Source organism: Pseudomonas sp. ICMP 3272 (assembly GCF_001466905.1).
GTDB classification, from domain to species: Bacteria; Pseudomonadota; Gammaproteobacteria; order Pseudomonadales; family Pseudomonadaceae; genus Aquipseudomonas; species Aquipseudomonas amygdali.
In genome coordinates, this window is record NZ_LKEK01000097.1 from 1 (window position 1) to 57671 (window position 57671).

The following is a 57671-nucleotide window of genomic DNA, read 5'->3' on the forward strand; positions in this document are numbered from 1 at the left end:
TGGTACCTTGCGCTACGGCTTCTCACCCGCCCTCAAACAAGCACTGCACCAGGAGGCCGACGCGCTGTTGAACGGCCTCGGCGACGTCACCAACCTCGCCACACGCATTGGCGAACTCAATGGTGCCCTCAATCACCAAGGCTTTGCTGACAAGCCGTGGATGAAGGCGCTGAAGCAACCTGTTCAAGGCACCTTCAAAGCCCTCGGCGAACTGGCCAGCGGCGCAGGTAAAACGACGCTTGAGAGTATCCTGCTGGCATGGGTACCCATCGACAGCCGCATGGCTCTGGGCAAACAGCAGAACATCGTCGCATTGCTTCGCACCCTGTTGATCGGGCAGATTTTGCTTGATTCGAAGGCGCGTATTGCAGTCGATCAACAGGTATTCACCAAGCTCAAACAGTGGATACGCGAGTGGCAGGTCCTCAACAAACAGATCAGCGATACCCGTCGCCGGTGGCTATATCCGAATGCCTACAACACACGCCAAAGTACCGCTCGCAACCTGCACGCCCATAAACAGAAACTGCGCGTCCACGAACTGAGCATTCCCGCTCTGCTCGACTTCCAGAACAACGAATACGCCAAATTACTGCAGGACGAGATTCGCCAGTACTTCCAGTCCGGCAAAACCCTGGCCAAGGACTGGCTCGCCCAAGCCAAACGCTGGACCGACCGACTCGGCGGCACTGCGGGCTCGATCACTTGGGGTGTGATCATGCTCAATTTCATCAATACCGCACTCACTTACCGGGACGTTACTCGTGATGGAGACTTCAGTGCCAAGGATATTGGCAAGGTCACGTATGGACTGGGTTACAGCTTCAATCTGTTGATGGCGGTGTTTGTTGAAGCGCCGTGGAGCGTAATAAGGGATGCGACACCGGTACTGATCGATGGCAAGAATGTAGGGGTTCTGGACAGGTCCAGTGCGTATTGGAAAGCCAAGGGAAATGTAACCTGGGGTGATGCAATACGAGGGTTCAGAGTTTCGATGGTGGCGATGGGTGGGTTTGGGATCGCGGCGGTTACATTGGAAATAATCGACAACCACGATGACTGGCGTAAGTCAAAAAACCCAACAGAAAAAAATGCAACCGTAATGAAGGGGCTCGCTACTGCGGCGATGGGGCTGGGCTCATTGGCTCAATTACTCGCAGGCATATCGCCTGCAAGCAGGCTGACTTTCTTAGTCATGAGTCCATGGTTCAGCTTGGCACTACTCACAGCAGGTGCAATCTACCTTTTCGCAACAATAGCATTAAATTACTTCAAACAAGATAGCGTCGGCTGGTGGTTACGCAAGAGCTGTTGGTCATGGACTTCCGAGCACCGCCATGCAGAGACAGTCGAAGATAGAAACAATGAAATGCGTAACTTTCTGGAAATACAGCTGAGCCCGCAAATCTATGTAAAAAGCACCGTACATTACGAAAATCGATATCTTGGCAAAGGTGATTATATAAGTGTTGCAGTACAGAATGGGGTCAGCGTACAGATTCGCTTGCCAAGCAATTTGCGCGAGCAGTCTGTGCATTTCAACGTCATTAGCAGCAAACGACCGTGGGGCGTGCTGCCGGTAGAAAAAATCGGTCGTCCAGTACATGAAGACTTTCTGGAAAGGGGACAATTCAGGAAGGTCGAGCAGTTTGGGACGCTTACCAACAAGCCTGCTGGCAAAGCGAGTGAAGATTTTACCTACCCTTTGATGCCACCTGAAAACGAGGACGTCGTCTGGGAAACCTGGATGGCGCTCGATCAGGATGCCAGCTATCTAGAACTGCAAATATGGTATCCACAGCATTTGATAACTTCCAGCCAGGACGATACGGGCTATTTGTTTCAGCTGGAGCTCGGCACTAAGGGCAGTACATCTTTCGATGGCCTGACTGCAACCGAACTTGAGGTGAAATCAAATAGCCGAGCCGCTCGTCTGACGCTTGAAATTGCGGATTAAGGACATGAATACACAACAAAAATCTTCGCATTCAGCCTCCGTCGTTGACAAAGCCCGGTGCAGCTTGGAAAAAGCGGTATCACCCTCAGCATTATTGACAGGCAACGACATCATGAACTGGTCAGTCAAAACCATCGCGTCCTCTCCAAAAGAGATTATGTATGCACAATTTTTTTTGGGTTTGGGGCACGTATTGATGCTTTTTTTTAACTCTTGGGTATGGTGGGAGTTATTTACTCAGGAGCCGCACTGGGCGGTTGTGTTCACGCTAGTCATCGCTGCGATTTATGCTTACTTTATTGGTTTAATAGTTCGTCAAAAAACCATTTACAACTACACAATAAAAACCAACTCTGCCCACCTGGAATACTACCTCCACTACCCCGACTTCGCCTCATCCCTTTTCAAAGGCATCGCCATAGCCGTTATCCTGCTATTTCTGTTCGTAGCCATATTCACCGGTTCAATACTCTTTCTAATCGGCCCTGTGGCCATCGCCTGTATCGCAGCCCTCAAGCTACTCAGCTGGGAAAACCCCATTCACCATGAACAAAGCCTGCCCTGGGATGAGTACAACTTTGTGACCGTCGACCGTAAACGGCTGATGATCGTCACACACCGCACGGATGTCACACTGGGCTTTGAGGCCCGATTCCAGCATGAGGTGCTGTTCAACAAATACCTCGCGTTTCTCCACACCGTGCTCCCCCCAACAACTGAGTTCACGGAAAAAGCCTGGAAATGGTAGCCCCGTTGCCGACCTCAATAAGCACTCCATTAAGGCCGAACCACGAGATCTCTGGTATTCACCATATCTGGCTGCTCGGTTGCATAAACCAGTGGTTGCTTAATCGCACCCGATATTACTACAGCGTAGCGCTACAAAATGGCGCAGGAGTACAAGTGCGCTTGCCAAGTCTATTACCCGGGCAGTCCGTGCACTTCAACATAGTCAGCAGCAAGCGACCATGGGGAGTGCTACCTGTAGAAAAAATGGACGACCCTCTGCATGAAGCTTTTCTGGACCGCGGGCAATTCAGGAAGGCCGAACAGTTCGGGACGCTTACCAACAAGCAAGCTGGCAAAGCGAGTGAAGACTTCACCTACCCCCGCATGCCACCTGAAAACGAAGACCTCATCTGGGAAACCTGGGTACCGCTCGACAAGGACGCAACGTACCTTGAGCTGCAGCTCTGGTACCCGGCCAATCTTTTAAATCCTGGCGGAGACGATAGAAGCTATCTGTTTCAGATGGAGCTTGGTATACGAGGCGATACCGCTGTTGACGGCCTGGCTTCTGTAGAACTAGAGGTAAAAGCATCAAACAGAATTGGCGCCCTGACCCTGGAAGTCGCAGAGGGTACACCCGTATGACTCAGCAAGAAAAAGCCCTGGCTCTGCCGAAAGGTAAGGACATCCTGAACTGGAAAATCAAAACACTTGCGAGGTCACCTAAAGAGATCATGATCACGCAGCTTGGGTTTGCCGCCTTCCATGTGATGGCAAGCTCACTTTTTATTTGGTTAGGCTGGGTAATTTTTTCAGACAGCCCATCCTCTCTCGTGTGCGTAATACTTGCACTTGGAGGCCATCTTGCCTATTTCGTAGGCCTGCTCATCCGCCAAAAAACCATCTACAACTACAGCCTGAAAACCGATGGCGCCACAGTCGAGTACTACCTCCACTATCCCGACTTCGCCTCCGCACTTTTCAAAGGCATCGCTATTTTCGTCATCCTGGCTTTCGTCCTGGTCGCCCTAATCACCGGATCATTGCTGTTTCTGGTCGGTCCGGTGGCAATGGCTTTTGTCGCAGCCATCAAACTGCTGAACTGGGAAAACCCCGTCCACCATCGACAAACCGCCCCGTGGCATTTGCACGAATTTGTCACGGTTGATCACAAACGTCTGATGGTCATTATCCATTGCGAGGATATAACCAGCGGATTCGCCGCGCGTTTTCCCAGCAAGGTGCTTATGGACAAGTATCTCGCGTTCCTGCGCAAGGCACTTCCAGCGAACGCTCAATACATCGAAAAAGCCACTGACTGGCATCAGGGTTGATGCAACTCAGGCTTGAGTCATTTGCGCCTCAAGCCTGAGAAAGCAATCAATGCGCAATCGGCACAGTAAAGCGGAACTCGCTGCCCTCGCCGACCTGGCTTTGCGCTCCCAGTTCTCCGCCGTGGGCCTTGATGATGCCTTGGGAGATGTACAAGCCCAGCCCGGTGCCGGTCGGATTGCCTTCCTTGACGGTCCAGTAGCGTTCGAAGATGTGCGGCAGTTGCTCGGGTGGGATGCCCTCGCCGGAATCACGCACGGTGAACACGATTTCAGTACCGTTGGACATCGCCGCAACGCCGATCTTGCCCAGTTTCGGGGTGAACTTGATGGCATTGCCGATCAGGTTGGACAGCACCTGGAACAGGCGCTCCGGGTCGGCCTGGACCTTGAGGTCTGGCTCGGCATTGAAGGAAATCTCGATGGATTTGTCCATCGCCAGCGGGGCCAGCAAGGTGTAGGCCTCTTCGAAAATCTGGCTGACTTCCAGTGGCTGCGGCGTGATGGTGTAGCGGCCTGCTTCGATTTTCGACGTGTCGAGCAGGTCTTCGAGCAACACATTCATGCGGCTGGCTGCTTGCTGCATGGTGTCGATTGCCGTGGAAATACGCCGCGAGGTGTGCGGACCATCGGAGCTGAACGACTTCTGCATCATTCCGCAGAGCATGGAAATGACCGTCATCGGGTTGCGCAAGTCATGGGACACAACCGCTACCAGCTCGTCGCGGGCGCGAACGGCCTGCTGCTCCCTGCGCACCTGGCGGGCGAGGTCATTTTCCAGAGCGGAGCGGCGCAGGTCGTTAGCCGCGAACACGTCGCCATGGCTCCACTTTGGCGCAATCCCGGTCATTTCGACCTTCCAGATTTCAAACGATGTGCGCGGCCGAAGGCGCATACCGCCTTCCGAGCTTTCCATGTTCAGCGGTTTGTTCGGATCACCGCTCCACTGGACGCTTTCCTTGACCTCGGAACGAAACCAGATAACGCCGTTATCCACAGGCTTGGGCAGGCTCATGGCCAATATGCCACTGGCGACTGGCTGGTAAGCCTCGGCGGGCGCGTACACGCTGGAGAGATGATGACTGGCATACACCGGCTCGCCGCCTGCAATCATCCATGTGTGCAGTGCACGTATATCCGAAACCTCCGGGCAGATACCGTAACAATGCGTCTGCCGGTCTTCGATGATCGCGACACCGGTCGCACCGACCAGATCCATCAACAATTGCGGCTGCTGTGCCAGACCGTCAAAGACGTTTTCTTCGGAATCGGCCATGGCTTGATGCAGTTGCTCAAGTGTTCTGACTTTCGCCTCGCGCTGACGGCTTATTTCCAGCGCTTCCATCGCGCTGATCTGCAGCGACAACACCTGACCGATCGCCTGGCAGGCACTGCGCAGTTCGTGGGACACGTACAACGGGGTACGGTGCCCGCAACTGATCAGCCCCCACAACTTGCCGCCCTGAATCAGCGAAACGCTCATGGACGAAAGCACGCCCATGTTTTTCATGTACTGGCAGTGGATCGGCGAAACACTGCGCAGCGTCGAAAAACTCAGGTCGAGTTGCTGCTGAGTGTCGGGGCGCAATTGAGGCACCAATGGCACCGGGGTGTAATCGGCATCAGGAATAATGCGCAGCCAGTTGCGGCGGTACAGTTCGCGCGCCTGCTCGGGAATGTCCGAGGCCGGAAAGAAAAGACCGTTGAACAGTTCCATGCTGGGTGCAGACGCTTCAGCGATCACCTGACCATGGCCTTCTTCTTCGAAACGATAGATCAGTACCCGGTCGTAACCGGTCATACGCTGGATCTCGCGAACACTGACTTCATACAGCGTTTGCAGATCACTCGCAGCGTGCAACTGACGCAACATACGCCCCAAGTTGCCCGTGCGCTCGGTATAACTGACCGCTTGCGCTTCCTTGTCCTGAATCTCGAGTTCCAGAACCAGTATCCCCTGATTGCGGTGCATCAAGGCTTCGAACTCGATGCCATTGACCGTCATCAGCAAGCGTTGCGCATCAACGAACGAATCATGAGCGCTGGCGCTTCTGATCACCTCGGCCCAACCGGCACCCAGAACATGCTCAAGGCCTTTACCGAGAACCTGCTCGGGTGCATGGCCCAGCACGCTCTGCACGTTTGCACTGACTTGCAGGATCGTCAGGTTTGGCTCTTCCAGAGTGAACAACAGCCCGTGAGGCTGAATGGCTCCGGGAAACTGAATAGGCTCATCCGCACAATTGGCCAGGAGGACTTCAAAAGCGTCCTTGTCGAGTTGGCTCATAGCAGTACCTCTTGACCATCGAGCCATTGCTCGAAGCATGCAAATGTGGAATGCGCCGCAAACGCTGCGGCGTCAGTAAAAACAACTTCTCGCGGCACTGCATCGAGATGGTTCAGAAACGCCTTCCAGCGAGGCCCGGTGTTGCTACCGTAAACATCGAGAAAGGCCGCTCCACTCTGCTCATCCAGACCCAGTCGCCTGTTTATTTCGCGCCGTAACACCTGCCCGCCCAACGTTGCACCTTCAAGGACGTACATGACTCCCAGGCATGAACCGGGCGAATCCACCGCCGGCAACTGCTCGCAGCGAGGCAGTTGCCTGATGTCGTCATCAGACAGACCCAGAGCTCGCAGATCCTCGACCAGCACAGCGGTCTTGACCCGATCTTGCGGGGTAAGCTCCGCGGGCATCAATGCGCTGTCGTGCAATATAGCTTCAAGCGGTGCATAAAAACCGTAGTAGGCCTGAAGCAGGCGGAGGTAAAGAGCATGATCCAGCGCAGATGAAAAAAACGGCATGCGTTTTTCAAGCTTGACGTGCAACTGCCTCGTTTCAGCACGCAGTGCATCAAGCAATTTCGGCGGGGTAACACATGAAAAACTTGCCGGCATCCAGGAAGGCTCTTGAGTGTGCAATAGACAGAAAACGCATCCGAGCGAAAACAGGCCGCCAAAATACAGATTCGAAGCAAAAACCGACAGTTTTTTCCGGTATTAGCGATGAAATACCACAACCCACCAGAAAAACAGCCAGCGTCTCGGGCGGCTGTTTGCACCGCCCGAAGAAACTGCTCTTGACTGGTGACGATAGTCGAAAACCGCGCCATGCACGTGTTTCATACGTGCATGGTTCTCATTGGCAAGCACTTTAACATCATCAACCACCGATGCCATCATTACGCAAGCATACGACCTTCACCATAGACTTGCGCAATATCCTGCGCCTGGCGCGGTTCGGGTGATCAGCGCACGTTCTGATACAGCATCATTCGCGAGGTTTCATGCAGGCCGCGAGTGAGGTCACGCAGCCGCTCGAACTCTTGCGGGTTCTGCTTGGCGACGTTATCCAGCGGCGTGGGGGAAGACAGATCGTGAAGCGTTGGCGAGCTGCCATCGTGCTCCATCTGCAGCAGGTAGTTGCGGGTGACACCGCCGATCAGCGGGAACGTGCCTTCACGCAGTACCAATGGCACCACACGTTCGCCTTCGGGAGCGGGCTGCTGAATGTCACGGCCCATCGTGCCGCTGGTGAAAGGCATACCGGCCATTCCCGCCACTGTCGGCAGTAGATCCGCAAGGCCGACCGCGTCATCGACTACCCGGGTGCCCAGCAGGCCAGGTGCATGAATCAACAGCGGAACGTTATTGCTCTCCAGGCCCAGTTGCTCGAACGCCGGAGCCATGTGCGGGATCTGGCTGATGCGTGTGTTGTGATCGCCAAACAGCACAAAAATGGTGTTTTCGTAATAACCGCCCGACTTGGCCAGTTCCATCAACCGGCCGATATTGAAGTCCAGCAGACGCACCGCGTTGTACTGCTCCACACTGCGCGAACCGGCGGCCTGGACCTGCTCCAGTGTCTTGTCGCTGACCTGAAAACCGTCGTTGTCTTTGGGGATTGTGAAGGGCCGATGATTGCCAGCGGTCTGCACGTAGGCAAAGAACGGCTTGTCAGCTGGCAACGCGCGCAGGATCCGGTCGCTCTCCTTGAACAGATCCAGGTCGGAAATCCCCCACACATCCACCTGCGGCGACTTCCAATCGCGCTCGTCGTACAGGCGGACGTCATCGATACTGCGGCGAATCAATGCATTCATGTTGGCCCAACCGGAATTGCCACCAATCATGTACAGCTTCTCGTAGCCCTTGAAGTCATTGATGATGGTGTTTTGACGGGTCAGCAGAGGATGACGCGTGGCCGTTTCCTGGCGGGTGACATCGGGCACCCCGGTGATGCTCGCCCAGACCGTTTTCGCAGTGCCGGTCACCGGCACATAGAAGTGCTTAAAGAACCAGCTTTGGCTCGCCAGATGATCCAGATTCGGCGTCGGGTTCAGCGGGTTGCCGTAGGCACCGACGGCACTGGTGCCCAGTGACTCAAGCATGACGAACATGACATTCGGCGGCCGCTCGCTGCGCACCCGGTAAGGCTGCACAGGCTGGTGACGTTTGAAATTCAAGGCCTGTGCATCTGGCTGCTGGACACCCAGATAGCGTGCGACCGACTCATAGTGCTCACGCACCTGAGCTTCATCGAAGTGCGACTGGGAGACCTTGAGCGTGTCGTACAGAAACAGCGCCGGGTTGAGCCCCAGTGCCGCGACCTGGCTGTTGCCGGAGAAGAAGGCATCGCTCCAGCGCAACGGTACGGGATTTTCCAGATTGAGATTCTCGACCCGGCCCAGCAAGCCGAGAAAGGTCGCACAGACCACCAGTGCCGCCCCCCAGACCACGGACCAGCGATTGAGCGGACGGGCCTCGCGGTCCAGGGTGACACGTTCAAGCCTGAGCAGCGCCCAGCCGAGCGCTGCAACGGTCAGCAACCAGCCGGCAGTGATCCACAGCACCGGATAGGTCTGCCAGAGCATGTCCCGGGAAATCTGCGCATCCTCCAGATAGCGCATCACGCTGGCGTTGAGCCTGACCCCGAGATAGGCGTAATGACCAAAGTCGACGATATGAATCATCGTCAGAACAGCCAGCGCAACAATCAGATAGCCTCGCGCCAGCCAGCGCAAGACCGGCTGGCTGACCATGTTCCAGCGCGGCAACCAGAGCAGCACTGCGACCGGCAGCAGTATCAGCAGCGCCAGACGCAGGTCGAAACGCACGCCGATACCCAGCGTCTGCGCAACCTCGCCATGGGTAAACAGGGCGCCCGGCTCGACGCCAGAAAATCCGAAGAAAAACACCCCCCTCAGTAACGCCGACAGCAGGAATACCAACATGACCGCGCCCAGCCAATAGTGCAGGCGTCGCGATTGCAACCAACTCATCGTCATTCCTCTAGACATTGCCAGCAGACAGAGTGGCCGAACGGCGCGACTCCGTTGCCCGGCGATAAACAAAACGGATGCCCAGGCTCAGCAAAGCCCCGCAGCAGTACAGGGCGAGAAGCGGGTCAATCAGGTAATCCCAATAATTTTCCGACGGTTTGATACGAAATGTGAATGCCAGCGTCGCAGCAGCCAGCATCACTACAGCCAGCGCATTACGCATCAAGACCAGCCCCAACGCGATAACGGCGACAATAATGATCATCGGTCGCGGATTGTAACCCCAGCGGTAGGGGTCGAAGTAAGTCAGACCCAGCGTGGCCGGATACAACGTCAGCGCCAGCACAGCGAACACCAGCAGCATCACCCATCGCCGGGAAACTGCCATCGGTCTGAGCACACCCAATCGCTGCAAGGTCAGCCAGCCCAGCACCACCAGACTGCTGATTGCCAGATCGTCGGTCAGGCTGCGAGCGTACGACGCCATCGACAAACCGTCGAATGAAATAACGCTCAACAGCGAGGTGGCTGCCAGCAGGCCACAGCGCCACCATAACGATGCGGTCAGCGGAGCCAACAGTACAAACAGGGTCCAGGCAAACGCCAGATGAGCCAATCCCAAAGCGATCATAAAAGTTGCTCCGCCAGCCAGGCCTCGTTGAAGCTGACATGTTTGATGAAGGTGTTATTCCAGGAGTAGACCAGGTGATAAAGGCCGTCCGGGCTGCGGATGAAGTACGGGTATTCGTATTCAAAATCACACCCCTGCGCGGAACATACACGCTGGTCCAGATTGCTCAGAAACTCGGCTTCCATCGGCTGGCGACGTGCGCCGCTGGAAGCGCGAAAGCCTTCGCCGATTGCAGCTTTATAGGCTTCCAGGGCGAATGGTGTACCCAGCGGATCGGGTGACTTGTCCAGATCCGGCAGCGGCCGCCAGACCTTCATCTGCTCGTCGGTGCTGTACAGGCTGAGCTTGAAGCGACCTTCGCGCAGATCATTCAACGCTACCAGCAAGCCCTTGCCGGGTACGCCGACGGCGGCCAACGACGAGTTGGGATTATTGGGGGTCAGCGGTTGCGGCTCGCTCCAGGTCTGACCTCCGTCTTCGGTGCGGCTGGCCAGTACCCGGTGAAACGTCTCGCCGGCATAACGCAGCAAGGCTACGGCGCGTTGGCCGTCCAACGGTACGACAGTGGGCTGCAGGGAATTTTTACCGCGGCTGATGCGAAACTTGTCGATGACTTCGCCATCTGCGCTCAGGTACAGGTATTCGGCAAACTTACCGAGAAACTCGTGATAGACCGGCAGGCCGATCGAGCCGTCGGCATGAAACACCGGCGCGCCACGTACCAGCGTGCTGATGTTCAAAAACGGCGATGTCACCAACTGCCACGGCGGCGACCAACTGGCACCCATATCGCTGGACACCATTGCATTGACGGTACTGCCCGCCCAGCCGCCGACCGAGACTGACACGTAGAACAGCCACAGGCGCTTGTCCGGAGCCAGCGCGATCACCGGGTTACCCAGTTTGCGGATGTACTTGCCGGTACCTGACTGAGTGGACGCGCGGGTCGCCAGCACCTGCTCGCCGCCCCACTCACCATTGGACGCATCGAACCGCGAGGTACGTATTTCAACGTCTCCCGCCCCTTCGCGAGAACCGGCGAACCATACCGACATGAGGTCGCCGCCAGGCAATGCCGTCACGGCTGACGAATGCACGAAATCGTCCAGATCAGAAGATGCGAAACGCGAAATGTAGGATGCCGTGGGCGCAACACTTTCAGCGTCGACCGGCGCTGCGCTCACGGCAAAGACAGATATCCGGTGCGGTGGATGGCTTAGCCATGCACTGAGAAAAATCACTACAACAATCAGGCCTGCGCTCCATGCAGTCAGGTTTCGGGAAATAACACGCATCAGGAGGCATCACTGTGATGAAGGGCAAGGAGGTGGTTTCAGCGATGGCGATCTTCAGGTAACGGACGTCGCTTGCCTGTCAGCATCGACAAGGGCAGGTTGTCACGCACTTGAAAGCTTTCGAAGATGGCCGCGGCCATGTGCAGCACTACCAGGGCACACAATGTATTGGCGAGAATTTCATGAGCCTGCAAAGGCCAGTCGGCACCCCACAAAGCATCGACTTCCTCCATCAGGAAACCGGTCAGGCCCATGCCGAAGATCAGCGCCATCATGAGTACCATGACCAGCGCACCCAGCGGAGAATGACCGAGCCTGTGTACCGGCTGCCGGTTGATCAGCGACCGGACATGCGCACGCAGGCGCGCCGGGCTCGGCCAGAAATCGCTCCAGCGCGCGCTGGTTGGTCCGATGAATCCCCACACCACTCGCACCGCCACCCAGGCAACCGCGTAATAGCCCAGCCAGACGTGCCAGTCGTCACCCGCCTCATTGAAGAAGTAATTGGCAACGAAAACACCCGCGATCGAGATATGAAACAGTCTGACCAGCGGGTCCCACAGGCGCAGGGAAACCGGGTTCATTACTTGATCTCGGTCTTGACCGCTTTACCGGTGACCGGATCGTGATAGATCTCGACCTTGCGCTTGTCCTTGTCGAAGCCGTAAATCTCGTAGCAGTTGCCGTCAGTCACTTTGAACTTGCTGATCTCGTAACCCTGAGCCTTGAGCTGCTCCTGGAATTTGGCCTGATCCTGCCATTGGGACTTTTCAGCGGTGGTGCATTGCGGACCGGCAAGGGCCAGCGGGCTGGCCAGCAACAGGGAAACCAGCAGGACTTTACGCATGACAGATACTCACAGGCAGTTAAGGAGCCCCTACTGTGCGAAACCAGTCTTAGGAAAAGCTTAATACGCAACAGCTCGTAACATCTTCCCGGACACACGGCACTTCGCGACGCTGCCTGCTGACGGCATGATGGCGCCCTTCCCACCCTATTCATTGGTCACAACCCTATGCGTCTGCTTCTTGTCGAGGATGATCGTGCGATTGGCCAAGGCATCCGTGTGGCCCTGAATACCGAGGGCTACACGCTGGACTGGCTGGAAGACGGGCTGAGCGCGCTGCACGCCCTGCGCAGCGAACCCTTCGACCTGTTGCTGCTCGACCTCGGCCTGCCGCGCATGGACGGTTTCGACCTGCTGCGTCAGTTGCGCGCCGAAGAACTCGCCCTGCCGGTGCTGATCCTGACCGCGCGCGACGGCACCGCCGACCGCATTGCCGGTCTGGACGCCGGTGCCGACGACTACCTGATCAAACCGTTCGACGTCGACGAACTCAAAGCCCGGGTCCGGGCCTTGCTCAGACGCAGCCAGGGACGTGCGCAGCCGTTGCTGGAACACGCCGGCATCAGCCTTGACCCGACGTCGCAGCAGGTCAGCTTTCAGGGCAGCGAAGTGCCGATGACGCCAATGGAATATCAACTGCTGCACCAATTGATGATCCGCCCCGGCAAGGTGGTCACTCGCGAGCGCTTGTCCAATACCCTGTATGGCTGGCAGGACAAGGTCGAAAGCAACACCCTGGAAGTGCTGATTCACAACCTGCGCAAGAAACTGTCCACCGAACTGATCCGCACCGTGCGCGGCGTCGGCTACCTGCTGGAGCTCAAGGCATGACCTCGGTACGCGCGCGCATTCTGGTCCCGGTGCTGGTGCTGTTGCTGCTCGGCGACCTGGCGATCAGCCTGCTCGCGCTGCGCGACAGCCATCACGAAATAGAAGAAGTCTACGATGCGCAACTGGCCCAGAGCGCGCGCCTGTTGCAAGGTGTGCTGCGCCAGCGCGCCGCGGGTGAACAGGACCTGGACAAGCTGTACCAGGCGTTCGATCAGGCCATGAGCCGGGTCGGCACCAGTGGCGTTGCCCATCCGTACGAAACCCGGCTGACGTTTCAGGTCTGGCGCACGTCGGGCGAGCTTTTGGTGCGTTCGGCCGAAGCGCCGCTGCTCAGTGCGCCTCCCGCTGAAGAAGGCTCGCATGATCTGGTCGAGAACGGGCATGAGTGGTGCGGCTTTCTCCTGGCCGACCCGCAGCAGGGTTTCCTGATCTGGGTCGGTGAGCGCGATGATGTACGCCAGGACCTGATTCAGCGCATTGTCAGCCATACCTTGTGGCCGACGCTGATCGGCGTGCCGCTGCTGGTGGTCGCGATCTGGCTGGCGATCGGCTGGGGCCTGCGCCCGTTGCAGTCGATGGCCAGGGTCATCCGCGAACGCGATGCCGAAAGCCTTGAGCCGCTTGATCTGACACCGCTGCCCAAAGAGCTGGAACCCATGCAACACGCGCTCAACCGTCTGCTGACCCAGATCGAAAGCGTGCTGGAGCGCGAGCGGCGGTTTATCGCCGACGCCGCCCACGAACTGCGTACACCGCTGACCATTCTGCGTATCCACGCACAGAACGCACGCCAGGCCGAAACCCCGGAACAGCGTCTTGAGGCACTGGATTTTCTCGTGCACGGCGTCGACCGCGCCGCCCGTCTCGCCAGCCAGTTGCTGACGATGGCCCGGCTTGAGCCGCGCCTTGAAGTCAGCCAGTTACAAACCTTTGAACTGAACACTCTGGTGCGCGAGGAAATGGCCGAGCTGACCCCGCTGGCACTGGAGAAGCGTGTCGATCTGGTGTTCGAGGCGGGCGATGACTGCGTGATCCACAGCGACCCATCGGCCATCACCATCGCACTACAGAACCTGCTGACCAACGCGCTCAACTTCGCCCCGCCGGCCAGCGAGATTCGCGTGATGCTCAACCGCCAGGAAGACGGCAGCGCGTACTTGTCAGTCGAAGACGCAGGGCCGGGTATCGACGAGAAACAGAAAGCACGCCTTTTTGAACGCTTCTACAGTCAGGGCCACAGCAATGGCGCTGGGCTGGGGCTGGCGATCGTCGACATGATCGTGCGCAAACTGGAAAGCAGCCTGCACCTGCGCAATTCAGCGCAGGGCGGGCTGTGTGCGGAGCTGCGAATCAAGAGCAGAATGGCTTGAAAGCGTGTCGGTTCAGAGCACCACGCGTAAGCACTGGCCAGCGTGATACAGCGTGAAACCGGCGTCGTACGCCAGTGTGCGCAGGCCATTGGCCGAGACCTTTTTGCTGCTGGAAAAGCTCACCGGCAGCGCAGTTGCGTCGTTGCTCAGCAGGTAATCAGCAAAGCATTTGCCCACCAGCGTTCCGGTGGTCACGCCGCGGCCATTGAAACCGGTCGCGGCCAGCAAGCCGGGCGCAGGCTCGAACAGACGCAGCAAATGGTCGGGCGTGAAACCGATGCGGCCAGTCCAGGTGCTCTGCCACTCAACCCGCCCCAACTGGGGAAAGTAGTGCTGCTGGATGCGATCAGCCCACTGACGAATGAACCACAGCGGATAATTGCCAGCGTTGCCAAGGCTGCCCAGCACCAGTCGCCCGTGGGCATCGCGACGAATACTGCTGAGCACCGTACGCGTGTCCCAGGAACCCTGCCCGCCACGCAGAATACCCGCCTGCTCGCTGCCGCTGAGCGGCTGTGAAGCGACCTGATAGTAGTAGCCTGCGAAGATATGATCCTTAACGTCGGTCCACTCACCTTCGGTGTAGGCGTTGGAAGCAATGATGACCTTCTCGGCGCGCACACTGCCCGCGGCGGTGGAGACTTTCCAGCCATCCGCAGTGCGTTGCAGCCCGTTGACGGGAGACTCGCCAAACAACTGACCGCCCAGCGCCACAACATTGAGCGCCATGCCTGACACATACGCCATCGGGTTCACGGTACCAGCACGGTGATCGAGCAACGCCCCGCTGACCTTGTCGGTGCCACAGGCGTCTTCACAGGGTTTTCCGGTCAGCAGTTCGACCCTGGCACCGCGCCGCTGCCACTGCTCGGCACGGCTGCGCAGATCCGCCAGCCCCTTTGCATTGTGGGCCATGTGCAGGTTGCCGGTGCGGGTGTCCTGACACTCGATGCGGTACTTGTCGATAGTCGAAAACACCAGCGCCGGAGCCGCGCCCAATGCGCTATTGAGGCGGCTGGCCTCGACACTGCCCAATACCTTGTCCAGTTCATCGGGTGCCACCCAAGTGCCTGCATTCACCAGACCGACGTTGCGCCCAGAGCCGCCATGACCAACCTGATGAGCTTCGACCAAGCACACCGATTTACCGCCTTCCAGCAACCGCAACGCCGCCGACAAACCGGTGAAACCTGCGCCGATGATGCACACGTCGGCGCTTCGTTCCCCAATCAAGGCCGGACTGACCGGACGTTGCGGAGTCAATTGTTCCCACAGACAGCCTTCAGCAAACTGCACCATCGAAAAACTCCAGCAATGCCCTTCAAGTAATAGCCTGGTACAGATCAGTCGAAAACGATGCCCTGGGCCAATGGCAACTCGCGGGAATAGTTGACGGTATTGGTCTGCCGGCGCATGTAAGCGCGCCACGAATCGGAGCCGGATTCACGACCACCACCGGTTTCCTTTTCACCGCCGAATGCACCGCCAATTTCTGCACCGCTTGTGCCAATGTTGACGTTGGCGATGCCGCAGTCGCTGCCCGCCGCGCTCTGGAAAGCCTCGGCTTCGCGCAGGTCAGTGGTGAAAATGCACGACGACAGCCCCTGAGGCACTTCGTTGTTGAGGCGCAAGGCTTCTTCGAAGTCGTCATAGGCCAGCACATAGAGAATCGGCGCGAAGGTTTCGTGACGCACCACTTCGCTCTGCCCAGGCATTTCGGCGATGGCCGGTGTAACGTAATAGCCGTTCGGGTATCGGTCCTGCAACTGACGCTCGCCACCGAACACCTGACCGCCCTCGTCGCGCGCCTTGGTCAGCGCATTCTGCATGGCGGAAAATGCTTGCTGGTCAATCAGCGGACCGATCAGATTGCCTTCACGAGGATCACCGACACGCACCTTGGCGTAGGCCGCTTTGACCCGGGAAACCACTTCGTCCTTGATCGAGCGATGCACAATCAGACGACGCAGCGTGGTGCAGCGCTGACCGGCAGTGCCCACGGCGCTGAACAGAATGCCGCGCACGGCCAGGTCCAAATCAGCGCTGGGGGCCAGAATCATCGCGTTGTTGCCGCCCAGCTCCAGAATGCTGCGCCCGAAACGGGCAGCAACACGCGGACCGACTTCGCGGCCCATGCGGGTGCTGCCGGTGGCGCTGATCAGTGGTACGCGCGGGTCATCGACCAACGCTTCACCAGCGTCACGATCACCGATCACCAACTGGGCAAGCGCTGCGGGTGCATCGCCGAAAATCTTCAGCGCCTTGTCGAACAGCGCCTGGCAGGCCAAGGCGGTCAGCGGAGTCTTTTCCGAAGGCTTCCAGATCACCGGGTTGCCGCAGACCAGCGCCAGCGTGGTGTTCCAGGCCCAGACTGCAACCGGGAAGTTGAAAGCGCTGATCACCCCGACCACGCCCAGCGGGTGCCAGGTTTCGCGCATGTGGTGGCCGGGACGTTCGGAAGCGATGGTCAGGCCATACAGCTGGCGCGACAGGCCGACGGCGAAGTCGCAGATGTCGATCATTTCCTGGACTTCACCCAGGCCTTCCTGAGTGATCTTGCCTGCTTCGACCGACACCAGTTCGCCCAGGTCAGCCTTGTGCTCGCGCAGCACTTCACCAAAGATCCGCACCAGCTCGCCACGGCGCGGGGCCGGTACTGTGCGCCACTTCAGAAACGCGCTGTGGGCGCTGTCGATGCGCGCCACGACCTGCGCCTTGCCTTCAAGTGTGACCGAGGCAATCTGGCTGCCATCAATCGGGGTGTAAACCGGATAGTCCCCTTGTGTGTGGGCACTGTTCGCCACGCCCAGACGTGCTAATAACTCGGCAACCATGTTGATTCTCCTGTCATGGAAACGGTGGAAATCACTGATGAACCCAGTATTGATCCACTCGGGGCTGGCCCACAAACGACGTTTTTGAAAAACATGATTCCTTTTAGGAATGAACTGCCTGCCATTAACAGCAACGAAAGCCGCTACATCGGGAATTATTGGAATGACCCAGTGATTTTATTTCGTTTGCGAGCGTCGCCCGATGTTTGTTTGGATACGGCCATCATGATCCCCCGGAGTCAGGGCCAGGCCGATGAGCGAACACATCAGCGAATCCATTTCGTTTGTCCACAGCATGACGTTATCCCACGGCCGCAATGCCGAAGTCTGGGACACCACCGGCAAGCGCTACATCGACTTTGTCGGCGGTATCGGCGTGCTCAATCTGGGGCATTGCAACCCACAGGTGGTCACGGCCATTCAGGATCAGGCGGCAAAGCTGACCCACTACTGCTTCAACGCTACGCCTCACGATCCGTATATCCGCTTCATGCGGCAACTGACGGAGTTCGTACCGGTGAGTTACCCGCTGAGCGGCATGCTCACCAACAGTGGTGCGGAAGCGGCGGAAAATGCCTTGAAGATCGTACGTGGCGCGACGGGCCGCACGGCTGTGATTGCCTTCGATGGCGGCTTTCACGGCCGAACACTGGCAACCCTGAACCTCAATGGCAAGGTGGCGCCCTATAAACAGAAAGTCGGCGTGCTGCCCGGCCCGGTCTTTCACATTCCGTTTCCCAGCAAGGACAACGGCGTGACCACAGAGCAGACGCTAAAGGCACTGGACCGACTGTTCAGCGTAGAGATCGATGTCAACGACGTGGCCTGCATCATCTTCGAACCGGTGCAGGGTGAAGGCGGTTTTCTGGCCATGGAGGCGGATTTTGCTCAGGCGCTGCGAGCGTTCTGCGATGAACATGGCATCGTATTGATCGCCGACGAAATTCAGTCCGGTTTCGGCCGTACCGGGCAGCGCTTTGCGTTCAGCCGGCTGGGCATCGAGCCGGACCTCATCCTGCTGGGCAAAAGCATCGCGGGCGGCATTCCGCTGGGCGCTGTGGTCGGTCGCAAGCATTTGCTCGACAACCTGCCCAAGGGCGGGCTGGGCGGCACCTATTCCGGCAACCCGATCGGTTGCGCTGCGGGCCTGGCCTCGCTGGCGCAGATGACTGATGCCAATTTATCCACCTGGGGCGAACAGCAGGAAAACGCCATTGTTTCGCGCTACAACGCCTGGCAGGCAGGCAAGCTGTCGCCGTACCTGGGCAGGTTGACCGGCGTGGGCTGCATGCGCGGTGTCGAACTGATCACAGCGGATGGCCAGCCCGGGACCCGGCAGCTTGCCGACCTGTTGGCCTCAGCGAGGGACGCTGGCCTGTTGTTGATGCCCAGCGGCAAGGCGCGGCACATTATTCGCCTGCTGATCCCGCTGACCATCGAGCCCGATGTTCTGCACGAAGGGCTGGATATTTTCGAGCGTTGCCTGGCAGCGCTGGCTTGAACACGTACGGAGAAACCATCCTGATGAGCACTGCACGCTTTGCCGACCCGGACCAGATCCGCGCGGGCTTTTCTCGCGCCATGTCGCAGATGTACCAGCACGAAGTGCCGCTGTACGGCACGCTGATGGCGCTGGTCAGCGAGGTCAACGCACAGGTCATGAGCCGCGACAGCCAGGTGCTGAGCAGCCTGCGCCAGACCGGCGAGATCCAGCGGCTGGACATGGAACGCCACGGCGCGATTCGCGTCGGTACGGCTGAGGAACTGGCCACCCTCGCCCGCCTGTTTGCGGTGATGGGCATGCAGCCGGTCGGTTATTACGACCTGACCGAAGCCGGTGTGCCGGTTCACTCCACAGCTTTTCGTGCCGTGCATGAACAGGCGTTGCAGGTCAGTCCGTTTCGCGTATTTACCTCACTGCTGCGCCTGGAACTGATCGAGAGTGACAGCCTGCGCGAGTTTGCCAGTCAGGTGCTGGCCAAGCGCAGAATCTTCACGCCCGGTGCCTTGGCGTTGATCGACAAGCATGAGACAGACGGAGGGTTGAGCGAGCCCGACGCTGCAGAGTTCATTCAGCAGGCGCTGGAAACCTTTCGCTGGCATAGCACGGCGACGGTTTCGCTTGACGAGTACCAGAAGCTCAACGTCCAGCATCGCCTGATCGCTGATGTGGTGGCGTTTCGTGGCCCGCACATCAACCACCTCACCCCGCGCACACTGGACATCGATGCAGTGCAAAGCGGCATGCCCGGCAAAGGCATCACGCCCAAGGCCGTGGTTGAAGGACCACCGCGTCGCCAGTGTCCGATTCTGTTGCGCCAGACCAGCTTCAAAGCCCTTGAAGAACCCATCACGTTCATTGGCCAGGGGGGTAGTCAGTCGGGCAGTCATTCGGCACGTTTCGGCGAGATCGAACAGCGCGGCGCAGCCCTGACACCCAAAGGTCGCGCGCTGTATGACCGGCTGTTGAACGAAGCTCGCGACGAACTGGGTGAGTTTCCCAACGAAGCCAACGCCGTGCGCTATGCAGAATTGCTGGAAAAGGCATTTCAGGCTTTTCCGGACAGTCATGATGAAATGCGTAGACAGGGGCTGGCTTACTTTCGCTATTTCCCGACTGAATCAGGTGCTGCCGAGCGCGCATCCGGCAGCCTGGAGCAGCTTGTGGAAGCAGGTCACGTGCGCTTCGAGCCGCTGGTGTATGAAGACTTTCTGCCAGTCAGTGCGGCGGGCATCTTCCAGTCCAACCTGGGTGACAACGCGCAGGCGCATTACGCGACGAATTCGAACCAGCAGGATTTTGAGCGGGCGTTGGGGCGCAATACGCTCAACGAACTGGAGTTGTATGCGGACACCCAGCGGCGCTCGCTGGAGGAATGCGCCAAGGCGCTTGAGCTGAGCAGTCCCGCTTACTAGTGGGAGCAACCAGAGCTGCATGCCTGCGCAGAGCGCCAGCACGATAGTTAAGATGATCGTTCCTCACGCTCTGCGTGGGAATGCAGTTCTCGACGCTCTGCGTCGCAAAAAGAGGACGCAGAGCGTCCGGAACGGCATGCGACGCGGATCGTCGCACGATAGTCACTTTCAAGGGCCATGCAGCCCTTTCTGTGTTCTGTTTAACGCAACGATAAATAAAATTCGCAATATTGGTGTGCAACCTCGCGCTATGCATACTGCGATTGCGTGTGGACAGCAAAGTGCCGTGTTCAAAGGCTCATCCCTTCAAATAACGCACCCTGTAATCCCCTTGCAAAGGCTCGAAGCAGCCTGGGTCTGGATCACGTTCAGACTTCATAAAAATACTCGGCCGGATAACGGCCTCCATGACTTCATGGACTTTCCAACGCTGCCCTGGCGCCTCATCGCGCCGACCTGAAAAACAGAATAACGATTGATAAGGCCTGAAAAAGGCCATTCAGCAGGCAAGGGGATCATCATGCAAAACTCACACGCTGCAGTGTCGGGCGACAATCAGGCCGTTTCATCGACGGTGAAGCTGTATCTCTGGGCCGCCGTTATCCTGATCATTGCCGAGATGATCGGTGCCATCAGTATCCCGCTGGGCCCCGGCAAGGTGGTGCTGCTACCGATGGTGTGGGCGCTGCTGTTGGGTGCGATGGTCGGGATCGCCAGTCGCCGCCTGCCAGGCAGCATCGGTATCGATCACGGCATCCAGCTGCGCTCGGCCTCGATCCTGCAACCCGCCCTGCTGATTTTCATTGCCAAACTCGGTCTTGTGGTCGGCGGCTCGCTGCCGGTGGTGTTCGCCTCGGGATGGGCGCTGGTGTTTCAGGAGTTTGGTCACTTTGTCGGCACCGTGGTACTCGGCCTGCCGGTCGCGCTGCTGCTGGGCATCAAGCGTGAGGCAATCGGCGCGACGTTCTCGGTTGGCCGCGAGCCCAGCCTGGCAATCATCGGCGAGCGCTATGGCATGGACTCCCCGGAAGGCCGCGGCGTACTGGCCGAGTACCTGACCGGCACCCTGTTCGGTGCGCTGTTCATTGCCATCGTTGCAGGCTTTATCGCCAGCCTGGGGATCTTCCATCCCAATTCGCTGGCGATGGGCTCGGGCATCGGCTCGGGCAGCATGATGGCTGCTGCAGCCGGAGCGATTGCCGCGCAGCAGACGCCGGAAGTCGCCAAGGAGGTCATGACGCTGGCGGCGGCATCAAACCTGATCACCACCACCATCGGTACTTATTTCACCCTGTTTATCTCCCTGCCACTGGCAGTGTGGGGCTATCGGGTGCTGGAGCCGCTGATCGGCCGCACCACCAAGGCGTCCATGACTGATGAAGGCCTGCGCCACGGCGATGTGTCGCTGGAGGTTCCGGAACTGGGCTGGGCGGGCAAGATCAGTGCGTGGCTGGCCGCCGGTGCACTGGCGCTGATTGCCAATTATGTCGGCTACAAGACGCTGTCGGCCGATGCATTCACCGGCATGGGCATCATGATTTTCTGTGCCTTCGTCGGCGAAGCGCTGTGCAACCTGATCCGTCGCAAGATCCCGGCGGTGTGCATGGTGTCGCTGGTGGCGATGTTCCTGACTTCACCGGCCTGCCCCTGGGCAGCCGAGATTGCCCGGATGACCAGTTCGATCAACATGCTGGCGGTCATTACCCCGATGCTGACCTTTGCCGGCCTGTCGATTGCCAAGGACCTGCCAGCCTTCCGCCGTCTGGGCTGGCGAATTGTGCTGGTATCGTTCCTGGCCAACTTCGGCACCTTCATCGGCGCCGTGCTGATTGCCGAGATGTTTCATTGATTCTGAAGCGGACTAGATCACTGCTTCGTTCACCAGCCAGTCATGCACGGCGCGGCGTGCCGGAGTAGAAAGCGCGCCCTCACGATAGGCCAGGACGTATTTCTTCCTGGCCTTGATCGGATGCCCGAACGGCACGATCAGCAAGCCTTGTTCCAGTTCGTCGGTAATCAGCGCCTTGCGGGCAATGGCCACGCCCATGCCCATGCGCGCGGCGTCGATGGTCAGGTGGTTGCGGTTGAAGGTGTGACCACGGCGCACGTCGATACCATCAGCGCCGATGGCGGTCAGATAAAACTCCCACTCAGCGTATTCGTAGCTGCCGCGCCAGGCGGTGATGTCGTGCAGCAACGGGAAGTGCACCAGCTGGCTGGGCGTATCGAGTGGCGGCTTGCCCACCAACAGGCTTGGCGAACAGACCGCAAACAGCTCTTCTTCCAGCAACGGCGTGGTCGACAGCCCCGGATAGCTGCCGTCGTTCAGGTCGATGGCCAGATCGAAATCGTCATCGCGTAACGACCCGCTGCTGTCTTCGGCGATGATCCGCAACTGGATGTCCGGAAACGCTTCCTGCAAACGTGGCAGGCGCGGCATCAGCCATTTGCTCAGGAATGATGGAATGCAGCGCAGCTTGAACACCCCGCCGATACGCCCGGAATACAGCAGGCGCAGTTCTTCGCTGATACGGCTCTGCACTTCGTTGGCGACCACCGCCAGACGCTGACCTTCCGCAGTCAGCTCAAGCCCGCGCCCGACCCGGTGAAACAGCGCAAAGCCCAGGCGCTCCTCGAGCTGGCGCATCTGCTGACTGATCGCGCCGGGGGTGACGTGCAATTCTTCCGCGCAGCGGGTGAAGGACAGGTGACGGGCCGCGCAGGCGAACACCTGTAACCAGGCGTGCATCTGTGCGTTGAAGATTCTGCTCATTGAAGAGTTCCGCTAAAGCGTTGCATAGCAACAATCGTTTGTCGTTTCGACAGCCGAAGCCAAAGATGAGTAACAGAAAAAGGGGAATACCAAATTCCCGTGCATCATCTCACCTGAAGGACCTTCGTGATGGCTATCAGCGTCTTCGACATGTTCAAAATCGGCATCGGGCCGTCCAGTTCCCATACCGTCGGGCCAATGCGCGCCGGGGCTCTGTTCGTGACCGAGCTGCGCAACCAGGACCGGTTGCATAGCGTAGAACGTATCGAGGTGCGATTGTACGGTTCTCTGTCGGCCACCGGCATCGGTCATGGCAGCGACCGAGCGACCGTCATGGGCTTGATGGGCGAATGGCCGGACCAGATCGACCCTGGCCAGGTCAACCAGCGCATCGACGCGCTGCGTGCCGATAACCAGTTGATGCTGGCGGGTGAGCAGGCCATCACCTTCGTCTGGGAGCGGGACATGTGCCTGCTCAATGAAAACCTGCCCTATCACCCCAATGGCATGACCCTGTGCGCCTACGGCAAGACTGGTGAAGTTTACGAGCAAACCTACTATTCGGTGGGTGGCGGCTTTGTGATCGATGCCGAACAGGCAGCCAGCGGCGTGCTGGACAACGACACTACTGTTCTGCCCTACGATTTTTTCAGTGGCGCGCAGCTGCTGAAGCTGTGCAAGACCCACGGCATGAGCATTTCCGAACTGATGATGGCCAACGAAAAAGTCTGGCGCAGCGAGGAAGAAATCCGCGAGAAAATCATGGTCATCTGGGCCGCGATGCGCGCCTGCGTCGACAAGGGCCTGCTTGAAACCGGCATCCTGCCCGGCGGATTGAACGTACGCCGTCGCGCCTACCGCCTGCATCAGAGCCTGCAGAATCTCGATAACCCGAACGTGATTGGCTCGACCCTGAGCGCCATGGAATGGGTCAACCTGTTCGCCTTGGCGGTCAACGAAGAAAACGCCGCGGGCGGGCGCATGGTGACTGCACCCACCAACGGCGCGGCGGGTATCGTGCCTGCGGTGCTGCATTACTTCATGAAGTTCAAGCCCACGGCCAATGATGACGACGTGGTGCGTTTCTTCCTGAGCGCAGCTGCGGTCGGCATTCTGTGCAAGAAGAACGCGTCCATTTCCGGTGCCGAAGTGGGTTGTCAGGGCGAAGTAGGATCGGCCTGCGCAATGGCCGCCGCTGGTCTGGCGGAAATTCTCGGTGCCACGCCCGAACAGGTGGAAAACGCCGCAGAGATTGGTCTGGAACACAACCTGGGACTGACCTGCGATCCGGTCGGCGGGCTGGTGCAGATCCCTTGCATCGAGCGCAACGCGATTGCTGCCGTGAAAGCAATCAACGCGGCACAAATGGCCCTGCGCGGCGACGGCGAGCACTTCATCTCGCTGGACCACGCCATCCGCACCATGCGCGATACCGGCGCGGACATGCACGACAAATACAAGGAAACTTCACGCGGCGGGCTGGCAGTCAATCTGATCGAGTGCTGATCGGCTCAAGCGTTTACTGATTCAACAGTGTCGAGCCCGAATAGAATATCCCGCCCAGCGCGATCAGCAGCAAGGTTACGCTGGAGGCGACTTCGATCTTGCGCTTGTACTTCAAGGCCAGTTTCTGGCGCATCAGGAAGATATAGGCGAACAGGATCGACAGATCAATGATGATCCACAGCAACGACAACAAGGCGATGCTGCCCTTGAACGATTCGGTGACGTGAATGAACTGCGGAAAAAACGAGACGAAGAAGATGATGTCCTTCGGATTGGAAATCCCGACCAGAAAACCGGTCACCAGCCCGCTGTGCCTGCTACGCGCAGGCAACGGCGCTGGCGCTGCTTCAGGCGGCGTCGGGGCGTAACGCAACGCCTGTTCCAGCGCCTGCATAGACAGATAGGCGATGAAGAAACAGCCCACCAGGCTGATCCAGTTGAGCATGCTTACGCTCACCGACAGCGTTCCCGTCAGAATCAATGCCGCGACCAACACCAGCACCAGTGATGCCCAGTTGGTGCCCAACGCCGTCAGCATCGCGCGTTTCGGCCCGCACGCCAGGCTGGTATTGACGATCAGTGCCACCACCGGACCAGGGGTGATGATCAGCATGAAGACGCTGAACATGTAGATCAGCAGCAACGATATATCCATGGGTACTCAACGCTCGTTCAAATGGTCAGTCTTGTCGACTTTGATGTGCAGAGGACAACGGGACAGTGAAAGCCCGCCTTCTTCATACAGTTGGTATTGCTTCCATTCCAGGCTGCTACGGTCGCCGAAAAAACCCAGCGTGTCGGGTACCACGCCGTTGTTGTAATCGGCGATTCGCTGGCGAATCTTTTCCCTGACCTTGCGACCACTTTCCGTCTCGGCGCTTGCCACCTCGTCAAAGTTCTCCCGAGGGTTGACCACAAACACAATGTGCCCACCCAGCGAACGGCTTTTCATCGCGCTGTGACGGGGAAAGCTCATGTTGATGAACATCGGCAGTCCGGCGAAGTGATAGGTCCACTCGAACACTTCAGGGTCTGTGCAGGCTTTGGCCGGCCAGGGCGTTCGGTCACCGTCATGTAAATGCTGCAAGGTGGCCCAGGCATAGGCCTGCTCTTCGGCCAAAGTGTTGAAATCGGTTTTCTCGAAAATGACAATCAACGGGTTGAACAGGCGATCTTCAAGTGGCGTGTCATTAACGAACTTCACGTACTCTTCCATGCCGTCACGTAGCGCTTGTTGCTCATTCTCACAGGGGATGAACAGCAGCAGACAACTTCCTGACTTGTTGGCACGGCGTCCAAACAGACAAGGGAAGCCCTTGTCACTCAGCACCTGCTCGAACTGCCTGTAAGCCTGAACCCGCCAGCCCATTTCCAGGGCGGTGTCACTTTCCAGCAAATGTCTTACAACAGATTGGCGCAACAGCTTTTCGGACTTGGGCAGCATATTCCCTCACGCACGCAGCAGATAAGAACACCGCCTTATTGTTTGATTTTTACGACAGTGGACGAGCCGGCGATTCTGACCGGAGACGCGTGCGCGGAAAAATGGAAAAAGGTGTAACCTACTATGACAAATAATCATGGTTAGTTATCACATGACTGAACGTATACCGCCTCTTTACGCGCTGAGAGCCTTTGAAGTAGCGGCCCGATCATGCTCATTTACGCGTGCTGCGCAGGAGCTCTCTCTTACCCAGAGTGCCATCAGCCGCCATATTCGTACCCTGGAAGAAACCCTTGGCTGTCGATTGTTCGAGCGCAATGGCCCGCGGCTTTCGCTCAGTGACGAGGGCCGGCGGCTGTCCAGCCAGCTCAAGATCGGCTTCCGGATTATCGAGGACGCTTGCCAGCCCTTCCGGGGTCAGGGCGCGAATCTGCGCCTCAAATCACCGTCCACCCTGACCATGCGCTGGCTGCTGCACGCGCTGGAGTCCTTCAAAAAGCCTGCACCCGCCCTGCCGGTGCAGCTCTCCAGCGTATGGATGGACTTTGATAGCGTGGACTTCTATTCGGAGCCTTTCGACTGCGCGATTCTGCTGGGCAATGGCAACTTTGGTGCCGAAGTGGAAACCTGCAAGCTGTTCGATGAATGGCTGATTCCGATCTGCTCGGCAGACACGTTAGGCGACCAGCCGTGGGGAACAGAGAGGCTGCAGGCCGCTGAACTTATCCATCCGTCCAGCGACCGCCGCGACTGGCGGCGCTGGCTGAACCGGATGGACCTCTCCGGTCAGGTGACGTTGAGCAAAGGCAAGGTGTTCGACACGCTTGATCAGGGCATTACTGCTGCGGTCAGAGGGCACGGCGTGTCGATTGGCGATCTGTTTCTGGTCGCTGATGACCTGAACGAAGGCCAGGTTTTTCTGCCGTTCAACTCGGCGGTTGGCACCGGGGATGCCTATTACCTGGTCTGGCTGCAGGACAGCTTCAAGCGCCAGCGAGTGCTGGAACTGCGCGACCACCTGCTGACCTGCCTGCCGGACATATCCGGTATTGCAGTGGAATTGCTCGCGGCACCTTGAAGGAGTGCGTTCCCGGTGGGAGTGAGCTTGCTCACGAAGAGGCCGGTACACCCCATAAAAAAGGGCGTCTGGACCACTGCCTTCGTGAGCAAGCTCACTCCTACGGCATATGTATGCGAGCCATCAACTCAGCGGCAGACACTGCTCCACCAGCGATGTCCAGACCGCCACACCCGGTTCGATAACCTGATCGTTGAAGTCGTAATACGGGTTATGCAGCGCCGCCGACGGTTTCTCGCCATCGACGCCCATCCAGATGTACGCACCCGGGCAGGCATGCAGCATGAAGGCGAAGTCTTCGGAGGCCATCGACGGGTTGCAGCCCCACTGCACGTTGTTCTCCCCCACCGCTGCGACCGCTGCGCGGCGGATCGTAGCAGCGGCATCGACGTGGTTTTCAGTCACCGGATACCCCACGTTGTAGACCAGTTCGCCACGCACCCCGAAGGCCGTCGGCAAACGCTCGACGAACTCGCCGATCAGTTGCTGAACCTTCTCGCGCACCGGCGTTTGCAGACAACGCACTGTGCCGCGCAAAACCGCGGTTTCCGGGATGACGTTGATCGCCTCACCAGCATTGAACTGAGTGATGCTGACCACCGCCGAGTCGAGCGGTGACAGGCGCCGGGAGACAATGGTTTGCAGCCCCAGCACCAGTTCGGCAGCCGCCACGATCGGGTCATTGCCCTTGTCCGGCATGGCCGCATGGCTGCCCTTGCCGGTCAGGGTGATTTCGAAGGTGTCCAGCGACGCCATCATCGGCCCCGGATTGATCACCACCTTGCCAGCAGGCACGCCCGGCCAGTTGTGCAGACCGTAGATCGCTTCCATAGGAAAGCGCTCGAACAGGCCGTCTTCGATCATCCGTTGCGCGCCGCCGAGGTTTTCCTCGGCAGGCTGAAAGACAAAATGCACCGTGCCGGCAAACCGGCGGGTTTCCGACAGGTGCCGGGCGGTGGCCAGCAGAATCGCCGTATGTCCATCGTGTCCGCAGGCGTGCATGCAGCCCTTATGGGCCGACTTGTGCACGCTGTCGCCCAGTTCCTGAATCGGCAGGGCGTCCATGTCGGCACGAATGCCGATGGTCGGACCGTCGCCATTGCGCAGGGTGCCGACCACGCCAGTACCGCCCAGGCCGCGGTGCACCTGAATGCCGAAGCTACTCAGCAGATCAGCCACCTTGTCCGAGGTTTTCAGCTCCTGAAACCCCAGCTCCGGCGCAGCGTGGATCGTGCGGCGCCAGACAGTTGCTTCGTCGATCAGTGTCTTTGAAATGGGCATGTACTTACTCCAGACTCGCGCCGTAGCCAAAACTGGCGGCGGGCTTGGCGGCGGTTTCGACCCAGACGCTTTTCACTTCGCTGTACTCGCGCAGCGCATCCAGACCGGAAGAACGGCCATAACCACTCTCACCATAGCCGCCAAACGGCGAGCTGACGTGAATCGTCTTGTAACCGTTGACCCAGAACGTCCCGGCACGCACTTGCTTTGCAACGCGGTGAGCGCGCCCGACATCACGGGTCCAGACGCCACCGGCCAGGCCGAAACGGCTGTCGTTGGCGATGCGGATCGCGTCTTCTTCATCCTTGAACGGAATCGCTACCACCACCGGGCCGAAGATTTCTTCCTGCGCACAATGCAGCTCGTTGGTGCCCGCCAGCACCGTCGGATTGACGTAGTAACCCGGCTTGTTCGGGATCGGATCGGCCTGCTCGCCAACCAGCCTTGCGCCGTCTTTCAATGCACGCTCGACCATGTTCTTCACGTGGTTATACTGCTTGGCATTGTTGATCGGGCCAATCTGGGTGTCCGGGTCGCCGGGGTCGCCGACCTTGAACTGAGTTGCCGCCACCGCCAGCGCTTTGGTGAACTTCTCGAAAATCGATTCCTGCACCAACAGCCGTGAGCCGGAGACACAACTTTGCCCGGCACCGGAGAAAATCGCCGCCTGAGCGCCACGCAAGGCCACTTCCAGATCCGCATCGTCGAACACGATGTTGGCTGACTTGCCTCCCAGTTCCAGCACCGCAGGAATGCAACGCTGCGCCGCAGCCACGGCGATATGGCGACCGGTCGCTGGCGAGCCGACGAACACCACCTTGCGAATGTCAGCCTTGGCAATGAACGCCTGGCCGATGGAATGACCGAAACCGGCAATCACGTTGACCAGCCCTTTCGGTACGCCCGCGCGCTCGATCAGCACACCGACCATCAGCGAGCTGAGCGGCGTCAGTTCCGACGGTTTGAGGATGACTGCGTTACCCGCCGCAATCGCCGGGGCGATCTGCCAGCCGCAGGTGAAGATCGGCGCGTTCCACGGGGTAATCTGCAAAACCGTGCCCAGCGGTTCGTAGGTCACGTAGTTAAGGTGTGTGGTCGGCACCGGGATGATTTCGCCATGCAGCTTGTCCGCCCAGCCGGCGTAATACTCGAACATCTCGGCTACCTTGAGCACTTCGACGCGGGCATCGCGGATCGGCTTGTTGGCGGTCAGGGATTCGATCTGCGCGAGGTTTTCCAGCTCTTCGCGAATCAGATTACCGACTTGGTACATCGCGCGACCCCGCGCCTGAGCGGTCAGCGCCCACCATTGCTGCTGCGCAGCCTTGGCGGCCTTGTCGGCGACGTCGACCAACGACTCGTCGGCGTCCGGAAAACTCAGCAGCAGGCTGTCGTCATGGGCATTGCGCACTTCGACAGGCGCACCGTGACCTTCGATGAACTGGCCGCCGACGTAGCTGGCGATGACACTGCGATCGCCCCAGTAAGGACGCATCAGTTCAAGAATTTTTGCAGTGCTCATCGCTTATTCTCCATGACCGTAAAGTTTGCCATCGGTGCGTTGCACGATGGCGCAGAAGTCTTCGTTGTCCGCCAGGGTTTCGCTGCTGGCCTGCCACAATTGCGCGACGACCCGCGACAAAGGCAGGTCCATGTCGAGGCTGTCCGCCAGATCGCTGGCCAGGCCAACGTCCTTGCGCATCAGGCCCATGGTGAAACCCGAGTCATACGCCTTGTTGAGCACCCAGGTCGGGAACATCACTTGCGTGGCTCCGCTGCGCCCGGAACCGGCGTTCAGGCCTTGCAGGAGTTTTTCCGGGTCAACACCTGCGCGCGCCGCCATTGCAACGGCTTCGGCAGTGCTGATCAGGTGGCAGGCGGCGAGCATGTTGTTGGCGATCTTGGCGACATTGCCTGCGCCACATTGCCCGACGTGCACGCGTGTCCCGCTCATGCCTTCCAGGATTGGCATGGCGCGCGCCAGGTCGGCGTCCTCGGCACCGATGACCATCGACATGGTGCCGGTGGCTGCGCCTTTCGGGCCGCCCGAGACCGGTGCATCGATAAAGGCAATGCCGGTTTTGGCCAGTTCGGCGGCGACCTTGCGGCTCATTTCCGGTGTTGATGTGGTGGTATCGACTACGATCAAGCCCTTGTGACCGAACTCGCTGATGCCACCCGCACCAAGGCACACCGACTCCACATGCTCGGCCTTGGGCAGCGACAGGATCAGAATGTCCACGCCTTGAATCAGTTGTTTGCGGTCGGCAACCGGCTTGACGCCTTTGCTTTCAGCCTGGGCCAGCGCAGCCTGCGACAGGTCGAAGCCGCTGACATCAAAGCCCTTGCCCGCCAGCGTCGCAGCCATGCCGCCGCCCATGTTGCCCAATCCGATCACACCTGCTTTCAAAGTCATGTCTGCATCCCGATCAAAGATTTTGTACGAATTAGAGGATGACGCTGCGGGCCCCTTCGGCCTGCAATGTGCTGATGATTCGAGTATGGACAGCGCTCTCCCCTCTCAGCAATAATCCAAAAATCGAATTTATGTTGCCTTTAGCGCAACACTGGAAGCCCATGAGCCTCGTTCAAGATCGACGCATCCTGTATTTTTTCGAAGCCGTACGATTGGGCAGCGTCCGGGCTGCTGCCGACTTCCTCAACGTTGCGCCTTCGGCGGTCAGCCGTCAGATCGCGCAACTGGAACAGGAGCTGGGCTCGCCATTGCTCGAGCGTCATCGTCGAGGGGTGAAACCTACCGAAGCAGGCGACAAGGTGCTGGCCTATTACCGCCAGCGGCTGACGCAGCAGGAGGTCTTGCTGGACTCGATCCAGGCGCTGAAGGGCCTGCACAGCGGCTCGGTGACACTGGTGTCCGGAGAAGGTTTTCTTGAAAGCCTCGCCCAGCCGCTGGCCCGGTTTTCCGAGCTGTACCCGCGCATTGAACTGCTCGTGAACGTCTGCGGCAGCAACGAGGTAATTCGCCAGGTGGTGGAGGACGAAGCGCATATCGGCCTGGTCTTCAACCCCGCTGCCGACCCGAAAATCCGCTCTCACGCCCATCAGCGCAAGCCGGTGTGCGTGATCACCGCACCCGATCATCCGCTGACGCAAGAGCAGGCTCCGATAGAGCTGCGGGCACTGGAACACTACCGTGTCGCGCTGCCTGCGGTATCCTACGGCATTCGCCAGATTCTTCTGCAGGCCGAACATCAGCTGGGTGTCACAGTGCAACCGACCCTGACCTGCAGCACCTTCGCCATGCTCAAGCATTTCGCCATGCAGGGTGGCGTCACGCTGCTGCCGACCTTCGTTGTAGAGGAAGAGATAAAGGCCGGAAAACTGCGCGCCCTGCCCTTGCAGCATGAGGTGTTCAGCAGCCCGCAGACGCATTTGATCAGCCGTCTGGGTCGCCAGCTCAGCGTCGGTGCCAACCGCCTGATGGGCATGCTGTTGCAGGACATGACGGCGTTTCGCAATTGACCTACCGTTAGTCCCGCATCGACCAATCGCGCTGAACCAACAAAATCCTCATGGTTCATCTTCAGTACGGATCAGAACTTCTGCTGCCATCGAGGATTAATCATGAGAGCTTTGACTTACCACGGCGCGAACAGTGTGAAGGTCGACACGGTGCCGGACCCGGAAATACAAGAAGCCGACGACATCATTCTGAAAGTCACCGCGACCGCAATCTGCGGCTCTGATCTGCACCTGTATCGCGGCAAGATACCCACGGTGGAACACGGCGACATATTCGGCCATGAGTTCATGGGCATTGTCGAAGAGACTGGCCCGGCGGTTACTGCTGTGCAGAAAGGTGATCGCGTAGTGATCCCTTTTGTGATTGCTTGCGGCAGCTGCTTTTTCTGCAACATCGACCTGTTCGCAGCCTGTGAAACCACCAACATCGGGCGTGGCGCGATCATCAACAAAAAGTCCATTCCGCCAGGGGCAGCACTGTTCGGCTTCAGTCATCTGTATGGCGGTATTCCCGGCGGCCAGGCTGAGTACGTGCGTGTGCCAAAGGCCAATGTCGGCCCGTTCAAAGTGCCTGGCACACTGGCTGACGAGAAGGTTCTGTTCCTTTCCGACATTTTGCCCACAGCCTGGCAGGCGGTAACCAATGCGGGGATCGGCCAGGGCTCAAGCGTCGCCATCTATGGCGCTGGCCCGGTGGGCCTGATGAGCGCCGCATGCGCAAGAATGCTCGGTGCCGAGAAGATATTCATGGTCGATCACCACCCGTATCGCCTGGCCTACGCGCAAAAAACCTATGGTGTGATCCCGATCAATTTCGATGACGACGATGACCCGGCCGACACCATCATCCGTCAGACAACTGGCATGCGCGGCGTGGACGGTGTGGTGGATGCAGTCGGTTTCGAAGCCAAGGGCAGCACCACCGAAACCATTCTGGCCACGCTGAAACTGGAAGGCAGCAGTGGCAAGGCATTGCGTCAGTGCATCGCAGCGGTAAGGCGTGGCGGCGTGGTGAGCGTACCGGGCGTTTACGCAGGGTTTATCCACGGCTTCATGTTCGGCGATGCGTTCGACAAGGGCCTGACGTTCAAGATGGGCCAGACCCATGTCCATCGCTTCATGCCTGAACTGCTTGAGCACATCGAAGCAGGACGACTTGAACCCGAAGCCATCATCACCCACCGCATGTCGCTGGAAGATGCCGCGAAGGGTTACAAGCTGTTCGACAAGAAGGAAGAGGATTGCCGCAAGGTGATTCTGACTCCGGGTAATAACACCATTGTGCTTCCGGATACTGAAACCGAAGCGCTGGTTGCGGGGGGTGTGCCGGCCATGTGAGGCGCGTGCCCCGCGGTGCTTCGCCCGTTCAAGATCGGACGCAGAGCGTCCAGAAGTGCGCTACCACGTGGAGCGTGGGAGCGATCGCCACATGCTCCGTCGCTAGAGAACGCGGAGCGTCCAGAAGATAGTGGTCGTTGAGACTATCGTTCCCTACGCTCCAGCGTGGGAATGCCCCTCTGGACGCTCTGCATCCGATCTTTGTGCTGCGGAGCATCACCCAAAGCGTGTGTCAGTGCATTTGCGAACGCACATTTTATCGGCTCAGGTAGGCAAATCGTCCTTTGAACGGTTTGCCGATGGGGTCGGCCAGGTCGCCGTGTTTGCTGGTGCTCAGCCCAAGGTCTACAAGAGACTCCGCCAATTTCACCGCCGCCGCCACGCCGTCGATCACCGGCAGACCAATCGCTTCACTCAATTGCCTGCCCAGATCCGCCATACCGCCGCAGCCCAGCACAATGGCACCGGCCCCCTCTTCATCGCGTGCCCGGCGAGCCTGTTCGGCCATGCACTCGATCAGTTCAGGTCCGCTCTCTTCCAGCGCCAGCACCGGCAGATCGATACAACGTACCGAGGTGCACAGCTCGCTGAAGCCATAACGCTGCAACAGGTGCTCGGCGATGATCCGTGTTCGGGTCAGCGTGGTGACCACTGCGAAGCGGGTGGAAATCAGGCTGGCCATGTGAAAGGCCGCTTCGGCAATGCCGATCACAGGTGCGCTGGCGTACTCGCGGGCTGCCAACAGGCCGGGATCGCCGAAGCAGGCGATGATGTGCGCATCAACCTGTTGCTCACGGCCTTTGCGTATTTCTTCCAGCACGCCCAGGGTCGCTATCGCTTCGTCAAAATGACCTTCGATAGACACCGGGCCATCATCGGGGCTGCACGCAAGAATCTGCGTACCGGGGCGCGCAATGGCTTGCGCCGCGAGGCCAATCTTATGGGTCATGGCTTCGCTGGTGTTGGGGTTGATTACTTGAATACGCACCGGAACTCCTTCAGCGCCGTTTGAAAATGCTATGAAAATCCACTGCTTCGCTCACCGGTGCATCTACCTTCAGGCTGGCGCGGATACGGCGCAGATGCTCGGCCATCCATTCGCGGGCCTGCTCGCCCTGCCCGGCTTCGAGCAAGGTCAGCAAGTCAACGTGCTGACCACAATCACAGCCAACGCTGCGCCGCGAACCGTACACCGCCACGATCAGCGATGAACGCGTAGTGAGCTGTGCGACTTGCTCGGTCAATACCTGATTGCCCGCCAGCGCGCTCAACTGCACATGAAAGCGCGCCGACAGCTGAATAGCTTCGCTGTGACGCCCGGCGTGTTGCGCCTCATGTTCCTGGTCACAGAGCGTACGCAGTGATTCCAGACGCTGGCCGCCTACCCGTGCGGCGATATCGGCCATCAGCGCGGGTTCGATCAACTGCCTGGCACCCAGCACATCCTGCGCTTCCTGCGCCGACGGTTGCGCGACCTCTGCGCCGCGCTTGGGACGCAAGGTCACCAGCCGTTCCAGGGCCAGACGCTGCAAGACCTTGCGAATGCCGGTCCGGCTGATCTCGAACACTTCAGCCAATGCGTCCTCGGGCAAACGCGTGCCTGGCGCAAGCCGATGCTCGACAATTGCTTCCAGCACGTGCTGGTAAATTTGCTCGTCACGGCCTTTTTCATCGGCAGCGGGCGTCAGGAACAAGGGAGCGCTGGCAGGTCGGGTCATGGTTTCGTATCACTATTTTGGTACAGATCGTATACAGGAATAGTGCCCGATGTATCACTTGATGAATAGCGCTATCTAAACCGCCCGGCAAACCTCGACCGACTCTCAAACCTGCAAAATCGCACCGAAAATGGGCCGCTGCGCTCCTTTAATGTGCGCTTTAAACGCTATGACGAACGCGTCCATTGCGCCGACCTTTCCGCACTAAAACGCCAGCTGGCATCGCGCGGCTCGACTTTTTGCCAGTCAAAAAACGCATGGCACATCTTTTGCGTACACGATCGTATACAAAAACATCATCGATCGTACCCCGATCCCGTCACGACTCATCGAGGGAGTAGCGCTATGACAGACCAACGCCCGGCCGGATACAGCCCGCGCCTGCACAACCATGACCTGGGGCCGGTGCCGCAGAAGTGGACCTGGTACAACATCCTGGCGTTCTGGATGAGCGACGTGCACAGCGTCGGCGGATACGTTTTCGCGGCCAGTCTGTTCGCTCTGGGCCTGGCCAGTTGGCAAGTGCTGATCGCGCTGCTGGTGGGGATCTGCATCATTCAAGTGATTGCCAATCTGGTCGCCAAACCCAGCCAGCAAGCCGCCGTGCCCTACCCGGTCATCTGCCGCCTGGCCTTCGGCGTTTTCGGTGCCAACATTCCTGCAATCATCCGCGGGCTAATTGCTGTGGCGTGGTATGGCATTCAAACCTATCTGGCGTCCAGCGCACTGGTGATCGTGGTTCTGCGCTTCTTCCCGGAACTGGCTGCGTATCAGAACGTGACCTTTCTCGGGCTGTCGTGGCTTGGCTGGTTCGGCTTTCTGGCGTTGTGGGTGGTTCAGGCTGCTGTGTTCTGGACCGGCATGGAGTCGATCAGACGTTTCATCGACTGGGCCGGTCCTGCCGTTTATGCGGTGATGTTCGCGCTGGCAGGCTGGATTGTCTGGCGCGCCGGCTGGGATAACATCAGTTTCACCCTGGCTGAAAAAGAGTTATCCGGCTGGGCGGCCTTCGGGCAAGTGGTCATGGCCATCGCGCTGGTGGTCTCATACTTCTCCGGCCCGACCCTGAACTTCGGTGATTTCAGCCGCTATTGCCGCAGCATGGCTGACGTGCGCCGCGGCAATTTCTGGGGCTTGCCAGTGAATTTTCTGGCGTTCTCACTGGTGACGGTGGTGATTGTGTCGGGCACGCTGCCGATTTTCGGTGAAATGATCCACGACCCTATTGCCACCGTAGCGCGTATCGATAACACCACCGCCGTGCTGCTCGGCGCATTTACTTTCGTGACCGCCACTGTCGGCATCAACATCGTCGCCAACTTCGTTTCCCCGGCCTTCGACTTTGCCAACGTCGCCCCCAGCCGCATCAGCTGGCGTGCAGGCGGCATGATTGCTGCCGTGGCGTCGATCTTCATCACACCCTGGAACCTGTTCAACAACCCTGAAGTGATTCATTACACCCTGGACGTGCTTGCGGCCTGCATCGGTCCACTGTTCGGCATCCTGCTGGTGGATTACTACCTGATAAAGAAGCAGCAGATTGATGTCGACGCCCTGTTCGATGACACGCCAAGCGGTCGCTACTGGTACACCAATGGCGTGAACTGGATCGCGGTCAAAGCGCTAGTGCTGACGGCGCTGGTCGGTCTGTGCTTTACCTTTATCGAGTGGTTCAAGCCCATTGCCAACTTTGCCTGGTTCACCGGTTGCATCCTGGGTGGCGCACTGTTTTATGCGATGACCCGCTGGTCTCCGGCGCAGGCTGCCAACCTGCCTGCGCCTGTCGGCCAGAACTGAGAACTGCCGAGGCGCTGGGCACCTGACCGGGACCAGCGCCTGCACTTTGCACAAAGACCCCTCCCCTCGTGATATCAGTGCTTTCAGCTGGCTCGGCAAGCCCGGCATGGGCTGAAAGCACGGCCCCGCGCGTGCCCCATAGAAAACAGTACACCTATCAAATGATATTAATTTAATATCACTTCCAGACCAAAACCATAGAATGATCAGGTGTCACTGATCGCCTGTAAGGCCTGAGGCACAAAATAGAATAAAATTTGTACAACTTTCAGGCTGCTGCGCTGCCCTATGACTGAGTCTTTGTGAACCAGGCGTTCAAGTGGGTCGATAGTAATGAGCAATGATGTTTCCGGCGGCATGCCATTCGCCCCCCAGCCACTCCGTCCATCGGCGCAGGAAGCCGCCGAGCGGCTGCAACTCGCCCTGGATTCAGGCGCAGTGGTGGGCACCTGGGTGTGGGACGTCGTTGCTGATCGACTGACGGGCGATGAGCGGTTTGCCAGGACATTCGGCCTGTGCCCCAAGCTGTGTGCCAAAGGGCTGCCGCTTGAGCTGGTGACCGCGTCCATTCACCCTGACGACTCGCTCAGGGTCGACAAGGCTATCGAAGAAGCACTGCTCGGCGGCGATACCTACCGATGCGAATACCGGGTTCGACACCAGGACGGCATTTATCGCTGGGTTGAAGCCAGCGGAAAAATTGAACGCGACAGTCACGGCAAGCCTGTTCGCAGTCCAGGCGTAGTGCTTGATATCGACAGCAGGCGTGGCGCTGAAGCCGAGCGCGACCGGCTGAACGAGTTGCTCAAGATATTCACGGCAGCCGTGCCAGGCGTTGTCTACGCCAAGGACCTGGAAGGCCGAATGCTGGTTGCCAACCGAGGCACCGCTGAATTGATCGGCAAGCCGCCAGACTTCTTCATCGGCAAGACCGACATGGATTTTCTGGATGACAAGGAGCAGGCGCGGATCCTGATGGAAACCGACCGCCGGATCATGCAGAACAACGCCGCCGAACAGATCGAAGAACGGGTCAATCTGGCTGATGGCTCAGCAGCGGTATGGCTGTCCACTAAAGCCCCCCTGCTCAATGGCAGCGGCGAAGTCATCGGCCTGATCGGCTCCTCCATTGATGTAACGGCAAGAAAAACAGCCGAAGAAGCCGTCAAGGAGCTCAACCAGACGCTGGAACAACGCATCGAACAAGCCGTTTTCGAACGTGAGCAGATTGAGGATGCCCTGCGCCACTCACAGAAGATGGAGGCCGTCGGGCAACTGACAGGCGGCATCGCACATGACTTCAACAACCTGCTGGCTGGCATTTCCGGCAGTCTCGAGCTGATCACCAAACGACTGGCCCAAGGCCGTGTCGGCGATGTAGACCGGTATGTGTCGGTCGCTCAGGGCGCGGTACGGCGTGCGGCTTCGCTGACTCACCGACTACTGGCGTTTTCACGACGCCAGAACCTGTCCCCGAGAGTCACCAACGTCAACGTGTTGATTCAGGACATGGAAGAGCTTATTGCACGCACGGTCGGCCCGGAAATAGATATAAAAGTCGTTGCCCACGATGACTTGTGGCCTGCGCTGATCGATCATGCCCAGCTGGAAAGTTCGTTATTGAACCTGTGCCTGAACGCCCGTGACGCAATGCCCAATGGCGGGCGCATCATCATCGAAACAGCCAATGCGTCCATTGAAGAATGCACCGACCCGGACCATGGCATTCCTGCCGGCGAGCACCTGAGCATCCGCGTCACAGACACTGGCATGGGTATGAGCCCGGACACCGTCGCCAAGGCGTTTGAACCGTTCTTCACCACCAAACCCATTGGCGCCGGGACCGGCCTGGGCCTGTCGATGGTCTACGGTTTTGTGCGCCAGTCCGGCGGTCAGATCCGGGTCGAGTCGGTTGAGGGCCAGGGCACCAGCGTGGTCATGCACCTGCCACGCCATATTGCTGAAAACGCTCCACGCGCTGCCGAGCCCGAAATAACCGAAGAGCCAGCGCACCACACCGGCGAGACCGTTCTGATCGTTGATGACGAGCCCTCGGTCAGAATGCTTGTCGCCGAAGTGATCACCGGTCTGGGCTACAACTGCCTGGAAGCAGCCGACGCCCAGTCAGGCTTGCAGATCCTGCAGTCAGATACCCGCATCGACCTGCTCATCAGTGACATCGGTTTGCCGGGCGGCATGAATGGCCGGGAAATGGCCGACGCTGCGGGTGACTGCCGGCCGGGTCTGCCGACACTGTTCATCACCGGCTACGCCAAGACTTCAGTGCTGGACGACTGCCACCTGCGGCCATGCACACAAGTGCTGACCAAGCCGTTCGGGCTGGATGCGCTCGCCGGGCGAGTGACGGGCCTGATTGGCGCGGATGCAGCCGCTCGCGGCTATTGATAGCGTGCACCCTACGACACCCGATGGCCGGTATTTTGTGGTCAAGGGACAACTCTGGCGATGTTCCAATCCGTCCCTGAGCGAAGAGGTTCGTCAGCGACGCGTGGATGAGTTGATGGCTGCCCGGCGCAAGGTCAAGGCAGCCAAGGCGTGCACGGATACAGATGCACTGAAAGCCGCCCGGGCCGGGGTTCACCAGGCCAAGGTTGCGCTTGGCGAGCGCGGCGACGTCTGGTGGACTGACGGGGCCAGGGATTTCAATCGGTGCAAGGTGGAAAACACACCCTATGCGCAGTGGTATCTTGAGTTGAATGACCCAGCAGCCCTCAAGCTGTGACCGCATGGACAGTCCGTTGTCTGGTCATTTAATTGCTCTGGGGCAACCCACGTTTATCGCCACCCAGCCGCCTATCGCGGCCCTGAGCCGTCTGTCAAAGCGCAACAGCACCTCAACACACTAACCTGCTGGCCCTCAAGGTAGCTGCTGTTCAATCACCCCCAGCCACCCCATGCCGGGATAAGTCTCAAAGCCCGGGGTCATTGAATAGCCTTGAATGCTGTTGTTGGGCAGTGTGCTGTAGCCGGTGGCCTGCCCCGCTCTGGTCTGCAAATCGATACTGTGGCCCAACGGGCTTTGGGTGTCGGAACTGGCAATTATCCTGTGGCTGGCATCGACCATCATCACTCGGGTACGGGTGCGCTCCTCATCACTCAGACGCACGCCATTGATCACCGAGTCCGACTGATTCTTCCAGTCAAAGAAAATCCCGATGACGCCGATCACAGGTGAGTGTTTGCCAGCGTTACTGCGCACGGCTGCACTGAACGCACAGGTTTGTGAGCCGTTGAGCAAGGGCTCTACAGCGACTTCACCGGCAAAGTATTGATCGCCCGACGAGTGCCGCACCGCCTGCTTGAACCAGGTCGCGTCATTTACATTCGCGCCGATAACCTTGCCGAAGGTATCGGGCCGACCGGACGCAATCACGCAGCCTGTTGTATCGGCAACCCAGATGTCCAGGTACACCGTATAACTGTCCAGAATGACGCCGAGGCGCTCACTGGAGTGAGCGCGATTCTGCGCAGTTGGGGTCATCAGTACATCAACCAGCGATGCATCGGTCGCCCACCAGCGAACATCGCACGTGCGCTCGTACAAATTGCGATCAATGATTTCGATCAGGTTCAGCGCGAGGTCTGCCAGCCGCTGACCTCGTACATCAAAACACATACCCTTACCAAGTTCGGTCAGTTCATTGACCGACGCTTGCAAGTCTTGAGTCAGACCGCTGGCAATCTTTGAAATCTGCTCGGAGATATTCTTCACCTCCTCGGCCACCACTGCAAACCCCCGACCGGCTTTACCTGCATGCGCCGCTTCGATCAGCGCGTTTATTGCCAGCAATCGAGTCTGGCGGGTAATCAGTTGTATGTCGCTGACGCCACGAGTCGCCAGCGATTCCACTTCACGGGACAGGGTCACAATTCGTTCGGGTTCGATCATTTTCTTTCTGCTTCAATGAGTTACCGTAGGCGGCAGCCATCGCACAATCGTCGTGCAAAAACAGAGTGGAGGAAGTTGTCATTCTCAAGGGCGCGGAAGTCTGGGCTTCCTGTTTTTATCGACTGATGTCGCAATGCCCTCAACCCCGCTAATGTAGTTTTGAAGGTCGACAATCTGCAAGCATTGCGCACGGAACGTTTGCACTACAGATTTCAGGAGCATGTGTGCGGGGGGCTTCGGGCTGAGTGCAGGCGCTCAGCTGTTGACGCTTTCTAGCTGAAACCTCGTTGCTTGCAATGCAGCCTCGCCCACGTCGGTAAGACCGAAAATAATATGCTGCACATAGGGAAACGAAGCGTCGCAGGGCAATACGGCACCTGAAATCAAAAGGCCTTCTTTCACGAGATGATCAATCATCTCCATGAACTCCCCTATTGCCGGAACCGCTGGCTGGAGACGAATCAAATTCAGGTAAAGCTGACCAGACGTCATCTTTCCAGGGCGGAAAAAATGGGCGTTGTTAACGATTTCCAGCACGGCCAACTCATCGGAAAAATGATGATTACTCACAGTGACCTCCCGCTTGCGCAACCATGGCCCGCCTCTCCGGCCAGGTCAGGGTTCAATCGACGTTGGCAAGTGACTACCCGGCTTCAGAAACTCCATCACTTCAGCAGTAACGGAGGGATGATCAATCAGTCGGTTATGACCCAGCCCTTCCGTGGTGAAGAGACGCGCTCCGGGCCATAGTTTTGCGAATCGGGCACCGTTTTCCCAAGGGACTTCACGATCGTGGCGGTCGTGAACAATAAGCGCCGGGCGGTCGAGCAGATGTAGTCGCAGAGAAGCGTCGTAGTCCGCGAAACGCTCGCCCGTCAGAGCATGTATGTCTGCCTCAAAGGGAACGAATACCTTGTGTGCAACACCGACGCTATCAAACTGTTGAAATACGCTCTGGGCTGGCACTAGATACGGTGCAATCAACACAAAGCGCTCGGGACGCCATTGCTCATCCTGAGCAAATACGGTTGACGAGGCCCCCATCGAATGGCCAATCACGGCCGCCGGTTTTCCAAAATGGCGGCCGACGTGCCGAAGCACTTTCACGAACTGCGTCATGTGGCTGATATCGCCAGCGCTTAATCCATGAGCAGGCTGATCAAAACCAACCACCGCATAGCCCATCGATCGTAACAACGGCACCCAGCCGACAAAACGCATCGCGTAGCTCGACCATCCATGGGAGAACAACACATAAGGTTGACTGGAAGGATCTCCCCACACGTAGGTGCAGATCTTGATCCCGTTCAGTTCCAGAGTGCCCGTTTGCACATCCGCCGATGCGCTGAGCGCAGCGGCAGCCTTGGCACGTCCGGCGGCCTGGGGTGTCACGAAACGTCGGGCAAGGTATCTTCCGGTGGGGCCCGGTAGAATACGGCTGGCAAGCATGAAGGTGCCACGCAGCGTCAATAATCGAAGCCTGTTGGTAAGTTTGCTCATCGGTATTCTCCGCGCCAACCATAAGACCTTGCGCAATTAGAGCAGCCTATCTTGTCAGTGACAAGATAGGCTGTACGATGGATGTATAACTTTTATTTCATGACAGGGAGCTTCGTATGCCGACCTCAGATAACCCGCGTACTTACCACCATGGCAACTTGCCGACCGTCTTGCGGCAGGCGGCATGGGACATCGTGGGGGAAGCAGGCATGCGAGGACTCTCACTGCGTGAATGCGCAAGACGGGCGAACGTTTCACACGCCGCACCTGCGCACCATTTCGGCTCTCTGGAAAACCTGATGGCAGAGGTGGTGGCCGATGGTTATGAACGGATGGTCGACGCTATTCATGCCGCACAGCGTGACCTTGACGACTGTGTACTGGGCTGCGGGATAGGCTATGTCAATTTCGCTAAGAACTACCCACAGCACTTCCGGTTGATGTTCGGAATGGGCGGGGTCAACCGCACATTACCCAGGTTGCTCACTTCGGGCGAAGCCACGCTGCAACTGCTTCGTCAGTCGATACGTACGGCGTGGGTCGCAAAAAATGGTGCCGAACCAGACCCGACAGTGCTTGAGCAACGCACCTTCCTCGCCTGGAGCACTGCGCATGGGTATGCCTCGTTGGCGATCGACAGAAAGCCGGATGAACTCTCTGTGGTCTCGGCCGAATCGATACTCAAACCGATGGCGTCTTTTTTGCTTACACCATAGCGCTCCGCGCTCCGCAAATGCGGCCGGGCCTCCACGTCCACTTAGCCCTCTGAAACGCCCTCTGCGCCGCATCTCCAGAACGGCGAAAGCAACCGCGCGCACGATTCTCCTTCCTCCTCGCCTCTGAATACAGGGCGCGCACGACCTCGCCGCATTTTGATGTCGATCAACATCAATACGTTGACATTTTAGATTTAGATCGTAATCATAACACCAAGGATCAATTGGCAGGGCCCTTCAGCGTCAGCGTCGAATGCCCTGCCGGGTGACCGACAATCGCAGGCGCAAACGCCTGGCTGCCCTCATTGCATTACTTGTCAGGACATCACCAATGACTACTCTCCCCACTGTTCTCATCACTGGCGCTTCCAGCGGTATCGGTGCCATTTATGCCGAGCGATTTGCCCGTCGCGGCCACAACCTGGTGCTTGTCGCACGTGACAAGCCACGCCTCGATGCTCTGGCAGCACGGCTGAGTGAAGAAAACAACGTAGCTGTCGAAGTGCTTCAGGCCGACCTGACCAACTCTGCCGACCTCACAGCGCTTGAAACTCGCCTGCGCGACGATGCCAGCATCGGCGTCCTCATCAATAACGCAGGTATAGCTCAGTCCGGCGGGTTCATTGAGCAGAGCGCTGAGGCCATTGAAAAACTCGTCGCCCTGAACATTGTTGCGCTGACGCGACTCGCCGCCGCAGTGGCCCCTCGCTTCGCGCAGTCCGGTACCGGTTCAATCGTCAACCTCGGGTCGGTGGTGGGCTTGGCGCCAGAGTTCGGCATGACCGTTTACGGTGCTACCAAGGCCTATGTGCTGTTCCTGTCTCAAGGCTTGAACCTGGAACTGGCAGCCAAGGGTGTGTACGTCCAGGCGGTCCTGCCTGCTGCTACCCGCACCGAAATCTGGGAGCGCGCCGGTATCGACCTCAACACCCTCCCCGAGGTGATGGACGTTGAAGAACTGGTCGATGCAGCGCTGGTGGGCTTCGATCGTCGCGAACTGGTGACCATTCCGCCACTGCACGTTGCAGGTCGTTGGGACGCGCTTGATGGCGCGCGGCAAGGGTTGCTGTCGGACATTCGACAGGCGAACGCCGCAGAGCGCTATCTGACCAAAGCCTGAAACCGGGGTACCCATCATGAGTAGCTCAAATCTGCAGACTCATTCGGCGCAGTCGTTTGTCCAGGCGCCTAATAAAATCGCAACAGTCGCAGGCATTGCCTTCGCCTATCGCGAGTCAGGTTTGCGTGGTGGCGTGCCGCTCTTGTTGCTCAACTACTGGGGCGCGGTACTGGACGATTTCGACCCGCGCATTGTTGATGGTCTTGCTACCAGGCATCACGTTATCGCCATCGACTATCGCGGGGCTGGTTTATCGACCGGCACCGCGCCGCTGACGATAGGCGAGATGGCTCGGGACACCCTTGAGCTTGTGCGGGCAATGGGCTACAGACAAGTGGATCTGATTGGCTTTTCAATGGGCGGTTTCGTGGCCCAGGACCTGGCATTGAAAGCACCCGATCTGGTACGCAAAGTTATTCTGGCAGGCACCGGACCGGCAGGCGGACACGGTATCGAGCGCATAGGTGCGCTGTCCTGGCCACTTATTCTCAAAGGCTTGCTGACGCTGCGAGACCCCAAGGTCTATATGTTTTTCACCTCCACACTCAATGGCCGACGCGCCGCCAGAGGCTATTTGAGCAGGGTGAAGGAACGCACCGTCGACCGCGACAAGCCGCCGACGCCTCGCTTGCTGCTTCGCCAACTCAAAGCAATCAAAGCCTGGGGAAAACAGCCAGCGCAGGATCTTGCACGCCTGCGGATGCCTGTACTTATCGTCGTCGGGGACAGCGACGTCATGGTCGCAAGCGAGTTGAGTCGCGATATGAGCCAACGTCTCCCGCAAGCGCAACTGGTGGTTTATCAAGACGCGGGCCACGGTTGCGTCTTTCAGTACCACGCCGACTTCGTCTCAACGGCTCTGGGGTTCCTTGCATAAAGCGTTCGAACTTCAACTGCGCATCGTTTTTAAAAACAACCCATCACTGTCAGACGACCCTGGAAATCTAGCGTCATGAAAGCACTTACCTTCGAAAGCTATGGCAAGTCGCCTGAAATTGCGATAACGCATGTGCCTCTGCCAACCATCAAGCCTGATGAACTGTTGGTTGAAGTTCACGCGGCCGGGTTGAACCCGATCGACAACATGATTACCACAGGCACGTTCAAGGCCGTCCTCAAACACGAACTACCCGCCATTATGGGCAGTGATCTTTCCGGCGTGGTCATAGCAGTAGGCAAAGCTGTCACCCGCTTCAAGGCGGGTGACGCCATTTTCGCCAGTATCTTTGACCTCGGCAAAGGTAGCATCGCCGAATTTGCAGCCGTGCCTGAGCGCGCTGCTGCACTCAAACCGGCGAATCTGGATTTCGTACAAGCGGCCTCCATTCCAATGGTCGGGCTTACATCCTGGCAAGCCTTGAAGGAACACGCCAATCTTCAACCCGGCCAGAAGGTATTCATACCTGCCGGAGCTGGAGGCATCGGCACCTTCGCTATTCAACTGGCAAAACACCTGGGGGCCAACGTCGCCACGACCACCAGTACCGGCAATGTAGAACTGGTGCGCAGCCTGGGTGCAGATGAAGTGGTGGACTATAAAAAGCAGGCGTTCGAGCAAGTATTGCGCGACTACGACCTGGTGCTGGGTACAACGCGAGGAGACACGATTAAAAAAGCCGTCGGCATCCTCAAGCCAGGAGGCTTAATCGTCTCCCTCGTCGGGCCACTGGATAAAGCGTTCGCCAAGGCTCGTCGGATGAATGCCTTCTTCACTTTCCTCTTCGGGCTGATGAGCCACTCGATCAGGCGCCGTGCGAGAAAACACCACGTGACCTACTCGTTTCTGTTCGTACGCCCGCAGGGGGCTCAACTCGAGAACATTGCCGTGTTACTTGAAAGCGGACAAATCAAACCCGTCATTGACAGAGTCTTTGCGCTGGAGCAGGCCAAAGAAGGACTTGAGTACCTGGCCCGAGGGCGTGCCAAAGGCAAAGTAGTGGTGAAGATCAGGTAAGTGTCGGTGACCCGCGTTTTAAATTCCCCACATAAGCAACTTGTCGGCCCCCAGCCTTTTGAACACTGGAGCATCACATGAGCACTTCTTCCGGAAAAACTGCCATTGTCACCGGTGCATCATCCGGTATAGGTCGCGCAACGGCCGAGGCGCTGGTGCACTCGGGCTATACCGTATTTGGCACGAGCCGCAAGATTGGCGAAAGTGCAACGCAGGTGTCCATGCGTACTTGCGACGTAACTAACGATGACTCAGTCGGCGCGCTCGTTTCCAGCGTACTTGCGCAGACCGGGCGGATCGACCTGCTGGTCAACAATGCAGGTATTGGCCTGATAGGCGGCTCCGAGGAATTCTCGATACCCCAAGTGCAGGCGTTGTTTGATGTCAATCTGTTCGGCGTCATCCGCATGACCAATGCGGTATTGCCGTCGATGCGCGAACGTGGCCAGGGGCGCATTATCAATATCGGATCGATTCTGGGCCTGATACCCGCGCCCTACTCTTCTCATTATTCGGCGGTCAAACATGCGCTGGAAGGTTATTCGGAATCTCTGGATCACGAAGTGCGCGCCTTCAATATTCGCGTCTCGGTCATTGAGCCGGCCTTTGTACGAACCGTCTTCGATCAAAACGGCCTTGAGCCGGACCGGTTATTGAAGGAATACGATCAGGCCCGCGCAGAATTCAAGGCATTGCTCGCCGATGTAATGCCGAAAGCCGATTTGCCGGAAGTGGTGGCGGCTGTAGTGCTGAAAGCGGCGAGCGATGCCCACCCCAAGCGTCGCTACACTGCCGGCAAGACAGCCCGACAAATCAGCATGCTGCGTCGCTTTGCGCCTGCCGGGATGTTTGACAAGAGCCTGCGCAAGGAGCTTCGTTTGCCGGCCTGAAATGCACGCGAGACGGCCACTTCAGGGGCGGTGCTTGAGCTGGATAGTCGGGGAATGTGGTGGCGCACGATGACAGTTCAGACACCAGACCACACCGCAGACCAGCAAGGCAATGGCAGCCAGCTCGTAGCCGTCGGGTAGTCGGCGCTCCCATAAGAAACCGAAAACGAGCGCCGCCAGCGTTTCAATCACAAGCACTTGCCCGCTGAGTGCCAAGGGTAGAAGTCGGCTCGCCTGATTCCAGCAGGCACCACCCACAACCGAAGACAAAAGGGCAACGCCACCGGCCACCACGAGAAAATGCAGCCATTCGGAAATACCATAGGTACCCGCTTGAGAACCCAGCACGGGGGCTGCCAAAAGCAGTGATTGAGCGCCTGTCATGACGCCCATAAGCAGCGCCCAGTCATGCGCGGAGACGTTGGCGACCTGCACCAGCCGCCGGGCATTGCTCACCGCAAACCAGCTCCACGTCAGCAACGCACCTGTCGCGCATAAAATCCCGACAATATTTGCCGCTGTATCGGGCCTTTGGTCATTGATCAGCGCGTGCCAACTGATAAGCACAACGCCTCCCACCGCGCAGCACAGTGAGGGGAAGAGCTTGCGCAGAGAAACGGCATTTGACCTGCCAGGGTTACCAGCACCGGAATAAGCCCGACAATCAACGATGTTGTGGCGATACCGACCAACTGCACGCCTGTGCCCACCAGCGAGTAGTAGATGAGGTTGCCGATCAGGCTAAGCCAGAAGAGTGACTTCCAGTCGGCCATGGTGAGACTGGCGCAAACACGCCGCCAACGCAGCATCAGCAGGGCTGCAGAAATCGCGCCGTAACAGAGAAATCTTATGACCGCGAACTGCAAACCGCTCAAACCCGGAGTCAGCTGCGGGCCCAGGAAGATCACGCCCCAGCACAGGCCGGCGCAAACGCCATAAATAATGCCCTTGAGCAATGATCGATCAGCAAACATTTCACCTGCGCTCCAACGCCTAAAGCATGAAGTCTGGAGCGTCGGGTCTGGACGATCTTGTCGGTAACTGCGGATTTTTTTACCCGGACTGTTTTTGCGCTTTACGATAAACCGCCGGGGTCGTGGCGCTCAAACGTTGCATGGTACGCGTCAGCGATGCCTGATCGGAAAAACCTGCACGCAAGGCAATCTCGGCTATCGGCAGCGAGGTGCCACGCAACCATCGTTGGGCCTCCTGTATGCGTAGTTCAGTCAGCCAGGCTTGAGGACTCATCGCGAATAATTGCCGGAATTGCTGGTGCAGCTGGCTCATGCTCATGTTTGCGACTTGGGCCATGGCCTGGTTGCTCCAGTGTGCGCCAGGATTTGCTCGCAGACGGGCTATCAACTGCTCTATCGGGGACGAAAAACGGCAGGTGTCCGAGCCAAGGGACGACAGAAGCAGAGGTCCCAGCTGTGAGGCAGTAATGGCCAGTTGCTGGTTACCGATCAGCTCGGCGAATTCGATAAGCCGACGGGTCGCGGGAGAAACAGGCACATATATTTTCTCGGCCAGACGCCCCATCTGCACTGTTTCCAGCGTTGTCGGTGCGCAGTCCAGCACCAGAAAACGGCTGTCGACGTGAGTCTCTTGCGAGTGCAGCGAACCTGGCTTTACCAGCGCTGCCAACGACTGATCGATAAAGCCACCGCGACCGTCCACGTCAATCTCCATTCGGCCACGAATCGGCAGTACCAACTGAGCATGGTCGTGACAGTGCTGAGGGCTTTGCGTCTTGTAGCTGCGAACTTCAAGGCTTAGAAACATTAGTGCACCACTTGCCGTCTGGTGATATTCAAGGTCTGGCGCTCCACAGTGCCTGCGCGCATGCTTAGGCGTTCAGCGGCTTCAGCAACAGTCAGTCCTGATCCCGCCCTTTGCCTGATCGACGCCGATCAGCATCTGCTTAAGCCGGCAGCAGCAGGCAGGCACGACAGGTGTCGATCAATGTATCAAAAAGGGCAATGTCCGACCGGCTTCTTGCAATGAGCTGAGCGCTCGCCACAGCGGAAAAATCGCCTGACAACAGCCACGCCCAGGTCAGCCTTGCCTGGAAAGTGGTAGTCAATACTGGCTGGTTGGCCCCCGTTTTCAGCGCTCAAACCTGAAGTCCTTGGTATTCTATTTGACTGCGCTCTAGTGACGCGTGAGTGCAGCTCAAGACAGACAAGGCCCGTGCCTGAAATACACAGGTCTTGCCAGGCCGCTTAGTGCAAAGAAGGGAAAATAATGCAGCACGCTTCGCTGAACCGTTTTCATATTGGGCTGCTCGCCTTGCTTTTGCTGTGCGTGACCTTGCCAGCCCTGGCCCAGAATAGCCCTGCACCTCAAATCGATAGCGCCAGTAGCGCATCCCCGGCAGTGGATGCACCGAGCCTGGACGACTTGAGCGAACAATTGGATCAGATCCGTCAAAAAGTGACGGGCAGCGCCAACGATGACCTGCTTTCAAGCCTGCGGCAGGCCGCTTTGCAGGTCCAGAAACAAGCCGACAATCTGACTGCCCGACAAGCTGTCGACATCGAACACCTGAATGATCAGCTCAACATTCTCGGGCCGGCACAACCGGACGAGGCGCAAAGTCTGACCAGTCAGCGCAAGACATTGACCGCTCAGAAAAACGCGCTGGTCAATGATGAACGCCAAACCAACACGCTAAGCCAGTCAGCCCGGGACCTGGCTACGCAGATATTCAATCTGCGCCGCAGCCTTTTCGATTCGCAGATCAGCACGCGGACAGCGAGCCCGCTCAGCTCGGCGTTCTGGTCCACGCTGATTCGTCCTACCGATGACGATCTGGGACGCTTGAACAGACTTCTGGTGGATGTCCGTCAGGTGCTCAACAGCACCCTGGCACCGGAAAACCGTGTGCAATTCATCAGCATTGTGGTCGGCGCGCTGTTCGTATGGGTAGTTGTTCGCCGCCTGCTGGAGCGCTTGCTGATCTGGTCGATGATTCGCTGGCTACCCGAAGGCCGCCTGCGGCGCAGCGCCCTGGCACTGGCTGTAGGGCTATCGACCATTCTCACCATTACCGTTGCCACGTCCTTGTTGCGCTGGGGGATCGTGCGCAATGCGGTGCTCAGCAACGACGTGGTCAACCTGCTCGATCAGGTGCAGACGCTGATCACTTTCTGCGCCTTCATCGTCGGTCTGGGCCGTGCCCTGTTGATGCGGGCACACGCCTCGTGGCGCCTGCCGCAAATCCCTGACCAGATCGCCACGGCACTGGGCCGCTTCCCGCCAGCCCTGGCGCTGGCACTCATGATCATCGGCACGCAGGAGCGCATCAACAGTGTCATAGCCAGCAGCCTGGCCCTGACGGTGGCGGTCAATGGCCTGACGGCGCTGGCGGTTTCGCTGGTGTTTTTCTACGCCCTGGTGCGCTACCGCCGAACCCGCCGACGCTTTGAGCTGGAGCGGCCAGCAGGTTTCGTCGGGCTGCTTCCCTTTATCGTTGCGGTATGGGTCGGCCTGAGTTTGCTGGCGTTGCTCAGCGGCTACCTGACACTGGCGTACTTTCTGGCGGTGAAACTGCTTTGGGTGAGCGTGGTAGCGTCCACTGCTTATCTGCTGATCGCCTGCTTCGGTGACATCTGCGAGACCCTTCTGTCGCCCAAACAACCTGGCGGCATGGCGCTGGGTTCGGCGCTGGGCTTGTCCGCCCGTCATCAGGCCCAGGCAAGCACTGTACTGGCAGGCATAGGCCGTACCCTGCTGTTGCTTACCGCATTGCTGCTGGCTTTCCTGCCTTCGGGTTCCAGCCCGGGCGACCTGCTCGCAAGTTTCACTCAAATGGACGTCACGTCCAAATCCCTGGGCAACCTGAACATCGTCCCCAGCGATATTCTGATGGCGCTGATTTGCCTGGTTGTCGGCCTGCTGGGCGTGCGTGTACTCAAGGAATGGTTCGGAGAACGCCTTCTGCCCGAGACCAACATGGACGCGGGCATGCAGGCCTCGCTGGTGACCTTGATCGGCTACATCGGCTTTGTGCTGGTGGTGGCCGTGGTGATGTCCACGCTCAAGATCAGCCTGACCAATTTGACCTGGGTGGTCAGTGCGCTATCGGTGGGGATAGGTTTCGGCCTGCAAGCCATTGTGCAGAACTTTATCTCGGGCCTGATTCTGCTGACCGAACGCCCGGTCAAAGTGGGAGACTGGGTAAGCCTGGCAGGGGTCGAAGGCGATATTCGCCGGATCAACGTACGTGCGACCGAAATCCAGATGGGCGACCGCTCGACAGTGATCGTGCCGAACTCGCAGTTCATCACGCAAAACGTGCGCAACGTCACCATGGGCAATGCGTTGGGGGTGGTCGGAATCACGCTTACCCTGCCCCTGGAAACAGATGTTCTGCAAATACGCGAGCTGCTGTTACAGGCCTTTACCGAGCATGAAGCGATACTCGACACGCCTGCACCTTCAGTCACCTTCAAAGACCTGACCAATACCGGTTTGATCATCAGCGCCAGTGGCTACGTGAACAGCCCACGCTCGGTGGGCGGCGCACGGAGTGACCTGTTGTTTACGGTCCTGGGGCGTCTGAGGGAGCTGGGTGTAGCGCTGTCTGCGCCGCAGAGCATGGTGTTGATCAATGAGGGGGCCGGGAAAGAGGCGCCAGAAGAGAACCCGTGATACTTCAGGGCTGGAGCGGAGCGGATGAAGCAGCCAACTGGGCTCACCTCAGTTCAGGCGGCTGCCACATACCTCTGAAAGCCGACGCTGTGCACGTCATTGCAGCGCTGGAGGGGGATCTGGTTGCTGAAGTGAACCGTATGACTGATGGCAAAGGCGCGCATGGCCTTCGATCAGGTTGGCGGTCCTGAGGTTGTAAACATCCTTCGCGCACTGCCGTATCTGGGCATTTTCTTCCAGTATGGAGCGCTTGAGACCGCAGACCTGAGTAGTCCTGTCATGGAGTTACTGTCCAAGGATCTGACCATTCGTGGCTGCCAGCTCTTTAGAAATCAGCCAGAACGTCTGAAGTGTGCCAAGGACTTCATCATCAAGGGCTTGAAAGCAGTGCTCTGCAGCCAGTGGTTCCATAAGTCTTCCCGTTGAAGCGCATCAGTACATGGAATCCAATACGCAGATTGGCAAGATAGTGATCGAACTGTGATACGTGAACCACTTGATCGGTCGTGAGTGATGTCGTGTTTGGGATCAGTTGATCGCCAGCCGACACCGCTATTTTTGCTGGCCGGTGCATTGCAATGATGTTATGTGTGCATGACTAAATGCGCAGATGCTGAATAGAACTTTAAAGGCATTCTGCAGAAAAATTGTGAGCATATGTGCCTGCTTGATCTTTTGCCGAGTACTGCCCTAATAGTGCTGGGAAATCGGCCGAATTCTGGGTCAGTTTCGGATTTGAGACCCAGAGGAGTGCCGTTTCGAGGAGCGCCTCCCCTTTACAACAAGGTCGCAGAACCCAAGGGTAAACCTACAAGTTTTCCTTAAAATGAGAAATAGTGTGCTCGATGTGTGTAGAACTGCTCACATCTTGAGGCGGAGTCCATCTAATGTGTCTTTTAAATCACGTGAATCGCCCCGACTTTAACCTAGGCATTGTATTTCTCGGTTCTAAAGATCACGCGAAATATAGATTGGAATTTCTCGGTCCCAGGTGCCTACCCCCTCAATATCCAGCTGAAATCTGAATGGAAAAAATCCGTTAGAACCATGAGTTGACAGCATTTCTACGACTTCGACTTTACGAACAGACATCAACGGCGTCATCCGTTGGTTCGGGTCGTGCTCTGCATGTGGTATACACGCCATCCGAATGGTCTCGAGTTTAATCAGCCTAGATAGCCATGGCGAGCCAAAAAACACCTGTGCATACTCCCGAATTCGAGTACCCAAAGAAGGATGAAACCAAATTTCTCCCCGGTTTGTAGACAGGCAAAGCTTTATTTTTTGTGGGAGCGAATCTAAACCGCGAACGGTAGCCAGATCCCCATTCGTAATGAAAATATCATTAACTTCGTTTAATGCGATGTCCATAGGAAGATTATGAGCGTCGATGCGAGGAAAACTTTCAATTACAGCTACAGAGAGTGATAGCTGGTTGTGTTGCTTTGACCACCGAGGACCAGCTGCTAATTCGCGTCCATCGCCAATTGCATTGACGAGCACAAACCGATCGTAGAGATCAAGGTTCGTGAAGTTCTCACCAAAGCGGATAAGGTCGCTAAGATCCCCGACAACGAAATGATCTAGTCGGAATGACCATATATTTTTTTCGATGCCTATAAGTTCACCAGTAAATACTAGGTCGGGGCCAAGAGCAATAAAGTCGCTGTCTAATGTCGGGGCGCTTGTTCCCGCTAAACGAGCTACCTGTGCTGTTTCATGCGCCAGTTTTATTTCATGTAGGCGGTGCGTAGGGAAGGAGTCCTTGTCCACGTCAATCAATCGGCTATGGGTTTGGCACAACCAAATTCCATTCAGTATGGAGGATCGTTGTTCCGGCGTCATAGAGGAGTCATACCTAGGGCCGCCCGGGGCAGCAGCACTTATATGGGAAGCTACTCCAATATTCACATGCTTGTCCGGTCCAGCTTCGCTCGGGCCAACTGTCGGTCTTCTGCACTCCGACAGAGAGCAACAATACCCCGCACGCAATGCAAGAGCCCTTATCGTAGGCTTGCTAAAGCCGTCGCGTTTTTCCTTCACTAATAGGCTTGAGTCTGAACCGCTATGGCTTGTCATTGTTTACAGGCTTCCCTACCGATTGGCGTACTGATACAGCTTGGCATCAGACGGCGAGCATTGTCGATACTGCGTGAGCCCACTAACCCGGCAGGTCTTTTGAGCTTCTGCTTCTAGCCCGTCGGCTGTCTTTCGAGTGTCGCTAACTTCTAAACTGCTCGACGACAGATCTCGGGCTGCGCCCGACTCGTAGGCTGTCGCACTACATCCTAAGTATTTCGATAGTCGTTCCGCTCCACGTGGCTCGTCGTTCAGACTGCTTGGCTACCGATTGCCGCCCTTCGGCTGCGTGTGGCGATCAGGCAGTCCTGTGTCATCTTTGCGAGTTGCAGCTCAGAAATCCGAGGACGCGTCACATTGAACATTTGAGCGGCCTGAGCCTGGGTAAGGTTTTGAGACTCGATGACGTCACGATTCGATAAGCGCCCGGGCCGTCTCCTCGACGTTCATGAAATTAAACAGCATCTATTTTTCCTCCGTAGTAGTCAAAAAATCAGGTGACCGCGTTCACAAATTCGGCCAAGCCAATATCACCTTCAATGAATCGCTGCTCATGACGCTTGTCATCTGCACTCGGCGTGAAGCCTTCCAAGGCAAAGGAGGCGCGAGCATAGTTCACTGCATCCTGTCGTCGGATGCGCTCAACTTCGCTGATAACGAGATTTTTTGGAATTGCATCCATTTGTATCCTCCTTGGTCGCTCGGTGCGCGGTGGCCTGTGCTACTGCTGGAATAGCTCGTCGATCAGGTGCTGATATTCGGTACATTTTTCCTTGCTACGCCGGTTGATCATCAATGGTCGTATCACCTTCGTCCGAATTCGATCTCTTGCTATCGATCAAAGGTCTCACATGCTTAGGTATGGTCCATGGAAGAGGGTGTGTTTTGGTTTGTAAGGCGTTGAACTGGTCTTGCAGCAGCTCACTCAGGAGCTCATAAGCTTTAAGCGTCAATGCGTACTGCTCAGTCAAAACTTCAATAACCGTACCCAATGTAATCGCTTCCCGAACAGAAACCGCCCATGCTTGTTTTTTGGTGGTCTCTGACATGCCGCCGCAAGGTTTAAGGCAGCCTGGCATTTCGATATCGCTCAGTTCAACTGAAGATGTGAGGCCTAAGCCAATATTCCGAGGATGGCCATGCTCGGTCGCATTCCGAAAGTTTCCAGTAAGCTCGCTTATAGCTCCAAAGCTCAAACCCTCACTGAGTATAGGCGCAAGTTTCTTCCATTTCTCCCAAGGTTGGCCAACCCTGGAAGCAATTGGCATATTCATGTTTCCCTTCCCGGACCAAGCTAACTCAGTGTGATCAGGGTGTAGAACTCGATTCGCATGTGAGCAGCACACAGCTGCCGCATACATAAACCGGCCTCTAATGGCTTGCGGAGCACCCAAAGCCAGCGTCGAATGCGGTCGGATGTGCTCAAGTAATAGGTCATATTGCTCAGATAGATCGCATTCCTCATAAACCTGTACCCATGCTTTTAGCGTAAGCAACGAGCGAGCAATATCGTTCACAGAGTTGAACAACTCGCGTGAAAAGTCGCTTGCTGCTTCAACGAATAAAATCATTTGGCCACTCATAGTCTGTCCATCAGCCAGGGGCTGAAGAATGGGCCGATCAATCCGAGGAAGCTTTCGTGCATAATTGCGAAACTTCGTGTAAAGCTCTATCGCTCTGTCGTCAGACATCGTCTTGTCATCCTTTTCCCTCAACTCGCGACCAGGGCAGCTTTGGCCTGGTCATTCAGTTGTTTTGCCAGCGCCTCGCCGATTGCCGTCAGGTCGTAGTCACCGTACGAGTAAGCCACCAGCCCGCGCTTTTGCAGCGCTTCGCAGGTGCGCACCCGAGCAGCACAGGACAGGGGACCATGCACGCCGAAGTCATCCCAACCCCAGCCGGTCCCCAGCTTCATCAGTACGTTTTGCATCGGCTCACTGAGCTTGGCGGTCATGGTCTGTTTTCCGCGGATTCGGTTGTGTTTGCCGAAGCCGGTCAACTTCATGCCTGGTTGCTGGTTCACAACCCAGCAAGCCAAGTCGATCAGTCGTCTTCGCCTTCGAGATCATCTAATCTTCGATGGTATTCCTCATGCTCATCCCAATTGAACTCGTCGATTTGTATGAGAACAATTTCGTCATCGGTCTTGCCGTACCAGACGCCACCTTCAGATGTTTTATCGGGATATGTAGAATCTGACTCGGCTTCCCAATCCTCGTTCCGGGGTGTTGGGCGAACGTTTACAGTATCTTCGTGCGGGAGTGTCATACGCTTTCCTGTTAGATCTGATTGCCTAAAATGGCGTATTTCTACGTCCTCAGCCCCTGTTTTCAGGCCAAGGCCTGGGGTACAGCAGAGCAACTTTTTCTCAAACTAAGTTATTCCGTCCAGTATCTCCTCGCTGCTCGTCAGGATCAACTACAGGACCTAACTCTTTTACTTTGGCGACAAGAAGTTTTATGTCCTCCTCGGTATTGCCTTCAAGCTCTATATCTCCAACCTTCAAACGCAGCTTGCGCCCACTTTTTCTGCCCACCCATACAACAACCGCAGCAGTGAGAAAAGGAACAATAGCTTGGGTCATTGGAATTAAGAATTCACCAGTGAAGCCGCCTGTGGCTCCTGCACTGTCAAAGACAGCAAAGCGAGGATTGATAACAATCCCCGAAGCATCGACGGTATCCCTAAACTGGCGCAGTTCATCTTGGTAATCGGCCCCGAAATCGGCCTCGTCATCTTGGGACCGTACTAAACGGATGGAAATTTCCTGCTCTTCAGCCATAGCCGACTCCTTTTTCTCTCGGTCCTAGGGAAGCGAAAGCGTCCATTTATACGTCATCGGCCCCGGCTTTTGAGGGCTAGGACTTGGGTACAGCGTCGTTTCCCTCAACTCTTCGTCTGATGCGCAAGCCTGATGATTTCGGCTACCGCCTGGACAAACTCAATGCGGGTTTCATCGCCCACTTGTTCCAACTCTTGGCCAACTCCGCGACGGTCCCCAAGGTCAGCCAATACCCCCCGAGCAGCGGCATGCGCCCAATCGACGGCAGGCGATGGGGTATCATTGTCGTCGTATGGAAATTCCGCTCCCATCTTAAGGCTTGATTTTGCACTCATGACTTTTTTCCTACTTATTTTTTCGATCTGAGCGTGCTGCACTCCAGAGTTTTATTTGTTCCCCGCACGCTTCAAACTCACTCACCAAGTACTTCTTATCGTCTGGCAGTACGGCGATGTTGCCTTGTTTGAACTGCTGCATCTGATGGGAAATGCTCATTTGCTGAGCGTTAGCCTGACTGATCTTTGTTTTGCTGACGACATCGAGCAGTTCAGCAGGAACACATGCTGGAGTTGTGTAAAGCTCATCGCTGTACGGTGTACCCGTCAGGGCTTCAAATTCCTCAAGTGCTTCAAGATAAATGCTATTCATAGAGCCTTCTTCGTTCTCGAGGACGCGAAAACCGCATCCTAACACTGCCAAAGCCCGCACTCGGCAGGCTTGTAGGTACTGCGACTTTTCCATTGTGTCTGTGAATGTCGGCAACCGACTCACTGAATCGATCCACGACAGGCCTGGGATATCGGGCTTATTTGCCCTGTGACTGCAGCTCTGGTTGCCCCTCTTTACTCGTAAGCCCCACCATCCAATGACCGCCTGGCTCCATGGCTGCAGTTAAAAGGTCGTAGGTTTTAATCATGTCGATCAATCCTGAGTGCCCGTACACACTGGGTGAAAATGCTGGGTCGGTTCGCTTTAAGTAGGCCCCCAGCAGGCCGGCTGTCACCTTCCCCTCTGTTGCTCCACTGGCCAACAACGACACAGCCTCTACAACAAACTTGGGCCTCCGCTTAACCACAGGTGATCCATGATCCTCCTTGTCCGAACCCGTTTTGGGAGAACAGTCGGACTGGGTATCCAGGGTAGTGGCTGCTATTGGCTCTGCTGCTGGAGCCGGGCGGCTCCACTCGAAGAACTGGTCACTTGCATTCCGTAATGCGTCAGGTGTTTTAGCCTCACCAACAATGCACACTGATGCGCCACGCTCGCGGAGCTTGCGGCAAAGGTAAGCGAAGTCAGAATCACTGGTAACCAAGCAGAACACGTCAGCTCTATGGTCAAAAAGCGCTTCCATAGCGTCAAGGGCAAGGGCTATGTCAGATGTATTTTTACCAGAGGCGTATTGGTACTGCAGGCAAGGCGTGAAAGCCTGGCGCACTAAAGCTTCCTGCCATTTGTTGGCGAGAGTGGCATGGTTGCCATAGCCACGTCGCAGAACGATTCGGCCAAACTGTGCACCCACTCGGAGGGCATGCTCTAAAACGTCAGGTGAGACATTGTCGCAGTCCACCAGCACTGCAACGCGTGCTTCACCAGGTGTAGGGTGAGAAGCCATCTTCGATCTCCGTT

Annotated in this window: 52 protein-coding genes and 4 pseudogenes; 23 read left to right on the plus strand and 33 right to left on the minus strand. The window is 57.5% G+C overall.

What is annotated here, in order from left to right; genetic code table 11:
• From AO068_RS23350 to AO068_RS23365, 4 genes and pseudogenes are all read left to right on the plus strand, one after another.
• Positions 1 to 1957 (plus strand): annotated as a pseudogene (locus AO068_RS23350) (hypothetical protein); the annotation flags it as partial.
• A 4-nt stretch (positions 1958 to 1961) separates the two neighbouring features.
• Positions 1962 to 2705, plus strand: a complete 744-nt coding sequence (locus AO068_RS23355) for a permease (protein ID WP_080394990.1) — start codon at positions 1962 to 1964, stop codon at positions 2703 to 2705.
• Positions 2706 to 2821: 116 nt separating this feature from the next.
• Positions 2822 to 3331 (plus strand): annotated as a pseudogene (locus AO068_RS23360) (hypothetical protein); the annotation flags it as partial.
• Entirely contained in the window at positions 3328 to 4020 is a 693-nt protein-coding gene (locus tag AO068_RS23365; protein WP_058409591.1) for a hypothetical protein, read from the plus strand. The pseudogene AO068_RS23360 and the gene AO068_RS23365, both read left to right, overlap by 4 nt.
• Before the next feature lie 46 nt (positions 4021 to 4066).
• Here AO068_RS23365 and AO068_RS23370 read toward each other — a convergent pair whose 3' ends face one another.
• The 7 genes from AO068_RS23370 to AO068_RS23400 all read right to left on the minus strand — a co-directional run bounded on the left by AO068_RS23370 (position 4067) and on the right by AO068_RS23400 (position 12072).
• Complete coding sequence (locus AO068_RS23370) at positions 4067 to 6304, minus strand: ATP-binding protein (protein ID WP_058409592.1); 2238 nt, start codon at positions 6302 to 6304, stop codon at positions 4067 to 4069.
• Positions 6301 to 6915 (minus strand): biliverdin-producing heme oxygenase, encoded by a 615-nt coding sequence (locus AO068_RS23375; protein ID WP_058409593.1) that lies wholly within the window; start codon positions 6913 to 6915, stop codon positions 6301 to 6303. The genes AO068_RS23370 and AO068_RS23375 overlap by 4 nt, the downstream gene beginning before the upstream one ends.
• Positions 6916 to 7265: 350 nt before the next feature.
• On the minus strand, positions 7266 to 9299 hold the full coding sequence (locus AO068_RS23380; RefSeq protein ID WP_058409594.1) for an LTA synthase family protein: 2034 nt from the start codon (positions 9297 to 9299) through the stop codon (positions 7266 to 7268).
• Positions 9300 to 9309: 10 nt separating this feature from the next.
• Complete coding sequence (locus AO068_RS23385; RefSeq protein ID WP_002554358.1) at positions 9310 to 9930, minus strand: hypothetical protein; 621 nt, start codon at positions 9928 to 9930, stop codon at positions 9310 to 9312.
• Positions 9927 to 11225: a sialidase family protein gene (locus AO068_RS23390; RefSeq protein WP_058409595.1), complete on the minus strand. Its 1299-nt coding sequence runs from the start codon at positions 11223 to 11225 to the stop codon at positions 9927 to 9929. Before AO068_RS23390 ends, AO068_RS23385 begins: the two co-directional genes overlap by 4 nt.
• Before the next feature lie 38 nt (positions 11226 to 11263).
• On the minus strand, positions 11264 to 11809 hold the full coding sequence (locus tag AO068_RS23395) for a cytochrome b/b6 domain-containing protein (protein ID WP_058409596.1): 546 nt from the start codon (positions 11807 to 11809) through the stop codon (positions 11264 to 11266).
• Positions 11809 to 12072, minus strand: a complete 264-nt coding sequence (locus AO068_RS23400) for a PepSY domain-containing protein (RefSeq protein ID WP_002554361.1) — start codon at positions 12070 to 12072, stop codon at positions 11809 to 11811. The genes AO068_RS23395 and AO068_RS23400 overlap by 1 nt, the downstream gene beginning before the upstream one ends.
• A 168-nt stretch (positions 12073 to 12240) precedes the next feature.
• Here AO068_RS23400 and AO068_RS23405 point away from each other — a divergent pair, with 168 nt between their 5' ends.
• Together AO068_RS23405 and AO068_RS23410 are read left to right on the plus strand one after the other, a co-directional pair.
• Positions 12241 to 12903, plus strand: coding sequence for a response regulator (locus AO068_RS23405; protein WP_058409597.1), 663 nt, complete (start codon positions 12241 to 12243; stop codon positions 12901 to 12903).
• The gene (locus AO068_RS23410) at positions 12900 to 14273 is read left to right on the plus strand and encodes a sensor histidine kinase (protein WP_058409598.1); all 1374 of its coding nucleotides are present in this window, start codon (positions 12900 to 12902) and stop codon (positions 14271 to 14273) included. The genes AO068_RS23405 and AO068_RS23410 overlap by 4 nt, the downstream gene beginning before the upstream one ends.
• Before the next feature lie 12 nt (positions 14274 to 14285).
• On the opposite strand, the gene amaA is transcribed toward AO068_RS23410, so the two are convergent.
• Entirely contained in the window at positions 14286 to 15572 is a 1287-nt protein-coding gene (amaA, locus tag AO068_RS23415) for an L-pipecolate oxidase (RefSeq protein WP_058409599.1), read from the minus strand.
• 44 nt (positions 15573 to 15616) lie between these two features.
• Positions 15617 to 17107 carry an L-piperidine-6-carboxylate dehydrogenase gene (amaB, locus tag AO068_RS23420; RefSeq protein ID WP_058409600.1) on the minus strand — a complete coding sequence of 497 codons (1491 nt, stop codon included), beginning with the start codon at positions 17105 to 17107 and terminating at the stop codon, positions 15617 to 15619.
• 253 nt (positions 17108 to 17360) lie between these two features.
• Here amaB and AO068_RS23425 point away from each other — a divergent pair, with 253 nt between their 5' ends.
• The 3 genes from AO068_RS23425 (at position 17361) to AO068_RS23435 (ending at position 21872) form a co-directional block, all read left to right on the plus strand.
• On the plus strand, positions 17361 to 18608 hold the full coding sequence (locus tag AO068_RS23425) for a 2-aminoadipate transaminase (RefSeq protein ID WP_058409601.1): 1248 nt from the start codon (positions 17361 to 17363) through the stop codon (positions 18606 to 18608).
• A 23-nt stretch (positions 18609 to 18631) separates the two neighbouring features.
• Positions 18632 to 20023 carry a 2-oxoadipate dioxygenase/decarboxylase HglS gene (hglS, locus tag AO068_RS23430; RefSeq protein WP_058409602.1) on the plus strand — a complete coding sequence of 464 codons (1392 nt, stop codon included), beginning with the start codon at positions 18632 to 18634 and terminating at the stop codon, positions 20021 to 20023.
• 520 nt (positions 20024 to 20543) lie between these two features.
• Positions 20544 to 21872 (plus strand): DUF3100 domain-containing protein, encoded by a 1329-nt coding sequence (locus AO068_RS23435; RefSeq protein ID WP_058399981.1) that lies wholly within the window; start codon positions 20544 to 20546, stop codon positions 21870 to 21872.
• 12 nt (positions 21873 to 21884) lie between these two features.
• On the opposite strand, the gene AO068_RS23440 is transcribed toward AO068_RS23435, so the two are convergent.
• Entirely contained in the window at positions 21885 to 22796 is a 912-nt protein-coding gene (locus tag AO068_RS23440; RefSeq protein WP_002554369.1) for a LysR substrate-binding domain-containing protein, read from the minus strand.
• Between the two features lie 129 nt (positions 22797 to 22925).
• On the opposite strand from AO068_RS23440, the gene AO068_RS23445 reads away from it, so the two are divergent.
• On the plus strand, positions 22926 to 24302 hold the full coding sequence (locus AO068_RS23445) for an L-serine ammonia-lyase (RefSeq protein WP_058409603.1): 1377 nt from the start codon (positions 22926 to 22928) through the stop codon (positions 24300 to 24302).
• A gap of 13 nt (positions 24303 to 24315) precedes the next feature.
• On the opposite strand, the gene AO068_RS23450 is transcribed toward AO068_RS23445, so the two are convergent.
• Together AO068_RS23450 and AO068_RS23455 are read right to left on the minus strand one after the other, a co-directional pair.
• Positions 24316 to 24957 carry a LysE family translocator gene (locus tag AO068_RS23450; protein WP_058409604.1) on the minus strand — a complete coding sequence of 214 codons (642 nt, stop codon included), beginning with the start codon at positions 24955 to 24957 and terminating at the stop codon, positions 24316 to 24318.
• Between the two features lie 6 nt (positions 24958 to 24963).
• Positions 24964 to 25746 carry a YqcI/YcgG family protein gene (locus AO068_RS23455; RefSeq protein ID WP_058409605.1) on the minus strand — a complete coding sequence of 261 codons (783 nt, stop codon included), beginning with the start codon at positions 25744 to 25746 and terminating at the stop codon, positions 24964 to 24966.
• Positions 25747 to 25897: 151 nt separating this feature from the next.
• Between AO068_RS23455 and AO068_RS23460 the strand changes: the two genes are divergently transcribed.
• Entirely contained in the window at positions 25898 to 26824 is a 927-nt protein-coding gene (locus AO068_RS23460; protein ID WP_032609679.1) for a LysR family transcriptional regulator, read from the plus strand.
• 123 nt (positions 26825 to 26947) lie between these two features.
• On the opposite strand, the gene AO068_RS23465 is transcribed toward AO068_RS23460, so the two are convergent.
• The 3 genes from AO068_RS23465 to AO068_RS23475 are packed head-to-tail and all read right to left on the minus strand — an operon-like array spanning position 26948 to position 30521.
• A complete protein-coding gene (locus tag AO068_RS23465; RefSeq protein ID WP_004664392.1) occupies positions 26948 to 28105 on the minus strand; it encodes a M20 aminoacylase family protein in 1158 nt (385 codons plus the stop codon).
• A gap of 4 nt (positions 28106 to 28109) precedes the next feature.
• Positions 28110 to 29627 (minus strand): aldehyde dehydrogenase family protein, encoded by a 1518-nt coding sequence (locus AO068_RS23470; protein ID WP_058409606.1) that lies wholly within the window; start codon positions 29625 to 29627, stop codon positions 28110 to 28112.
• 3 nt (positions 29628 to 29630) lie between these two features.
• Complete coding sequence (locus tag AO068_RS23475) at positions 29631 to 30521, minus strand: NAD(P)-dependent oxidoreductase (RefSeq protein ID WP_058409607.1); 891 nt, start codon at positions 30519 to 30521, stop codon at positions 29631 to 29633.
• Positions 30522 to 30682: 161 nt separating this feature from the next.
• Between AO068_RS23475 and AO068_RS23480 the strand changes: the two genes are divergently transcribed.
• Positions 30683 to 31588: a LysR family transcriptional regulator gene (locus AO068_RS23480; protein ID WP_057403112.1), complete on the plus strand. Its 906-nt coding sequence runs from the start codon at positions 30683 to 30685 to the stop codon at positions 31586 to 31588.
• Positions 31589 to 31690: 102 nt separating this feature from the next.
• Complete coding sequence (locus AO068_RS23485; protein ID WP_058409608.1) at positions 31691 to 32926, plus strand: zinc-dependent alcohol dehydrogenase; 1236 nt, start codon at positions 31691 to 31693, stop codon at positions 32924 to 32926.
• A 256-nt stretch (positions 32927 to 33182) separates the two neighbouring features.
• Here the strand turns inward: AO068_RS23485 and AO068_RS23490 are convergent, their stop codons facing one another.
• Both AO068_RS23490 and AO068_RS23495 read right to left on the minus strand, forming a co-directional pair.
• The gene (locus AO068_RS23490; protein WP_002554379.1) at positions 33183 to 33914 is read right to left on the minus strand and encodes an aspartate/glutamate racemase family protein; all 732 of its coding nucleotides are present in this window, start codon (positions 33912 to 33914) and stop codon (positions 33183 to 33185) included.
• Between the two features lie 10 nt (positions 33915 to 33924).
• A complete protein-coding gene (locus tag AO068_RS23495; protein ID WP_058409609.1) occupies positions 33925 to 34644 on the minus strand; it encodes a GntR family transcriptional regulator in 720 nt (239 codons plus the stop codon).
• 345 nt (positions 34645 to 34989) lie between these two features.
• On the opposite strand from AO068_RS23495, the gene AO068_RS23500 reads away from it, so the two are divergent.
• The 3 genes from AO068_RS23500 to AO068_RS23510 all read left to right on the plus strand — a co-directional run bounded on the left by AO068_RS23500 (position 34990) and on the right by AO068_RS23510 (position 39184).
• Positions 34990 to 36441: an NCS1 family nucleobase:cation symporter-1 gene (locus AO068_RS23500; RefSeq protein WP_058409610.1), complete on the plus strand. Its 1452-nt coding sequence runs from the start codon at positions 34990 to 34992 to the stop codon at positions 36439 to 36441.
• 333 nt (positions 36442 to 36774) lie between these two features.
• On the plus strand, positions 36775 to 38847 hold the full coding sequence (locus AO068_RS23505) for a hybrid sensor histidine kinase/response regulator (RefSeq protein WP_058409611.1): 2073 nt from the start codon (positions 36775 to 36777) through the stop codon (positions 38845 to 38847).
• A gap of 4 nt (positions 38848 to 38851) precedes the next feature.
• Positions 38852 to 39184: a hypothetical protein gene (locus AO068_RS23510; protein WP_058399998.1), complete on the plus strand. Its 333-nt coding sequence runs from the start codon at positions 38852 to 38854 to the stop codon at positions 39182 to 39184.
• Positions 39185 to 39319: 135 nt separating this feature from the next.
• Here the strand turns inward: AO068_RS23510 and AO068_RS29535 are convergent, their stop codons facing one another.
• The 3 genes from AO068_RS29535 to AO068_RS23525 form a co-directional block, all read right to left on the minus strand.
• Entirely contained in the window at positions 39320 to 40351 is a 1032-nt protein-coding gene (locus tag AO068_RS29535; protein WP_058399972.1) for a methyl-accepting chemotaxis protein, read from the minus strand.
• A 255-nt stretch (positions 40352 to 40606) separates the two neighbouring features.
• A complete protein-coding gene (locus AO068_RS23520) occupies positions 40607 to 40921 on the minus strand; it encodes a hypothetical protein (protein WP_058399997.1) in 315 nt (104 codons plus the stop codon).
• A gap of 45 nt (positions 40922 to 40966) precedes the next feature.
• Positions 40967 to 41851 (minus strand): alpha/beta fold hydrolase, encoded by an 885-nt coding sequence (locus tag AO068_RS23525; RefSeq protein ID WP_058409612.1) that lies wholly within the window; start codon positions 41849 to 41851, stop codon positions 40967 to 40969.
• 116 nt (positions 41852 to 41967) lie between these two features.
• On the opposite strand from AO068_RS23525, the gene AO068_RS23530 reads away from it, so the two are divergent.
• From AO068_RS23530 to AO068_RS23550, 5 genes are all read left to right on the plus strand, one after another.
• The gene (locus tag AO068_RS23530) at positions 41968 to 42567 is read left to right on the plus strand and encodes a TetR/AcrR family transcriptional regulator (protein ID WP_058399970.1); all 600 of its coding nucleotides are present in this window, start codon (positions 41968 to 41970) and stop codon (positions 42565 to 42567) included.
• A 331-nt stretch (positions 42568 to 42898) separates the two neighbouring features.
• Complete coding sequence (locus tag AO068_RS23535; RefSeq protein ID WP_058399969.1) at positions 42899 to 43687, plus strand: SDR family NAD(P)-dependent oxidoreductase; 789 nt, start codon at positions 42899 to 42901, stop codon at positions 43685 to 43687.
• Positions 43688 to 43703: 16 nt separating this feature from the next.
• The gene (locus tag AO068_RS23540) at positions 43704 to 44564 is read left to right on the plus strand and encodes an alpha/beta fold hydrolase (protein WP_058409613.1); all 861 of its coding nucleotides are present in this window, start codon (positions 43704 to 43706) and stop codon (positions 44562 to 44564) included.
• Positions 44565 to 44639: 75 nt separating this feature from the next.
• Positions 44640 to 45641, plus strand: a complete 1002-nt coding sequence (locus AO068_RS23545; protein WP_058409614.1) for an NADP-dependent oxidoreductase — start codon at positions 44640 to 44642, stop codon at positions 45639 to 45641.
• A gap of 77 nt (positions 45642 to 45718) precedes the next feature.
• Positions 45719 to 46531: an oxidoreductase gene (locus AO068_RS23550; RefSeq protein ID WP_058399966.1), complete on the plus strand. Its 813-nt coding sequence runs from the start codon at positions 45719 to 45721 to the stop codon at positions 46529 to 46531.
• Positions 46532 to 46552: 21 nt separating this feature from the next.
• Here AO068_RS23550 and AO068_RS23555 read toward each other — a convergent pair.
• The 3 genes and pseudogenes from AO068_RS23555 to AO068_RS29390 form a co-directional block, all read right to left on the minus strand.
• Positions 46553 to 47505, minus strand: a pseudogene (locus AO068_RS23555) (DMT family transporter).
• A gap of 79 nt (positions 47506 to 47584) precedes the next feature.
• Entirely contained in the window at positions 47585 to 48313 is a 729-nt protein-coding gene (locus tag AO068_RS23560) for a helix-turn-helix domain-containing protein (protein WP_058409615.1), read from the minus strand.
• A gap of 139 nt (positions 48314 to 48452) precedes the next feature.
• Positions 48453 to 48560 (minus strand): annotated as a pseudogene (locus AO068_RS29390) (TetR/AcrR family transcriptional regulator); the annotation flags it as partial.
• A gap of 215 nt (positions 48561 to 48775) precedes the next feature.
• Between AO068_RS29390 and AO068_RS23565 the strand changes: the two are divergent.
• Together AO068_RS23565 and AO068_RS29065 are read left to right on the plus strand one after the other, a co-directional pair.
• Positions 48776 to 51184, plus strand: coding sequence for a DUF3772 domain-containing protein (locus AO068_RS23565; RefSeq protein ID WP_058409616.1), 2409 nt, complete (start codon positions 48776 to 48778; stop codon positions 51182 to 51184).
• Between the two features lie 147 nt (positions 51185 to 51331).
• Positions 51332 to 51610, plus strand: a complete 279-nt coding sequence (locus AO068_RS29065; RefSeq protein ID WP_177342404.1) for a hypothetical protein — start codon at positions 51332 to 51334, stop codon at positions 51608 to 51610.
• 522 nt (positions 51611 to 52132) lie between these two features.
• Here AO068_RS29065 and AO068_RS23570 read toward each other — a convergent pair.
• From AO068_RS23570 to AO068_RS23610, 10 genes are all read right to left on the minus strand, one after another.
• Positions 52133 to 53029 (minus strand): hypothetical protein, encoded by an 897-nt coding sequence (locus AO068_RS23570; RefSeq protein WP_058409617.1) that lies wholly within the window; start codon positions 53027 to 53029, stop codon positions 52133 to 52135.
• Positions 53030 to 53514: 485 nt separating this feature from the next.
• Positions 53515 to 53667, minus strand: a complete 153-nt coding sequence (locus AO068_RS29460; protein WP_122265299.1) for an XRE family transcriptional regulator — start codon at positions 53665 to 53667, stop codon at positions 53515 to 53517.
• An 89-nt stretch (positions 53668 to 53756) separates the two neighbouring features.
• On the minus strand, positions 53757 to 53945 hold the full coding sequence (locus tag AO068_RS23575) for an antitoxin VbhA family protein (RefSeq protein ID WP_058409618.1): 189 nt from the start codon (positions 53943 to 53945) through the stop codon (positions 53757 to 53759).
• Positions 53946 to 54039: 94 nt separating this feature from the next.
• Positions 54040 to 54846, minus strand: a complete 807-nt coding sequence (locus tag AO068_RS23580; RefSeq protein WP_147467808.1) for a hypothetical protein — start codon at positions 54844 to 54846, stop codon at positions 54040 to 54042.
• 128 nt (positions 54847 to 54974) lie between these two features.
• Entirely contained in the window at positions 54975 to 55268 is a 294-nt protein-coding gene (locus AO068_RS23585; protein WP_177342406.1) for a hypothetical protein, read from the minus strand.
• A gap of 38 nt (positions 55269 to 55306) precedes the next feature.
• On the minus strand, positions 55307 to 55531 hold the full coding sequence (locus AO068_RS23590) for a hypothetical protein (protein ID WP_058409620.1): 225 nt from the start codon (positions 55529 to 55531) through the stop codon (positions 55307 to 55309).
• Positions 55532 to 55631: 100 nt separating this feature from the next.
• A complete protein-coding gene (locus AO068_RS23595; RefSeq protein ID WP_058409621.1) occupies positions 55632 to 56045 on the minus strand; it encodes a hypothetical protein in 414 nt (137 codons plus the stop codon).
• 104 nt (positions 56046 to 56149) lie between these two features.
• The gene (locus AO068_RS23600; protein ID WP_058409622.1) at positions 56150 to 56380 is read right to left on the minus strand and encodes a hypothetical protein; all 231 of its coding nucleotides are present in this window, start codon (positions 56378 to 56380) and stop codon (positions 56150 to 56152) included.
• Between the two features lie 10 nt (positions 56381 to 56390).
• Positions 56391 to 56693, minus strand: coding sequence for a hypothetical protein (locus AO068_RS23605; protein ID WP_058409623.1), 303 nt, complete (start codon positions 56691 to 56693; stop codon positions 56391 to 56393).
• A 157-nt stretch (positions 56694 to 56850) separates the two neighbouring features.
• Positions 56851 to 57657 carry an NYN domain-containing protein gene (locus tag AO068_RS23610; protein WP_058409624.1) on the minus strand — a complete coding sequence of 269 codons (807 nt, stop codon included), beginning with the start codon at positions 57655 to 57657 and terminating at the stop codon, positions 56851 to 56853.
• Positions 57658 to 57671 lie beyond the last annotated feature (14 nt).

Coding starts and splice junctions, on each gene's coding strand:
- AO068_RS23355 (WP_080394990.1), top strand. CDS start 1,962: ATGAATACACAACAAAAATCTTCGCATTCAGCCTCCGTCGTTGACAAA.
- AO068_RS23365 (WP_058409591.1), top strand. CDS start 3,328: ATGACTCAGCAAGAAAAAGCCCTGGCTCTGCCGAAAGGTAAGGACATC.
- AO068_RS23370 (WP_058409592.1), bottom strand. CDS start 6,304: ATGAGCCAACTCGACAAGGACGCTTTTGAAGTCCTCCTGGCCAATTGT.
- AO068_RS23375 (WP_058409593.1), bottom strand. CDS start 6,915: ATGCCGGCAAGTTTTTCATGTGTTACCCCGCCGAAATTGCTTGATGCA.
- AO068_RS23380 (WP_058409594.1), bottom strand. CDS start 9,299: ATGAGTTGGTTGCAATCGCGACGCCTGCACTATTGGCTGGGCGCGGTC.
- AO068_RS23385 (WP_002554358.1), bottom strand. CDS start 9,930: ATGATCGCTTTGGGATTGGCTCATCTGGCGTTTGCCTGGACCCTGTTT.
- AO068_RS23390 (WP_058409595.1), bottom strand. CDS start 11,225: ATGCGTGTTATTTCCCGAAACCTGACTGCATGGAGCGCAGGCCTGATT.
- AO068_RS23395 (WP_058409596.1), bottom strand. CDS start 11,809: ATGAACCCGGTTTCCCTGCGCCTGTGGGACCCGCTGGTCAGACTGTTT.
- AO068_RS23400 (WP_002554361.1), bottom strand. CDS start 12,072: ATGCGTAAAGTCCTGCTGGTTTCCCTGTTGCTGGCCAGCCCGCTGGCC.
- AO068_RS23405 (WP_058409597.1), top strand. CDS start 12,241: ATGCGTCTGCTTCTTGTCGAGGATGATCGTGCGATTGGCCAAGGCATC.
- AO068_RS23410 (WP_058409598.1), top strand. CDS start 12,900: ATGACCTCGGTACGCGCGCGCATTCTGGTCCCGGTGCTGGTGCTGTTG.
- amaA (WP_058409599.1), bottom strand. CDS start 15,572: ATGGTGCAGTTTGCTGAAGGCTGTCTGTGGGAACAATTGACTCCGCAA.
- amaB (WP_058409600.1), bottom strand. CDS start 17,107: ATGGTTGCCGAGTTATTAGCACGTCTGGGCGTGGCGAACAGTGCCCAC.
- AO068_RS23425 (WP_058409601.1), top strand. CDS start 17,361: ATGAGCGAACACATCAGCGAATCCATTTCGTTTGTCCACAGCATGACG.
- hglS (WP_058409602.1), top strand. CDS start 18,632: ATGAGCACTGCACGCTTTGCCGACCCGGACCAGATCCGCGCGGGCTTT.
- AO068_RS23435 (WP_058399981.1), top strand. CDS start 20,544: ATGCAAAACTCACACGCTGCAGTGTCGGGCGACAATCAGGCCGTTTCA.
- AO068_RS23440 (WP_002554369.1), bottom strand. CDS start 22,796: ATGAGCAGAATCTTCAACGCACAGATGCACGCCTGGTTACAGGTGTTC.
- AO068_RS23445 (WP_058409603.1), top strand. CDS start 22,926: ATGGCTATCAGCGTCTTCGACATGTTCAAAATCGGCATCGGGCCGTCC.
- AO068_RS23450 (WP_058409604.1), bottom strand. CDS start 24,957: ATGGATATATCGTTGCTGCTGATCTACATGTTCAGCGTCTTCATGCTG.
- AO068_RS23455 (WP_058409605.1), bottom strand. CDS start 25,746: ATGCTGCCCAAGTCCGAAAAGCTGTTGCGCCAATCTGTTGTAAGACAT.
- AO068_RS23460 (WP_032609679.1), top strand. CDS start 25,898: ATGACTGAACGTATACCGCCTCTTTACGCGCTGAGAGCCTTTGAAGTA.
- AO068_RS23465 (WP_004664392.1), bottom strand. CDS start 28,105: ATGCCCATTTCAAAGACACTGATCGACGAAGCAACTGTCTGGCGCCGC.
- AO068_RS23470 (WP_058409606.1), bottom strand. CDS start 29,627: ATGAGCACTGCAAAAATTCTTGAACTGATGCGTCCTTACTGGGGCGAT.
- AO068_RS23475 (WP_058409607.1), bottom strand. CDS start 30,521: ATGACTTTGAAAGCAGGTGTGATCGGATTGGGCAACATGGGCGGCGGC.
- AO068_RS23480 (WP_057403112.1), top strand. CDS start 30,683: ATGAGCCTCGTTCAAGATCGACGCATCCTGTATTTTTTCGAAGCCGTA.
- AO068_RS23485 (WP_058409608.1), top strand. CDS start 31,691: ATGAGAGCTTTGACTTACCACGGCGCGAACAGTGTGAAGGTCGACACG.
- AO068_RS23495 (WP_058409609.1), bottom strand. CDS start 34,644: ATGACCCGACCTGCCAGCGCTCCCTTGTTCCTGACGCCCGCTGCCGAT.
- AO068_RS23500 (WP_058409610.1), top strand. CDS start 34,990: ATGACAGACCAACGCCCGGCCGGATACAGCCCGCGCCTGCACAACCAT.
- AO068_RS23505 (WP_058409611.1), top strand. CDS start 36,775: ATGAGCAATGATGTTTCCGGCGGCATGCCATTCGCCCCCCAGCCACTC.
- AO068_RS29535 (WP_058399972.1), bottom strand. CDS start 40,351: ATGATCGAACCCGAACGAATTGTGACCCTGTCCCGTGAAGTGGAATCG.
- AO068_RS23525 (WP_058409612.1), bottom strand. CDS start 41,851: ATGAGCAAACTTACCAACAGGCTTCGATTATTGACGCTGCGTGGCACC.
- AO068_RS23530 (WP_058399970.1), top strand. CDS start 41,968: ATGCCGACCTCAGATAACCCGCGTACTTACCACCATGGCAACTTGCCG.
- AO068_RS23535 (WP_058399969.1), top strand. CDS start 42,899: ATGACTACTCTCCCCACTGTTCTCATCACTGGCGCTTCCAGCGGTATC.
- AO068_RS23540 (WP_058409613.1), top strand. CDS start 43,704: ATGAGTAGCTCAAATCTGCAGACTCATTCGGCGCAGTCGTTTGTCCAG.
- AO068_RS23545 (WP_058409614.1), top strand. CDS start 44,640: ATGAAAGCACTTACCTTCGAAAGCTATGGCAAGTCGCCTGAAATTGCG.
- AO068_RS23550 (WP_058399966.1), top strand. CDS start 45,719: ATGAGCACTTCTTCCGGAAAAACTGCCATTGTCACCGGTGCATCATCC.
- AO068_RS23560 (WP_058409615.1), bottom strand. CDS start 48,313: ATGTTTCTAAGCCTTGAAGTTCGCAGCTACAAGACGCAAAGCCCTCAG.
- AO068_RS23565 (WP_058409616.1), top strand. CDS start 48,776: ATGCAGCACGCTTCGCTGAACCGTTTTCATATTGGGCTGCTCGCCTTG.
- AO068_RS29065 (WP_177342404.1), top strand. CDS start 51,332: ATGGCAAAGGCGCGCATGGCCTTCGATCAGGTTGGCGGTCCTGAGGTT.
- AO068_RS23570 (WP_058409617.1), bottom strand. CDS start 53,029: ATGACGCCGGAACAACGATCCTCCATACTGAATGGAATTTGGTTGTGC.
- AO068_RS23575 (WP_058409618.1), bottom strand. CDS start 53,945: ATGGATGCAATTCCAAAAAATCTCGTTATCAGCGAAGTTGAGCGCATC.
- AO068_RS23580 (WP_147467808.1), bottom strand. CDS start 54,846: ATGAGTGGCCAAATGATTTTATTCGTTGAAGCAGCAAGCGACTTTTCA.
- AO068_RS23585 (WP_177342406.1), bottom strand. CDS start 55,268: ATGAAGTTGACCGGCTTCGGCAAACACAACCGAATCCGCGGAAAACAG.
- AO068_RS23590 (WP_058409620.1), bottom strand. CDS start 55,531: ATGACACTCCCGCACGAAGATACTGTAAACGTTCGCCCAACACCCCGG.
- AO068_RS23595 (WP_058409621.1), bottom strand. CDS start 56,045: ATGGCTGAAGAGCAGGAAATTTCCATCCGTTTAGTACGGTCCCAAGAT.
- AO068_RS23600 (WP_058409622.1), bottom strand. CDS start 56,380: ATGAGTGCAAAATCAAGCCTTAAGATGGGAGCGGAATTTCCATACGAC.
- AO068_RS23605 (WP_058409623.1), bottom strand. CDS start 56,693: ATGAATAGCATTTATCTTGAAGCACTTGAGGAATTTGAAGCCCTGACG.
- AO068_RS23610 (WP_058409624.1), bottom strand. CDS start 57,657: ATGGCTTCTCACCCTACACCTGGTGAAGCACGCGTTGCAGTGCTGGTG.